Below are 57671 nucleotides of genomic sequence, written 5' to 3'. Positions count from 1 at the left end.
TGTGCTCGCCATAAAAAGCACCCTTGGCCAGGTTGAGGCTGGTCTGCTGGATGGCCTGGCGCACGTCGGCCAGGGTCAGGCCGATGGCGGCGAGCTTCTCGGGCTGGGCCTGCACGCGGATCGCCGGGCGCAGCTGGCCGGTGATGTTGACCAGGCCGACCCCGTCGATCTGGCTGAGCTGGCGGGCCAGCAGGGTCTCGGCATAGTCGCTGAGCTCGTTGCCGGGCATCTGCGCGGAGCTGACGGTGAGGATCAGCACCGGGCTGTCGGCCGGGTTCACCTTGCGCCAGGTGGGGGGGCTGGGCAGGTCCTGGGGCAGGCGCGCGGTGGCGGTGTTGATCGCGGCCTGGACCTCCTGGGCGGCGGTGTCGATGTTCTTGTCGAGGGTGAACTGCAGGATCAGCGTGGTCGAGCCCAGGGCGCTGCTGCTGGTCATCTGGGTCATGCCGGGGATGGCGCTGAACTGCACCTCCAGCGGCGTGGCCACCGACGAGGCCATGGTCTCGGGGCTGGCGCCGGGCAGCGCGGCGGTGACCTGGATGGTCGGGAAGTCGGCTTCGGGCAGCGGCGCCACCGGCAGGCGCGGGAAGGCGATGGCGCCCAGCAGCACCAGGGCGAAGGTCAGCAGCAGGGTGGCGATGGGGTGGTCGATGCACCAGGCCGAGATGCCGTTGCGGGTGTTCATGGCTGGCTCCTGCGGTCGGCCATCTCGGCCGGCGCCGGGGCATCCGGCGTGACCTCGACCTTCGACCCCGGCTTGAGGCGCGACTGGCCATCGAGCACCAGCTGGTCGCCAGCCTTGACCCCGGCGACGATGTTCAGCGTGCTGTCCTGGTACAGCACCTTGACCGGCACGCTGGTGACCTTGTCGCCGTCCACGCGGTAGACGAAGTGGCCGTCGATGCTGCGCTGCACCACCGGCGGTGGTACCACCAGGGCGTTTTCATCCACCGCCGTGCGCAGGCGCACGGTGACCAGCTGGCCGGGCCACAGGCGGCCGTCCTGGTTGTCGAACTCGGCCTTGACCCGCACGGTGCCGGTGGTGGCCGATACCTGGTTGTCGATCAGGCTGAGGTGGCCCTTGGCGAGCAGGCTGCGTTCGCCGTCGGCGTCCATGTAGGCCTCGACCTCAGCCGGCGTGGCTGTTTTCAGCAGGCTTTGCAGGGTTGGCAGCTGTTGCTGGGGCAACGAGAACTCCACGGCGATCGGGTCGATCTGGGTGACGCTGAACAGGCCCTGAGTGTCGGTGGTGCGCACCAGGTTGCCGGGGTCGACGTTGCGGATACCGACGCGGCCGGTCACCGGCGAGGCGATGCGGGTGTAGGAGAGCTGCACCGTGGCGTTGTCGATGGCGGCCTGGTCGCCGGTAATCGTGGCCTGAAGTTGGTTGACCAGCGCTTGTTGCTGGTCGAGGGTCTGCTTCGACACACCGTCGTCGGTGCTGAGCAACTGGTAGCGCTTGAGGTTGACCCTGGCCACCTGCAACTGCGCCTGGGTCTGGCCGAGCTGGGCGCGGGCCTGGTCGAGGCTGGCGCGGATCGCCCGGTCGTCGAGGGTGGCCAGCAGGTCGCCCTGCTTCACCCATTGCCCTTCCTTGACCAGCACCTGAGTGAGCACACCCTCGACCTGGGGGCGCACCTCGACGCTGTGCAGCGACAGCACCGAGCCGATGGCACCGATGTAGCGCGGCACGTCCTGCTGGGCGACGGCGACCACCCGCACCGGCACGGCGCTCGCGCCACGGCTGGCGGGGGCCGACGGCCGTTGGGCCAGCCAGAGGCCGGCAGTGGTCAGGGTGACCAGGGCCAGGGCGGCGAGAACGAGGGGGCGGGACGGACGTCGCATCGGGCGGGCACCTTGGCCAGGGGGCGGAAACAATTTTCGGTTATCCAGGGTTATAGCGCGCCGACCGGGTCGCCAGCGTGACGCCTGGCTGTCACGGCTGTCAGTTTCGAGGCTTGATGGCCAAATGCCAATATCCTGCCGTGGATCAATATTGCCCTGCCATTTGCCCCTAGAGTCGAACGCCCTGCCGATTTCCCGAACAACAACGAGAGCCTCCGATGAAGTGCAATATGCCCGTTACCGGTCGCGAAGTGGATTACCCCGGCGACGCCAATATCCTTTCCACCACCGACCTGGACAGCCGCATCACCTACGCCAATGACGACTTCCTGCGGGTGAGTGGTTTCACCCGTGACGAGCTGTTGGGCCATGCCCACCATGTGGTGCGCCACCCGGACATGCCGCCCCAGGCCTTTGCCCAGATGTGGCAGGCGCCCAAGGCCGGGCGTTCGTGGATGGGGCTGGTGAAGAACCGTTGCAAGAACGGCGATCACTACTGGGTCAGTGCGTTCGTCTCGCCGATCAGCAGCGGCGGGCAGGCATTGGAGTACCAGTCGGTGCGGACCAAGCCCAGTGTCGAGCAGGTCGAGGCGGCCGAGCGCTGTTATGCGCGGTTGCGCGAGGGGCGGCGTGGTTGGCGCGAGCGGCGGCTACCGGTGCCGGGGCTGGCGACGCGGTTGTCGCTGGGCATCGCGGGGTTGTTGGCAGTGGTGCTGGGGGCCGGGCACTGGTGGCTTGAGCGCCCGCTGTTGGCGTCACTGGTGGAGATCGGTGTCGCGGCGGGCCTCAGCGCCGGGGTGATCCTGCTGTTGCTGCGCCCGCTCGAGCGCCTGCGCCGTCAGGCGCTGGCGATCGCCGACAATCCGTTGAGCCAGCAGCTGTACACCGGTCGCCGTGACGGCCTGGGCCAGATCGAGTTCGCCATGCGCATGCTCAAGGCGCAGCTGGGGGCGGTGGTGGGGCGTATCGGTGACACCTCTTCACGCCTGGCCGGGCACTCCGGGTCGCTGGTCGATGCGCTGCACAGCAGTCATGCCAACAGCCTGGAGCAGCAGAGCGAGGCCGACCAGGTGGCCACGGCGATCCACCAGATGAGCGCCAGTGTTGCCCAGGTCGCCAGCAGTGCGCAGATGGCGGCGATGGCCGCCGACCAGGCCGAGGATGAGACGCAGTCCGGCCATCAGTTGGTTGACCGTAACCGCTGCGCGATCCAGGATCTGGCCGGGTCGTTGGTGGAAGCCAGCGAAGTGATCCAGCAGTTGGAGAACCACAGCAGCGAGATCTCCGGGGTGCTCGATGTGATCCGCGGCATTGCCGAGCAGACCAACCTGCTGGCGCTCAATGCCGCCATCGAGGCGGCACGGGCCGGCGATCAGGGGCGCGGTTTCGCGGTGGTCGCCGACGAAGTGCGCGGCCTGGCCCAGCGCACCGCGCAGTCCACCCACGATATCCAGCGCATGATCGGCGCCCTGCAGGACGGCGCCCGCGCGGCGGTGCAGGTGATGCAGCAGAGCAGCGCCCATGCCGGGCACAGTGTCGAGCAGGCGCAACTGGCCAGCGACGCGCTGGACAGCATCAGCGTGCGGGTGAACCAGATCAACGAGATGAGCCTGCAGATCGCCGCGGCGGTGGAGCAGCAGAGCCAGGTGAGCGAGAACATCAACCGCAACATCATCAGCATCCGCCAGGCCAGCGAGGCGACGGTCAGTGTCGGGCAGCGCAGTCATAGCAGTGCCAGCGATGTGGCGGACCTGGCCAAGGACTTGCGGCGGCTGGCGGATGAGTTCTGGCGGCGGTGTCAGTAGGTAGGAACGGCTTTAGCCGCGATGCGGGTGGTGCCGTTTTGGCACCCGCTTCGCGGGTGATCGCGGCTGAAGCCGCTCCTACAGAGATCGCCTAGAAACCGATGAATGCGTAGTAGACCGGCGCTTCGCCGGTCACCTGCAAATGGTGATCCGTTAGCTCGGCGGCAATGACCTCGTCCTGGACATGTACCGCCCAGGGGGCATCGAGCGTCCGTGGCGCCTGTTCCAGCACCGCGGCAAACGCCGCCATATCCGGCAACCATGCGGTAAACCCATTGCCCTTCAACGCGCTGGTGGTCATCCCCAGCGCTTGGCAGATCGCCACTTTGGCGGCGATATCGTCCCGGTCCGCCTGGCGCGACGCATCGATCAGCGCCCGGAGCCCGGCATCCACCGGCAGGCTGCCATGGATCAGCGCCGGCCCTTGCTCCCAGGCCTCGGGCGGGCAGTCCTTGCTTTCCGGGCGTAGCGGCAGGTGCGGGTTGATCTCGGCGGGGTAGATCCGGCACACCAGCGGACGGGTGTCGTAGATGGTGCACAGGTCGTTGGCGTCGAGGTTGCGGCAGCGCCCTGGGTTGAAGGCGGCGAAGGTCACCGAAACACGCAGCTCGCTTGTGCCGCAACGCACAGGGTGGGACCGGCGCAACACATGTTCGCGTTGATCGGCCGGCATGCCGGGCCCATCGACGATGAAACCCTCGATCAACACGACCACCTGGCCACCTGAGGCGGCCCACTGATGTGATTCGGCAAGTGTCAGGGGAACATGGTGGCCGGTGCAGCATTTGCCGCAGCCGGTACAGGCGAAACGAATGCTGTCGCTCACGGCTTGCCGGCTTCCCACTCGGTCACGAACGCTTGCTGGCGCTGGCGATCGTACAGGCACAGCTCTGTGCCGGTGCGTTGTTGCATGTGCTTCTGTGGATAGGTGCCTTCGACCAGCAGCGCGCTGTAGCCGACCTGGTCGTCGAACTCGGCGGGCTTGCCCAGCACGTGGGCATCCTTGAACTGGCTGGCGGCCAGGCAGGCCTTGAGCATGTGCTGGCGCTGGTCGCTCCAGGCCTGGCTGCTCGAAGCATGGGCTACGCCGTTGAACAGGGCGTAAGCGAGCAGGAGAGAGCTGAGATATTTCATATGCGTACTGGCCATGAACATCTGAAGGGCGCGAATTATGCCCGAACATTCTCCTGCATCAAGTCAGGAAAGTCCTGACTTGATTTATCAGCGCTCCTCGAACACCACCGCCCGCGCCGCCGTCACCAGGCAATTGGTCAGCTCCGGCGAGGAGAACTTGGTGAGGATGGCGTTGGCTCCCGCCAGCTTGGCCTTGTCGCCGCTCATCGCGCTGTCCAGCGAGGTGTGCAGCAGGATGTACAGGTGCTGGAAGTCCGGCGTCTCGCGCAAGGTGCGGGTGAAGGCGAAGCCGTCCATCTCCGACATCTCGATGTCGGAGACGATGATGTTGATTTCCTTGTCGGTACCTTGCAGCTCCAGCAGCACGTTGATCGCATCCTTGGCGCTGCGCGCGGTGTGGCACTCGATACCCAGGTTGCGCAGGGTATGCACCGACTGTTGCAGCGCCACCTGGCTGTCGTCCACCACCAGGATGTTGGCGGCGGCCAGCAGGCTGGCGTCTTCTTCGCTGACTTCGCCCGGGTGCGGCTCGTGCGGCGGCGGGGCGATGCCGTGGATGACCTTTTCGATGTCCAGCACCTGCACCAGGGTGTTGTCGACCCGGGTCACGCCGGTGATGAACGAGCGGTTGCCGGAACCGAACGGCGGCGGCTTGATGTCGGTGCTCAGGCAATGGACGATGCGGCTCACCGCCTGCACGTGCAGGCCCTGGCGCGAACGGCTGATCTCGGTGACGATCAGGCAGCCGCCGTCCGGGTCGGCCAGGGGCATTTCGCCGATGGCGCGGGACAGGTCGATCACCGACAGCGAGTTGCCGCGCAGGGTGGCCACGCCTTTCACATGCGGGTGGGCCTCCGGCAGCTTGGTCAGCGGCGGGCAGGGGATGATCTCGCTGACCTTGAGCAGGTTGATTGCCATCAGCTTGCCGCTGCGCAGGGTGAACAGCAGCAGGGACAACGAGTCCGCGCGGGCTTTTTGCGTGGCCATGGGCAACCTTTGGTTCGAAATGGGGAGGATGCCGGGTTATCGGCTTTTTGGCGTCGGGCTTTAGCTTAGTTTGCGATTATGGAGTGCGCTTTGCGGCGGGTTCGCCGGCAAGCCGGCTCCTACCTGACCTGTAGGAACCGGCTTGCCGGCGAACAGATCCAATCAACGCAGCCCCAGACGCTTGGCCAACCGGCTCAGGTTAGCCCGGTCCAGCCCCAGCTCCCGTGCCGCCGCCGCCCAATTGTCCTGGTGGCGATGCAGGCACGCCTCGACGATCTGCCGTTGATAATCATCCACCGCCTCGCGCAGTCCGCCCTCGGGCAGGGGCGCGTCGATGGATGGCATCTCGGTATCGACAGCTACTGCGGGCACGACATTGCGCAGATCCAGGTCCGCCACCTCCAGCGTCAGTATCTTCGGCCGATGCCCGTGTTGCCCCAGCGCCTTCAGCGCCGAACGGCCGATCAGGTGCTCCAGCTCACGCACATTGCCCGGCCAGTCGTAAGCCAGCAGCGCGGCCTGGGCCTCGGTGGAAAGCCTCAGGCTTCCCAGCCCCAGGCGCGAACGGTTCTGCTCCAGGAAGTACCCGGCCAGCAACAGCACATCGCGGCCCCGCTCTCGCAGGGGCGGTACCTGCAGGGGATAGACGCTCAGTCGGTGATAGAAGTCGGCCCGGTAGTTGCCGTTGCGCACTTCTTCCGCCAGGTCGCGGTTGGTCGCGGCGATCAGGCGCACATCCACCTGATGCTCGCGGTCAGAGCCCAGCCGTTGCAACTGGCCGCTCTGCAGCACGCGCAACAGCTTGGCCTGTACGGCCAACGGCAATTCGCCGACTTCATCGAGGAACAGTGTGCCGCCGTTGGCCAGCTCGAACTTGCCGCGCCGTTCACCATGGGCCCCGGTGAAGGCACCACGCACATGGCCGAACAGCTCGCTTTCCACGAGGGTGTCGGGCAGCGCGGCGCAGTTCAGGCTGATCATCGGCTTGTCGGCGCGGTTGCTGGCGCTATGCAGTGCCTGGGCCACCAGCTCCTTGCCGACGCCGGTCTCGCCGGTGATCAGCACCGTCAGGTCGCTGCCGCCAACCAGGCGGATTTCCTCGACCAGGTGCTTGTGTGCCTTGCTCTGGCCGATCAGTTCCCTGCCCTGGCCGCTGGCCTGGCGGTACACCTCGGCGCGTTGGTGCTCGTCCTCGGCGCGTAGGGCCAGGTGCTCGATGCGCTCGGCCACGGTGACGGTGGCGGCGGCCAGGCTGGCGAAGGCTTGCAGGGCATCGAGTTCCAGGCTCTGGAACTGGCCGGGGGTAAGGGCGTCGAGGGTCAGCAGCCCCCAGGGGCGCTCGTCGACCATCAAAGGGCAACCCATGCAGTCGTGTACTTCGAGGTCGGCGTGGGGGGCGTTGACCAAGCCGTCGTAGGGGTCGGGCAACGGGCTGTCGCTGGCGAAGCGGGTCGGCTCCGGGCGGCTGAGCAGCGCCTGAAAGCGTGGGTGCTCGCTGACCCGGAAGCGCCGACCGAGGGTGTCCGCTGACAGCCCGTCGACCGCCAGCGGCACCAGCCACTCGCCATCCAGGCGCAGCAACGCCGCAGCGTCGCATGGCAGCAGGCCGCGCATGGCCTGGAGCAGACGGCGGTAGCGCTCCTGGTCGGGCAGGTCGCAGGACAGGTCGCTGACCAGGGGGAGGAGGGCGGTGAGCAGGGGTTTTGCAGTCATATGGACTCCTTTTGGTCGGAATGACTATACGCTTGGGTGTGTCTTTATGACACCCGTAATGCTCAAGGCCCTGAATTCATTGGCTTTTAAAGTTGGCACGATTGCTGAAACGATGAAAGCAACTATTCGAAGCCACAGGCTCAGGAGTCGCTGCAATGCTCAATGCCGAACAACGTGCAATCATCAAGGCCACTGTTCCCCTGCTGGAAAGCGGTGGCGAGGCGCTGACCACCCACTTCTACAAGCTGATGCTCAGCGAATACCCCGAAGTGCGCCCCCTGTTCAACCAGGCCCACCAGGCCAGTGGCGACCAGCCGCGTGCCCTGGCCAACGGCGTGCTGATGTACGCCAAGCACATCGACCAGCTTGAGCAGCTCGGTGGCCTGGTCGGGCAGATCATCAACAAACATGTGGCCTTGCAGATCCTGCCTGAGCACTACCCAATTGTTGGTGGCTGCCTGCTGCGCGCCATCGAGGAGGTGCTGGGCAAGGACATCGCAACCCCCGAAGTGATCGCCGCTTGGGCCGCCGCTTACGGGCAGTTGGCGGACATCCTCATCGGCGCTGAAGAGAGCCTGTACAAGCAGAAGGAAGAAGCCGCTGGCGGCTGGCGTGGTGCCCGCGCATTCCGTCTGGTGCGCCGCGAGCAGGAAAGCAGCGAGGTGGTCTCGTTCTACTTCGCCCCAGTGGACGGCAAGCCGGTCATCAAGGCCGAGCCCGGCCAGTACATCGGTCTGCAACTGTTCATCGGCGGTGCCGAGCAGCGTCGCAACTATTCCCTGTCGGCCCTGTGCGACGGGGAGCAGTACCGCATCAGCGTCAAGCGCGAGGCTGAAGGCAAGGTTTCCAACTACCTCCACGACGAACTGGTGCTGGGGGCGATGGTGCAGCTGTTCCCGCCTTCCGGTGACTTCACCCTGGCCGCCAGTGACAAGCCGCTGGTGCTGATCAGTGGTGGCGTGGGCATCACCCCGACCCTGGCCATGCTCGAAGCGGCGCTGAAGACCGAGCGGCCGGTGCACTTCATTCATTGCGCGCGCAATGGCGCGGTGCATGCGTTCCGTGACTGGGTCGACGGGCTGGCCGCGAAGCATCCGCAGCTCAAGCGCTTCTATTGCTACGCCGAGGACGACGGCAGCCGTGCTGCTGATGCGGTGGGCCTGCTGGACCAGGAGCTGCTGGCGCAGTGGATGCCGCGCGAGCGTGATGTCGATGCCTATTTCCTCGGGCCCAAGGGCTTCATGGCGGCGATCAAGCGCCAGCTCAAGGGGTTGGGGGTGCCGGAAGGGCAGAGCCGTTATGAGTTCTTCGGGCCGGCGGCGGCATTGGAGTAATTGGTAGCGCTTACTGACGGTTCGCCGGCAAGCCGGCTCCTACAGGTTGCGTAGGAGCCGGCTTGCCGGCGAACGGCACTTGATCCCAATCGCTGCGGTTCGGCGTTCTGTCGTAGCGCTTCCTGCCAGGCTCCCGACCGTGGGTAATCGAGAACGAAGCGGACGATAGCATTCGCATGGGGCGCTGCGGCCGAGCGCCGAACCGCAGCGATTGGGCCCAGCCTCCCTCTCTATATAAGGAAAGATGAAAGCCGCTACACCGGCCTTCATCTTTAATCCTCCTTTAATCACTGTATCCTTCACTCCCGAGTGTCGAGGGGCCTTGCCCTGTCCGGCGCTCGGGCCGCCGTGTTTTTCACGCTTGGCGGTTGAACCGAAACCGACCCGCTCGGTCCTAGGTCAACAGTGGATAGCCGCACGCCCCGCCTCGACACATTCAAAGGTCATCTCCAGCGTGTAGACTTGGCGCCCCCGGGCAGCCAACGCTGCCACTCTCCATCGAAGGAATCGGCAATGAACGAACTCACATCGCGCCTGAATCGGGAACGGCGCTTTCTGGTGCTCCTCGGCGTGATCTGCCTGGCGCTGATCGGCGGTGCCCTGTACATGCAGGTGGTGCTGGGCGAGGCCCCTTGCCCGCTGTGCATCCTGCAACGCTATGCGCTGCTGTTCATCGCGATCTTCGCCTTCATCGCCGCCGCCATGCCGGGGCGCAAAAGCCTGACCTTCTTCGAGGTATTGGTGGTGCTCAGCGCCATCGGTGGCATCGTTGCAGCCGGCAACCATGTGTATATACTCGCCAACCCGATGGTCAGCTGTGGCATAGACACGCTGCAACCGATCGTCGATGACCTGCCGCTGGCCAAGCTGTGGCCGCTGGCATTCCAGGTCGATGGCTTCTGCTCCACGCCGTACCCGCCGATCCTCGGGCTGTCGCTCGCCCAGTGGGCCCTGGTCGCCTTCGTGCTGACCACCGTGCTGGTGCCCCTGGGGATCTACCGCAACCGCCGTCGCGGTTAGACCAAAGTCCCTATTTGACCCAGGTCTATTGCAGGGCGCGAGAAGGCACAAACCCTGCCGAATGATTGACCAGGATCAAGCTCGGGACCTTGCGCAATGCGGGTTTCAGGGCTATTCGGCGGGGTGCGACAAACTGTCGCGAAGTTGATTTTTCGAGCGCTATTGTTGCAGATTCTGTAAAGGACTGTTGCTCAATAAGTCATAGTCAATGGGGGGCGACCTCACTACAATCGCCCCCAATTTCCGTTCGGCACTGCTTGCAAGTCGCAGGATTGAAGGAAGCCGCAGCGCTCCCTTTTGCTGACTTCGTCAAGTTTCGCCCAACGGCGATACCGGGCGGACCCCCCTCCGCGTTTTCCCGCACCAAATGGACTTGGTCTGAAGTACAGGCCTGTTGCCTACGAAACCATAAGCACCGTTGACACGCTTGGCGCCAAGATCCTGCAGTCGGATCCCGGGCAGGCGCGAGTACGGGCGCGAATTGCCGCACTTGGCAGGACGAAGTGTTGGCTACCAAAACACAAATTGCATTGAAGCAAGCTGATCTAGAGGTCGTGAGATGAGTAAAAAGCGTTACCCCAGACTGTTTGGCATATTGCCCTTTTTAGGCATGCTTTTACTCAGTGGGTGCAACTGGACCCTGCTCGACCCGAAGGGCCAGGTCGGCATTGAGCAGAAGAACCTGATCCTGATCGCCACCGGCCTGATGCTGCTGGTGGTCGTGCCCGTGATCATCATGACCCTGGCGTTCGCCTGGAAGTACCGTGCTTCCAACAAGGCCGCCACCTACACCCCCGACTGGTCGCACTCGACCAAGATCGAAGCCGCGGTGTGGATCATCCCGATCCTGATCATCATCGCCCTGGGTTACTTCACCTACCACTCCACCCACAAGCTGGACCCGTACCGTCCACTGGATTCCGACGTGAAGCCGGTGCAGATCGACGTGGTCGCGCTGGACTGGAAGTGGCTGTTCATCTACCCGGAGCAGGGTATCGCCACGGTCAACAAGATCGTCTTCCCGGCTAACACCCCGGTCAACTTCCGTGTCACTTCCGACGCCGTGATGAACTCGTTCTTCATCCCGGGCCTGGGTGGCCAGATCTACGCCATGGCTGGCATGACCACCAAACTGCACCTGATCGCCAACGAGAACGGTGAGTTCGACGGTATCTCCGCCAACTACAGCGGCGCCGGCTTCACCGGTATGAAATTCAAGGCTGTTGCCACCTCGCAAGCTGACTTCGATGCATGGGTCGCTGAAGTGAAGGCATCGCCGAAGAAACTGGACCAGGCCGAATATGACGCCTTGGCCAAAGCAAGCGAAAACAACCCAGTCGCGCTGTACAGCGAGGCCCAGGCTGACCAGTTCCAGCGCATCGTCGACAAGTACGAAGGCATGAACCGCGGTCGTCCGAGCCACGAAGAAGCAGGCAGCAAAGACCTGGCCACTACCAAGGGTGTGGAATCGAGTATGCAACCAGCTGCCGGTGCAGAGGAGTAAGAGATGTTCGGTAAATTAACTCTGGAGGCGATACCGTATCACGAGCCGATAGTCATGGTGACGCTTGCCATGATCGCGCTCGGTGGTATTGCCGTCGTTGGTGCCATCACCTATTTCCGCAAGTGGACCTACTTGTGGACCGAGTGGCTGACCACGGTCGACCACAAGAAAATCGGCGTGATGTACATCATCGTCGCTATGGTCATGCTGCTGCGCGGCTTCGCCGACGCCATCATGATGCGTACCCAGCTGGCCGCCGCCACCGGTGGCTCCGAAGGCTACCTGCCGCCTGAACACTATGACCAGATCTTCACCGCCCACGGTGTGATCATGATCATCTTCATGGCGATGCCGTTCTTCACCGGCCTGATGAACCTCGCGGTTCCGCTGCAGATCGGTGCACGTGACGTTGCCTTCCCGTTCCTGAACTCCCTGAGCTTCTACCTGCTGCTGGCAGGCGTGCTGCTGGTCAACATCTCGCTGGGCGTTGGTGAATTCGCCAAGACCGGCTGGGTTGCCTATCCGCCGCTCGCGGGTATCCAGTACAGCCCTGGGGTGGGTGTCGACTACTACATCTGGGCGCTACAGCTCTCAGGCTTGGGTACGACACTGACCGGCGTGAACTTCCTCGTCACCGTGATGAAGATGCGCGCCCCTGGCATGAAGCTGATGGACATGCCGATCTTCACCTGGACCTGCACCTGGGCCAACGTGCTGATCGTCGCTTCGTTCCCGATCCTGACCGCCGCACTCGCCCTGCTGACCGTTGACCGTTATCTGGACTTCCACATCTTCACCAACGAGCTTGGTGGGAACCCGATGATGTACGTCAACCTGTTCTGGGCATGGGGTCACCCTGAGGTCTACATCCTGATCCTGCCGGCCTTCGGCGTGTTCTCGGAAGTCACCTCGACCTTCGCAGGCAAGCGCCTGTTCGGTCACCACTCGATGATCTACGCATCGGGCGCGATCGCCATCCTCGGCTTCGCGGTCTGGCTGCACCACTTCTTCACCATGGGTGCCGGCGCCAGCGTCAACACCTTCTTCGGCCTGGCGACGATGCTGATCTCCATTCCGACCGGTGTGAAGCTGTTCAACTGGCTGTTCACCATCTACCAGGGCCGTCTGCGCTTCACCGCGCCGATCATGTGGACCCTGGGCTTCATGGTCACCTTCTCCATCGGTGGCATGACCGGCGTTCTGCTGGCTGTTCCAGGTGCCGACTTCGTTCTGCACAACAGCCTGTTCGTGATCGCCCACTTCCACAACGTGATCATCGGTGGCGCGGTATTCGGCTACATCGCCGGCTTCGCCTTCTGGTTCCCGAAAGCCTTCGGTTTCACCCTGAACGAGAAGTGGGGCAAGGCTGCCTTCTGGTTCTGGATCTCCGGCTTCTACGTTGCGTTCATGCCGCTGTACGCCCTGGGCTTCATGGGCATGACCCGTCGTCTGAACCACTCCGACAACCCACTGTGGGAACCCTACCTGTACGTGGCCGTCGTCGGCGCCGTGCTGATCCTGTTCGGTATCGCCTGCCAGCTGATCCAGATCTACGTCTCGGTTCGCGATCGCAAGGACAACATGGACGTCACTGGCGACCCATGGGGCGGCCGTACCCTGGAATGGTCGACTTCGTCGCCACCTCCGTTCTACAACTTCGCTCACATGCCTGAGCATGTAGGCCTGGACGCCTGGCACGAAGCCAAGCAAGCCGGTGCCGCGTACAAAGCTCCGGCCAAGTACGAAGCGATCCACATGCCAAGCAACACCTCGACCGGTCTGTTCATGGGCCTGCTGTTGACCGTGTTCGGCTTCGCCTTCATCTGGCACATCTGGTGGCTGGTGGGTGCGAGCCTGGTTGCGACCATCGCTGTCTTCGTTCGCCACGCCGCGCGTGACGACCAGGGCTACATGGTCCCGGCCGAAGAAGTAGCGCGCATCGAAGGCGAGCGCATGAAGGCGCTGGCCCAGGCTGGTGCACTGCCTGCCGGCGGCGCACGTGTCGAATCGTTTGAACGGGTGTAATCAATGTCCAGTCAAGTAATGCACGGTGCTGCTCATGGTCACGACCATGGGCATGATGACCACCACCACGACTCGGGCCAGATGACCGTCCTCGGTTTCTGGCTGTACCTGATGACCGACTGCATCCTGTTTGCGTCGCTCTTCGCCACCTACGCGGTGCTGTCCGGCGGTTTCGCCGGCGGCCCGTCGGGTCATGACATCTTCCAGCTCGACTTCGTGCTGGTAGAAACCGCGTTCCTGCTGCTGTCCTCGATCACCTTCGGCTTCGCCATGCTGAAGATGTTCGACGGCAAGAAGGCAGGCGTACTGGGCTGGTTGGCTGTGACCTTCCTGTTCGGTGCCGGCTTCATCGCGATGGAAATCTATGAGTTCCATCACCTGATCGCCGAAGGCTTCGGCCCGCAGCGCAGTGGCTTCCTGTCGGCGTTCTTCGCCCTGGTAGGTACCCACGGTCTGCACGTGACCGCCGGCCTGATCTGGATGGCGATCATGATGTATCAGATCAACAAGCACGGCATCACGCCGACCGCCAAGACCCGCATGAGCTGCCTGAGCCTGTTCTGGCACTTCCTGGACGTGGTCTGGATCTGCGTGTTCACCGTCGTCTACCTGCTGGGAGTTCTGTAATGGCTAGCGCACACGACACTCATCACGAGGGTAACCACGGTAGCGTGAAGTCGTACATGATCGGCTTCGTGCTCTCGATCATCCTGACCGCGATCCCGTTCGGCCTGGTGATGTTCCCGAGCCTGCCGAAGAACCTGACCGTCCTGATCGTGGTGGCCATGGCCGTCATCCAGGTGGTGGTGCACCTCGTGTACTTCCTGCACATGGACCGCTCGAAAGAGCAACGCTCCAACGTGTCGACGTTCCTGTTCACTGTTCTGGTAATCGCGCTGCTGGTCGGCCTGTCGCTGTGGATCATGTTCAGCATCCACTTCGAAATGCTGGCCAAGTGAGGTAAGACTGCATGTCCGTTAAGCACTTTATCCAAATCACCAAACCGGGGATCATTTTCGGTAACGTGCTTTCCGTGGCAGGCGGTTTCTTCCTTGCCTCGAAGGGCCATGTGGACTTCGCCCTGTTCCTGGCGGTGGTGATCGGTACTTCCCTGGTGGTCGCGTCCGGATGCGTGTTCAACAACTGCATCGACCGTGACATCGACCACAAGATGGAGCGCACCAAGAACCGCGTCATGGTGCAGGGCGGCATGTCGCTGCCCCTCGCGCTGGCCTACGCCACCCTGCTCGGGGTGGCCGGCTTCAGCTTGCTGTATGTCCAGGCCAACCCGCTGGCGGCGTTCTGCGCGCTGGTCGGCTTCGTCGTCTACGTCGGCTTCTACAGCCTCTGGCTGAAGCGCAAATCGGTGCACGGCACCTTGGTTGGCAGCCTGTCCGGTGCCATGCCTCCGGTGATCGGCTACTGCGCCGTGAGCAACAGCTTCGACCTGGCGGCGGTGACGCTGCTGGTGATGTTCAGCCTGTGGCAGATGCCGCACAGCTTCGCGATCGCGATCTTCCGCTTCAAGGATTACAGCGCCGCCAACATTCCGGTCCTGCCGGTGGCGCGCGGTATCCTGGCGGCGAAGAAGCAGATCGTGCTGTACGTGCTGGCCTTCGTCCTCGCCACCCTCATGCTGACCCTGGGCGGCTACGCTGGCCTGGGTTACCTCGCCGTGGCGGCTGCCATGGGCCTGTACTGGTTGTACATGGCCTGGGGTGGCTACAAGGCCGAGGACGACAGCAAGTGGGCGCGCAAGGTGTTCGGCTTCTCCATCCTCACCGTCACCGCCCTGAGCGTGATGATGTCGGTGGACAGCCAGACCGCGGCCGATGTGCTGATGACCTACGCTCGCTGACAGCTGCCTGAACCGTAAAAACGCCCCTGCTTGCAGGGGCGTTTTTTTTTGTGCTGGAAAATACATAACTATCCAGTTGACAGGGTCACGCACTTTGCAGGATTTTATCCGCCGCAGGTCAGGACGACCTGGCGGCCGTGGTTTGGCCGTATCCCCTTCCGACAAAGGACTGTACCGTGACCGAATCGAGCCTCGCTCTCTCGGCGGGTGGCGTGTTGCCGCGCCAACGCCTTCTCGCTGCGCCCACCGACACCGCACTCGCTATTCTTGAATGCCTGTTCCGCCGCCGCAGCCTGGCCCCCGGGCAGGACCCTGCGCTGGATGAGGCCGCCCTGGCACCGCACCTGCCCAAGGTGTTGGCCGCGCTCGAACAGGGCCTGCCGATCGAAATGGTGCTGCCGGCGTTCCCCGGCAAGTCGCCGAACCGCCAGAAGACCCTCGGCCCATTGCCCGACCTTGCCGAGCACCACGCCATCGACGAGCTGCACAGGTTGTGCGAAGAGATCCGCGCGCTGCACGCACCGGGCGCGGTAATTCATATCTGTTCGGACGGCTATGTGTTCTCCGACCTGGTGCGCGTGCCCGATGCCCATGTCCAGGCCTACACCGATGACATCCAGCGTTATGCCCACCAGCACTACCCCGGCAGCTTCACCCTGTTCGACCTGAAGGACGCGTACCCGCATCTGGGTTGCCTGGATTCGATGCGCGAAGAGCTGATGATCGAGCACGGCCAGTCGCTGCGGGTGTTGCAGCAGCGCTTCGAAGCCGAAGACCACATGATGTTGATGTACTGCGGTATCCACCGTTTCCTGTCGGAGGACTATGCCGGCCTGGCGGATTTCGCCGGCATGAGCATGAACGCGGTAAAGAAGGTGGCCAAGCCCGCGTCGCAGCGGGTGATCCAGCGCAGCGAAGCGTGGAGCGCCTTGCTGGAGGCTCGCTACCCCCAGTGCCTGCGTCTGTCGATCCACCCGCAACTGGCGGTGTCCGCCAAGATTGGCATCCGCCTGGTGCCGACCAGCGACCTGTGGCGCACCCCTTGGCATTCGGTGGCGATCAAGCGTCGTGGCGTTGTGACGCTGGAGCGCCGCAGCAATGTCGACGAGCGCTACAGCCGTCTTGTATTCAGCCGCGGCCGGCCGTGCCACTACGCCAGTGTGCAGTGATGGAACGACTGGCTGATGTGCGTGCGGTGCTGTTCGACCTGGACGGTACCCTGGTAGACACCTTGCCCGATATCGCCTGGTGCCTGAACCATGTTCTGGGCCAGCACCGGCTGCCCCAGCTGGCGGTCGAGTCCGTGCGTACCCTGGTGGGTGGCGGCGTGGCCGCAATGATCGAGCGGGTCGCGCAGGCGCACGGCGTAGCTGACGCCCGGCACCTGCAAGCAGCCTACAGCGCCTGCTATCGCCAGCACCTGGTCAGGTTGTCGCGGCCTTACGCGGGTGTCGAGCAACTGCTCGACGCCCTTGGCGCGCGCGGCCTGCCCATGGCGGTGGTGACCAACAAGGCCCATGCGCTGGCATTGGACGTGGTTGAGCACCTGTTGCCGGCGAATGCCTTCGCCGTGGTCCTTGGCCATAAAGCGGGGCAGCGGCTCAAGCCCGCGCCGGATGCCGCCCTGCAAGCTGCTGAGCGGCTTGGCGTGGCGCCTGAGCATTGCCTGTTCGTCGGTGACACGGCGTTCGACCTGCTCACCGCGCAGGCTGCCGGTATGCCCGTGGCGGCGGCAGGCTGGGGCTATGGCGAGCCTGGCGTGCTGCGCGATCACAATCCGCAGCTGTACTGCGAACACCCCCATCAGTTGCTCGCGGCCTTGTGCCCGGCAGCTGTGCAACCCCCGCGAGCCGAATTGACAGGTTCGCTGTAGCTTCCACTCAAGGACGACAAGAAGATGCAAGACAAAGACAGCTGGGTCTCGGCCGTCAGCCAGGTGCTGGACGGTTATCTGCTCAAGGCCGAGGGTGATCGCTTCGCCGACACCGGCAAGGCGCACCTGGCCAGGGACCTGGTACGTTGCTTCGAGCGCGGTGAACCTGTGCGCCTGGTGCTGCCGGGCTTCCCTTGCAAGTCGCCGAACGACCGCGACAAGACCTTTGGCGTGTTGCCGGACTTCGGCGAGGTGATGGCCATCGAACGCCTCGACCGTCTTGGTCAGGAGATCGCGGCCCTGCACATGCCGGGCTGCGAGATCGTCATCCTCAGCGATGGCACCACCTTCAACGACATCGTCGGTGTGCCTGACGACGTGCGCCGGCAGTATAACCAGGCGTTGCGCACCCTGTGCGTCACTCACTGCATTCGCTGGGTGAGCATGGAAGACCTGTTCCCCCAGGCCAGCAGCCCGGAAGCGTTGCGTGCGACCCTGGTCAAGCAGGCCCGCCTGCCCTGGAAGCACGTCGAGGCGTTGATCGAACAGTGCCAGCAGGATGAAAACCTGGCCCGCAGCCACGACAAACTGTGCAGCCACCTCTACAACGACCTGCGCCTGTGCCGCCAGCCGGGGCAGGACGAGGACGAGCACCTGCGCCAGATCAGCCACAAGGCCTACCAGATGATGCTGCGTGGGCAGGCCCTCAATGCCGCAGTCGATCGTTTCTTCCCCGAACACATTCGCTTGTCCGTACACCAGTACGACAACGCCGGGCCCAAGTTCACCCTGGCCTTGGCCGACGGCCTGAGCCACGTGGCCAGCCCCTGGCATGCGGTACCGGTGCGCCAGCTCGATGGCGGCCAGTCCTTGCGCGGCCGCGCCGAGATCGACGGCAGCCGGCATGTGCAGGTGACCTGGCAGGGGCGGCCATGGCTGCTTCACGAAACCCAGGGCGAAGCGCTGCAAGGCTATCGCTTCGAATTGCAGAAGCTGCCGCTGTTCGGCCTGGTGGTCAGCGACCCCATGGGGCTGGGCTTCGAGCGGCTGTCCACCGAGACCTTGCAAGCGCTGGTGCGCAGTTTCGGCTTCGTCTGCCTGAGGGGCTGCGAGTACGCCGACCAGGCCAGCTTCGCCGCCGACTGCGCGCGCTTCGGCACCATCTACCGTTGGGCCTTCGGCGAAGTGCACGTGGTCAAGCCGGCCGACCAGCCGCAGGGAGTGGTGCACTCACTGGAGAAGACGCCGTTGCACTGGGACCTCAACCTGCTGCCCGACAGCGACCCGTTGGTGCAGCGCGACCCCAAGTTCTGCGCCCACACCTTCATGCTCTACTGCAAGACGCCGCCGCAGCCCGGGGAAGGGCAGACCACCATCGTCGACAGCCGCAACGCCCTGGCCAAGGTCGGCCTGCGGACCGCCCGGCAGTGGCAGGGCATCGACATCACCTACTACACGCGCATGACCTATTTCGGCGGCTCACCGCGTTCTTATCCGCTGGTGGACCGCGATCCTCGCAGTGGCGAGCCGGTGTTGCGTTACCAGGAAGGGTGCGAGTCGTCGCTGCAGACCCTGGAGCAGCGCGTGGAGGGGGGTGACGAGGTCTTCCAGCGCGAGCTGATCGAGCAACTGGACGGGCTGGTCTACGACCCGCATTGCCTGATCGCCCATGAATGGGCGGCGGGTGACCTGGTGCTGATCGACAACTACCAGACCTTGCACGGGCGCCTGCCCATGAGCCCGGCCTCGGCGTCGCGTGAGCTGTGGCGGGTGCAGGTGTATTGAGCACTGGTCGTTGTAGGAGCGGCCTTGCGCCGCGAAAGGGCCGCAAAGCGGCCCCACGGTGTATGCAACACCCCAGAATGTTGGGGCTGCTGCGCAGCCCTTTCGCGGCGCAAGGCCGCTCCTACAGGGATAATTGTGGTTCTGAATTTGTGTATTTTTCAAATGATGCGCCTGAAAAATTCTAATAAAACAGAAAATTATCCTTTGCGAAATTATCTCTGCGGGATTATCTTCTGATTCGGCCGCCGCAGCGGCCAACGTCGCTCGGACGGTTCCGGGCGCTTACGTCTGCAGAGGAACACATGGCCAATCCCGGTTCGCCGCGCCGCTTCGCGCGCATCGATCGTCTCCCCCCGTACGTCTTCAACATCACCGCCGAGCTCAAGATGGCCGCCCGCCGCCGTGGCGAGGACATCATCGACCTGAGCATGGGCAACCCCGATGGCGCCACCCCGCCGCATATCGTCGAGAAGCTGGTGCAGGTCGCCCAGCGCGAAGACACCCACGGCTACTCCACCTCCCGCGGCATCCCGCGCCTGCGCCGCGCCATCTCGAACTGGTACAAGGAACGCTACGACGTCGCCATCGACCCGGAGAGCGAGGCCATCGTCACCATCGGCTCGAAAGAGGGCCTGGCGCACCTGATGCTCGGCACCCTCGACCATGGCGACACCGTGCTGGTGCCCAACCCCAGCTACCCGATCCACATCTACGGCGCGGTGATCGCTGGCGCCCAGGTGCGGTCCGTGCCACTGGTGCCAGGTGTGGACTTCTTCAACGAGCTGGAGCGGGCGATCCGCGAATCGATCCCCAAGCCGAAGATGATGATCCTCGGTTTCCCATCCAACCCCACCGCCCAGTGCGTCGAGCTGGACTTCTTCGAGCGCGTGGTGGCCCTGGCGAAACAGTACGACGTGCTGGTGGTGCACGACCTGGCCTACGCCGACATCGTCTACGACGGCTGGAAGGCGCCGTCGATCATGCAGGTGCCGGGGGCCAAGGACATCGCGGTGGAGTTCTTCACCCTGTCCAAGAGCTACAACATGGCCGGCTGGCGGATCGGCTTCATGGTCGGCAACCCGGAACTGGTCAGCGCCCTGGCGCGGATCAAGAGCTACCACGACTACGGCACCTTCACCCCGTTGCAGGTGGCGGCCATCGCCGCCCTGGAAGGCGACCAGCAATGCGTGCGCGACATCGCCGAGCAGTACCGCCAGCGCCGCAACCTGCTGGTCAAGGGCCTGCACGAGCTGGGCTGGATGGTCGAGAACCCCAAGGCCTCGATGTATGTCTGGGCCAAGATTCCCGAGGCTTATGCGCACCTGGGGTCGCTGGAGTTCGCCAAGAAACTGCTGGCCGAGGCCAAGGTCTGCGTGTCGCCGGGCATCGGCTTCGGTGACTACGGTGACGACCATGTACGTTTCGCCCTGATCGAGAACCAGGACCGGATTCGCCAGGCCATCCGCGGCATTCGCCAGATGTTCCGGGCCGACGGCCTGATCAGCAAGTAACCCCCCGATCCTGTAGGAGCCAGCTTGCTGGCGAACCGATGCCAGCGCGTTCGCCAGCAAGCTGGCTCCTACAGTTAAAGCGCCGCCGATGGGCGGCGATGTTTTTTTGCATGCCCCCTCTTCTCAGCCGTTCGCGCTTGGATTACAAATGGCGCCGCGGGCGCTCGCCCTCATAACAACAACCTCCCTCCCTGGCCATCATGTCCGAACAGAACCCTTGCCTGACCTGCGGCGCCTGCTGCGGCTACTTTCGTGTGTCTTTCTTCTGGGGTGAATGCCAGTCCGCCGGCGGCGTGGTACCCGACGATCTGGTGGTGCAGATCAACCCGACCCGCGTCGCCATGATCGGCACCGACGCCAAGCCTTGCCGCTGCGTCAGCCTGGGTGGCGAGATCGGCACGCAGGTGGCGTGCAGCATCTATGAGAACCGTTCCAGCCCGTGCCGCGAGTTCGAGGCTTCCTGGGAGAACGGGGTGCACAACCCCAGCTGCGACGATGCCCGGGCGGCCTATGGCCTGCCACCGCTGACACCGCCAGGGGCCAACGAGCCGCACTGGCCGGATGACGGCGCCGAGGTGGCCTGACCCAGCGTATGAAACCTCTGTAGGAGCGGCTTCAGCCGCGATCACCCGCAACGCGGGTGCCGCATATCGCGATGCCCGCATCGCGGCTGAAGCCGCTCCCACAAACGTCTAACCTGTTCACGCTTTGGCAAAGTGACATGACCGTTCGTCGGATGGATCCAATCAGGATCCCCTTGAAACCCACGAAACACGTGTTGCCTTGAGAAAGTATTAACACCATTTGATCTCCTCCAACGCCGTACTGCCTGCCCTACAGCGGCTACACATTCCCTCAAAGGAAATTCGTAGCCATTGATCAGGCGTTTCGGCCGTCGCGTGTTTCGCTGCTCTTTCTCGCCCCGTTGCACACGCATTCAAGGACTGAATTGCCTGATCCACGAAGGAGCTCTCCGTGGACAGACGTGCCGCCTCCCGTTTCCCCTCCCGTTTCTCGCATCTGTCCCTGGCTATCAGCCTGGGCGTCGGCGCCCTGGCCTTCGGCCTGACGAGCGAGCAGGCGCTGGCCGCCTGCAGCGCAGCCGGGTCCATCATTACCTGTAACGGCGCGGCCAACCCCCTGGCACCCAGTTACACCAACGGCGGCAGTAGCCTCACGGTCAACGTCAACCCCGGTGCCACCCTGGGCACGCTGCTGGGCGTGGGCGGCACGTCCCTGTCGCTGGCTGGCAACAACAACACGCTGAACAACTCCGGGACCATCGACCCGACGCTGCTGGGGCTGTTGAGCATCCAGTCCTCCGCCGTGCTGATCGGCAACACCGGGACCTCCGGCACCCTCACCATCAACAACAACGCCTCGGGCGTGATCAAGGGCACCGGCGCCTTGCTGGGCGCCAACCTGCTGAACCTCACGGGCATGGCCCTGGACGCGCGCAACGGGGCCGCTGGCACCACCACCATCAGCAACGCCGGCAGCATCGGCTCCTCGGCGCTGGCCAGCCTCACCCTGGTGAGCGAGGACACCCCGGTCATCGCCGTGACCGGCGGCAGCACGGTGAACTTCACCAACACCGGGACCATTCTCGGCCGGGCAGCGTTCGAGGCTTCCGCAGCGGGCAACACCTTCACCAACGCCGGGACCCTGACCGGCAGCCTGTCGATGGGCGCCAACAGCACCAACCGCTTCAATGCCATCACCGGCTCCAGTGTCGGTGCCGGGCTCGGGGTCGGCGTGGCCTTGCTGGTCACCAGCAACCCCAACCTCGCCTACGCGGCGGCGGGCAAGATCGATGGCGGCGCCGGTGGCACCAACACCCTGGCGTTGCAGAACGCCATCGGTGGCGGTAGCGGGACCAGCGGCAGCGGCACCATCAACGCCACCAACTACATCAACTTCAACCGGTTGATCGTCGACAGCGGCACCTGGAGCCTGATCGGCCAGGTGCTCAACGGCACCACCCAGACCACCCTCAACGGTGGTGCACTCAGTTTCGATAACTCCAGCGCCTTCGGCAGCGGCGGCATCACGGTCAACGGCGGCAGCCTGCAGGGCAGTGTCGGCGGATTGAGCCTGGCCAATGCCCTGACCCTCAACGCCGGCCTGGGTGTTGGCGGCGCCAACGACCTGGCCCTCAATGGCGTGGTATCGGGCGTTGGCGGGCTGACCAAGACCGGCACCGGTCTGCTCACCCTTGGCGCCACCAACACCTACAGTGGCGGCACCACCCTGGCCGCCGGTGGCCTCAACCTGACCAGCGCCGCCGCGCTCGGCAGCGGCGCGCTCACCGTCAGCGGTGCCGGCAGCCTGCAAGGCAGCGTGCCACTGGTGCTGAACAATAACGTGACGTTGAACGCGGCGCTGACCTTGCCAGGCAGCAACGCCCTGACCCTGGGCGGCGTGCTCAGCGGCACCGGCTCGCTGGTCAAGAGCGGCAGCGGTGGCCTGACCTTGAACGGCGTCAACACCTACAGTGGCGGCACCACCCTGGCCAGCGGTACCCTCACGCTGGGCAATGCCAGCGCCCTGGGCAGTAATGCATTGGGCCTGACTGGCAACGGTACCCTCGACACCACGGCGACCATGACCCTGGCCAACGCCATCAACCTGGGCAGCAGCACCCTGACCTTGCCGGGCAACAACGCCCTGACGCTCAACGGCCTGATCGGTGGCACCGGCAGCCTGGTCAAGAACGGTGCCGCCGACCTCACCCTCAACGGCGTGAACACCTTCAGTGGCGGCACCAGCCTGGGCGCGGGCAAGCTCACCGTCGGCGACAGCGCCGCGCTGGGCACCGGCGCCCTGGCGCTGACCGGCAACGCCAGCCTCGATGCCAGCACCGGCGTCAGCCTGGCCAACGCGATCAACCTGGGGGCCAACACCCTCAACCTGCTGGGCACCAGCGCCACCACCCTGGGCGGCGTGATCAGCGGCACCGGCGCGCTGGTCAAGAACGGCGCCGGCGACCTGACCCTGAACGGCAACAGCACCTTCAGCGGCGGCCTGACGCTCAATACTGGCAAGCTCACCGTCGGCCACAACAACGCCCTGGGCGGCGGCGCGCTGACCCTGGGCGGCAACGCCAGCCTCGATGCCAGCACCACGGTCAACCTCGGCAACGCGGTCAACCTCGGCGCCAACACCCTGAGCCTGCTGGGCACCAGCGCCACCACCCTGGGTGGCGTGATCAGCGGTACCGGCGCGCTGGTGAAAAATGGCAGTGCCGGCCTGACCCTCAATGGCAGCAACACCTTCAGCGGCGGTACCACGCTCAATGCGGGCGTGCTGACCGTGGGCAACAACAATGCCCTGGGCACCGGCGCGCTCAGCCTGGGCGGCAACGCCAGCCTCGATGCGGGTGCGACAGTCAGCCTGGGCAACGCCATCAACCTCGGCGCCAACACCCTGACCCTGCCCGGCACCAGCGCCGCCACCCTGGGCGGCGTAATCAGCGGCACCGGGGCATTGGTCAAGAATGGCGGCACCAACCTGACCCTGACGGGCGCCAACACGTTCAGCGGTGGGCTCAATCTCAATGCCGGCACCCTGACCCTGGCCAGCGCGGCGGCCCTGGGGACCGGCGCGTTGTCCGTCGGCGGCGCGTCGACCCTGGCCAACACCACGGCTTTCAGCCTGAACAATGGCATCAACCTCGGCGCCAACCTGACCCTGGCCGGCGCCAACAACCTGGTCCTGGGCGGCAACCTCAGCGGCACCGGGGGGCTGATCAAGAACGGCAGCGCCAGCCTGACCCTGGCCGGCAACAACACCCAGAGCGGCACCACCGCGCTCAACGCCGGTACCCTGGTGCTGGGCAGCGCCACCGCGCTGGGTACCGGTGCGCTCAACACCGCGGCCGGCACCACCCTCGACACCAGCGTCGCCGGGCTGAACATCGGCAACGCCCTGAACCTGGCCGGCAACCTCACCCTTGCCGGCAGCAACGACCTCACCCTGGGCGGCGTGATCGCGGGTGTCGGTGGCCTGACCAAGAACGGCAGCACCACGCTGACCCTCACCGGCGCCAACACCCAGGTCGGCGCCACCAACCTCAACGCCGGCACCATCGTGGTCGGCAGCAACACCGCGCTGGGCACTGGCGCGCTCAATGCCGCCGCGGGCACCAGCCTGGACGCCAGCAGTGCGGTCAATCTAGGCAACGCCGTCAACCTGGCGGGCGCGCTGGGCATCGGCGGCAGCGCCAACCTTGGGCTCGGCGGCTTGATCAGCGGCGCGGGCAGCCTGGTCAAGAATGGCAGCGCGACCTTGACCCTGTCCGGCCCCAACGCCTACCTGGGCGGCACCACCCTCAACGCCGGTGGCCTGGTGCTGGGCAACGGTGCCGCGCTGGGCGTGGGCAAGCTCACCGTGGCCGGCGCGGGGAGCCTGGACAGCACGGCGGCGCTCAGCGTCGGCAACGCTATCACCCTCGATGCCGACCTCACCCTGGCCGGCAGCAACAACCTGAGCCTCAACGGCGTGATCGACAGCACCGGCCGGTTGATCAAGAACGGCACCACCACGCTCACCCTCGGTGGCCTCAACAGCTATGCCGGCGGCACCTTGCTCAACGCCGGCGGCCTGGTGCTCGGCAACGGCAGTGCGCTCGGCACGGGTACCCTGACCGTCGGTGGCGCCGCGAGCCTGGACAACAGCAGTGCCATCAGCCTGGGCAACAACGTCGCGCTCAACGCCAACCTCACCCTTGGCGGCAGCAACGCGTTGACCCTCGGCGGCGTGCTCAGCGGGGCAGGGCAACTGGTCAAGAACGGTGCGGCTACCCTGACCCTCAACGGCGTCAACACCTACGCCGGTGGCACCAGCCTGAATGCCGGTGGCGTGGTCGTCGGCAATGGCGGCGCCCTGGGCAGCGGCGCCCTCAACGTGACCGGTGCCGCCAGCCTGGACAACAGCGCCGTGCTGACCCTGGCCAACGACATCGGCCTGGGCGCCAACCTCACCCTGGGTGGCAGCAACGACCTCACCTTGAGCGGCGCCCTCAGCGGCACGGGCGGCTTGATCAAGAACGGCTTGGCCGACCTGACCCTCACCGGCAACAACACCTTCAGCGGCGCCATCGACCTGGTCGGTGGCAGCCTCACCACCGTGGGCGCTGGCGCGTTGGGCAGTGCCTCGTCGCTCAATGTCGGTGCCGGCGCCAGCCTCAACCTGGGCGCCAGCGCCGGGGTCGGCAGCTTGAGCGGTGCAGGCACGGTGAACGTGGCCGGTGGCGGTAACCTGAGCGTGGGTGGCAACAACGCGAACAACGTCTTCAGCGGCGTGCTGGCGGGCGCTGGCGGGCTGGTGAAGAACGGCACCGGCAGCCTGGAGCTGTCGGGCGTGAACGTGCTGGCGGGCGACACCTCGGTCAACGCCGGCCTGCTCAACATCACCGGCGCCCTGGCCAGCGCCAACGTGCAGGTCAACAGCGGCGCCAGCCTGGGCGGCACCGGCAGCCTGGTCGGTGCCCTGGATATCGCCAACGGCGCGCACCTGCTGGCCAACAGCGGCGCGACCCTGGCCACCGGCGCGCTGACCCTGCACAGCGGCTCGATCCTCGATTTCGGCCTGGGCTCGCCGTCCACCGGCGGCACCGCGCTGGTCAACGTCAACGGCAACCTGACCCTCGACGGCACCCTCAATGTCACCGATATCGGCGGCTTCGGCACCGGTATCTACCGCCTGTTCGACTACACCGGCGCCCTGGTGGACAACGGCGTGGTGATCGGCAGCGTGCCAGGCAGCGTGCTGCCGGGCGACCTGCAGGTGCAGACCTCCATTGGCAGCCAGATCAACCTGCTGGTCGGTGGCGCCACCGGCACCGTACAGTTCTGGGACGGCGGCCAGAGCGTGCCCAACGGCGTGATCGACGGCGGCACGGGGACCTGGAACGGCGTCAACACCAACTGGACCGACGTCAACGGCGTGCTCAACACCACCTGGACCAGCGACTTCGCGGTGTTCCAGGGTACCGCGGGCGATGTCACCGTGGTCGGCACCCAGGCCGCCACCGGCCTGCAGTTCGTCACCAACGGCTATCGCCTGATCGGCGCCGGTGGCCTGGACCTGGTCAACGGCAGCAACGGCGCCTTCACCGTGCGGGTTGATCCGGGTGTCACCGCCACGCTGAACGTCGGCCTCTCGGGCAGCGGCCAACTGGCCAAGCTCGACAGCGGCACCCTGGTGCTCAACGCTGCCAACAGCTACAGCGGTGGCACCCTGTTCAATGGTGGCAGCATCGTTGTGGGCAACAACACGGCCTTCGGCACCGGGGCGGTCAGCGCCGCCGCTGGTACCAACCTGGACAGCAACACCGCTGTCACCCTGGGCAATGCCTTTGCCCTGGGTGGCGCCTTGACCGTCGGCGGCAGCGCCGACCTGGGCCTGGCTGGCGTCGTTTCGGGCGCCGGCAGCGTGATCAAGGCCGGTGGCGCCAACCTCACGCTCGGCAACGCCAACACCTACAGCGGCGGCACCAGCCTCGGTGCCGGCACCCTGACCCTGGGCAACGCCCAGGCCCTGGGCACAGGCGGCCTTACCGTCACAGGCGCCGCCAGCCTGGACACCACCGGCAACCTGGCTTTGGCCAATACCGTCGCCCTGAACGCCAACCTCACCCTGCCCGGCACCAGCGACCTCACCCTCAACGGGGCGCTCAGTGGCAACGCAGGCCTGGTCAAGACAGGTTCCGGCACGCTGACCCTCAACGGCAGCAACAGCCAGCAGGGCAGCACCGGCCTCAACGGCGGCACCTTGGTGGTGGGCAGCAACACGGCGTTGGGCACAGGGGCTCTGAATGCGGTGGGCGGCACCACCCTGAGCAGCAATGCCAACGTCACCCTGGCCAACCAGCTCAACCTGGCCGGCAACCTGACCATCGCCGGGGCGCAGAACCTGACCCTGGGCGGCAACGTCAACGGTGTCGGCGGCCTGACCAAGACCGGCAGCGGCACCCTGACCCTGAACGGCACCAACGGCAACCTGGGCAACACCAACCTCAATGCCGGCACCCTGGTGCTCGGCAGCGCCAGCGCCCTCGGCCTTGGCCAGCTCAACGCGGCGGCCGGTACCACGCTGGACAGCAATACCGCGTTGAACATCGGCAACACCGTCAACCTGGGGGGCAACCTCACGATCGCCGGCAGCAACGACCTGGGCCTGGGCGGCCTGGTCACCGGCGCCGGCAGCCTGACCAAGAACGGCGCCAGCAACCTCACCCTCAGCGGCGCCAACACCCTGACCGGTGGCGTGACCCTCAATGCCGGCACCCTCACCCTGGGCAACAACCAGGCCCTGGGCACCGGTACCCTGACCGTCGGCGGCGCCAGCAGCCTGGCCAACAGCGGCCCCCTGACCCTGGGCAACCAGGTGGCGCTGAACGGCACTTTGAGCCTGCCGAGCAACAACAACCTGACGCTGAACGGCGTGATCAGCGGAACGGGGGGCTTGACCAAGACCGGTTCCGGCAGCCTGACGCTCGGTGCCGCCAACACTTACCAAGGCATCACCACCCTCGGCGCCGGCAACCTGACCTTGGGCAACAACGCCGCCCTGGGCTCAGGCAACCTGGCCGTGACCGGCAACAGCACCCTGGCCAGCATCGGTGTGTTGCAGGTGGCCAACGCCATCGGCCTTGGCACCGGGACCACCCTTGGGGTCAGCAACACCCAGACGCTGACCCTCGATGGCGTCATCAGCGGTGACGGTGGCCTGAGCAAGCTGGGCAGCGGCCAGTTGATCCTCAACGGCAGCAACACCTACACCGGTGGCACCGCGTTGCAAGCGGGCAGTCTGCTGCTGGGTAATGCCAGCGCCTTGGGCAGCGGCGCGCTGAACGTGAACGGCGCCGCCAGCCTCGACGCCAGCCAGGCGCTGGCGCTGGCCAACGCCGTCAACCTGAGCGGTGGCAACCTCACCCTCGGCGGCAGCCAGGCGCTTACCCTCAACGGCGTGGTCGCGGGCAACAACAGCCTGATCAAGAACGGCACCGCCAGCCTGACCCTCAATGGCAGCAACACCTACAGCGGCGGCACTACGCTCAACGGCGGCACCCTGGTGGTCGGCAGCAACACCGCCCTGGGCACCGGCGCCCTCAGCACCGGCGCCAACACCAGCCTCGATGCCAGCGGCGCGGGGGTCACCCTGGCCAATGCCGTGCACCTGGGCGGCACGCTCAACGTGCCGGGCAGCGCCAATCTCACCCTCAATGGCGTGCTGGATGGCGTCGGCGGCCTGAACAAATCGGGTGCCGCCACCCTGACCCTCAACGGTGCCAACAACTACCTCGGCGGCACCACCCTCGGCGCCGGCCAGCTCGTGGTCGGCAATGACAACGCGCTGGGGCAGGGCGCCCTGACCGTCGCCGGGGCCTCGACCCTGAGCGCCGGCAGCAACGTCACCCTGGCCAACAACGTCACCCTCAATGCCGGCCTTACCGTCGCCGGCAGCAACGACCTGACCCTTAACGGCGTGCTCAACGGCACTGCCGGGCTGGTCAAGAACGGCAGCGGCAACCTCACCCTCAACGGCAACAACGGCTTCCAGGGCGGCACCCAGCTCAACGCCGGGCGCATCACACTAGGCAGCAGCGGCGCCCTGGGCACCGGTACCCTGGCGGTCACCGCGGACGCCACCCTGGCCAACAGCGCGCCGATGGCCCTGGGCAACACCATCGCCCTGAGCAATGGCGCCAACCTGACCGTCGAAGCCGCCAACGCGTTGATCCTCAGCGGCGACCTCGGCGGCAGCGGCAACCTGGTCAAGACCGGCGTCGACGACCTCACCCTGGTCGGCGTCAAGACCTTTGCCGGCAACGTCGATATCCAGGCCGGCTCCCTTACCGCCCTGGGTAGCGGCGTGCTGGCCAGTGTCGACACCCTGAACGTCGGCGCCAGCGGCCTGCTCAACCTCAATGGCGACGCCAGCCTCGGCAGCCTGACCGGCAGTGGCCAGGTCGATGTCGGCATCGGCAGTACCCTGAGCCTGGGCAGCAACAACCTCAGCAGCACCTTCGCCGGCGGCCTCAACGGCCTTGGTGGCCTGAACAAGGTCGGTACCGGCACCCTGACCCTGTCGGGCACCGGCAACCTGGCCGACAACACCCAGGTCAACGGCGGCACCCTGACAATCGACGGCAGCCTGGGCAGCAACCTGCTGACCGTCGCCAGCGGCGCCACCCTGACCGGTAGCGGCACCGCCAATGCCAACGTGGTCATCAACAACGGCGGCCACCTGGCCGGGCAGAGCGGCAGCACCCTGGGGCTCGGCAGCCTGGTGCTCAACAGTGGCTCGATCGTCGATGTCGGCCTGGGCGCGCCGTCCACTGGTGGCACCGCGCTGTTCAACGTCGGCGGCAACCTGACCCTCGACGGCACGCTCAATGTCGGCAGCATCGGCGGCTTTGGCAACGGTGTGTACCGAATCTTCGACTACACCGGCGCGCTCACCGACAATGGCCTGGACTTCGGCAGCCTGCCGGGGGGTGTCGGGCTCGGTGATGTGACCCTGCAGACCGCCCTGGCCAACCAGGTCAACCTGCTGGTCAGCGCAGCCGGCTTGAACATCCAGTTCTGGGACGGCAGCCAGAGCGTGGCCAACGGCCAGGTCGACGGCGGCACGGGTGTGTGGAACGCCGCCAACACCAACTGGACCGACCTCAACGGCGTAACCAACAGCACCTGGGGCAGCACCTTCGCGGTGTTCCAGGGCACGGCGGGCGACGTCACCGTCGACGGCAGCCAGACCGTCAACGGCATGCAGTTCGTCACCAATGGTTATCGCCTGCTGGCCGGCACTGCTGGGGCGCTCGACCTGATCAACGGCTCCAGTGGCGACACCAGCGTGCGCGTCGACCCGGGCGTGACGGCCACCCTCGATGTCGGCCTGACCGGCGTCGGCAAGTTGAACAAGCTCGACAGCGGCACCTTGGTGCTCAATGGCAGCAACAGCTACAGCGGCGGTACCACCCTCAGTGGCGGCACCCTGATACTGGGCAACAACAGCGCCCTGGGCAGCGGCGCGCTCGACACCGCCGCAGGCACCACCCTCGACAGCAACGCGGCGGTGGCCCTTGGCAACGCCATCGTCCTGGGCGGCCCGCTGAACATCGCCGGCAGCAACAACCTGGCGCTCAACGGCAACATCAGCGGCGCCGGTGGCCTGCTCAAGGCGGGCAGTGCGCGCCTGGCGCTGGGAGGCAACAACACCTTCGCCGGCAACACCGCGCTCAACGGCGGCACCCTGGTGCTGGGCTCCAACACCGCGCTGGGCACCGGCAGCCTGAACGCCGCCAGCGGTACCAGCCTGGACAGCAGCCAGGCCGTCACCCTGGCCAACAACGTCAACCTGGCCGGCCCGCTCACGGTGCTGGGCAGCAACGACCTGACCCTCGGCGGCACCGTCGCGGGTACAGGGCGCCTGCTCAAGGCCGGCGCCGCGCGCTTCGCGCTGATGGGCGCCAACACCTACAGCGGCGGCACCGACCTGCAATCCGGCACCCTGGTGGTCGGCAACAACGCCGCCCTCGGTACGGGCGGCCTGGACGTCACCGGCAACGCCAACCTTGACAGTGCCAGCGCCGTCAGCCTGACCAACCCGGTGAATGTCAGCGGTATCCTCAACGTGCTGGGCAGCAACGACCTGCAACTGGATGGCGTGCTCAGCGGTGGCGGCACGCTCAACAAAAGCGGGCTGGCCGACCTGACGCTGTCGGGCAACAACACCTTCAGCGGCGTGCTCAACATCCTCTCCGGTAGCCTTAGCACCATCGGCACCACCGCCCTGGGCACCCAGAGCGCGCTGAACGTCAGCACGGGCGCCAATCTCAACCTCGACGGCAACACCTCCCTCGGCGACATCGGCGGCACCGGCGCGATCCAGATCGCCACCGGCAACAGCCTGAACGTCGAAGGCGGGGTGTTCGATGGCAATATCGGCGGCACCGGCACCCTCAACAAACTGGGCGCCGGCACGCTTTCGCTGAGCGGCAGCAACAGCCACACCGGCAACACCAACGTGCAGGCTGGCCGGCTGCGGGTGAACGGCTCGCTGGCCAGCAGCGCGGTCAACGTCGCCAGCGGCGCCACCCTGTCCGGCGCCGGCAGCCTCGGCGGCGCGGTGACCGTGGCCAGCGGCGGTGCCCTCGCGGCCACCAGCGGTGCCACCCTGAGCGCGGGTGACCTGACCCTGGACAACGGCTCGAGCTTCAACGCGGCCCTCGGCGCACCGGTCGGTGGTGCCGCCGCACTGGTCGACGTGGCGAACAACCTGACCCTGGGTGGCACCCTCAATGTCACCGACATCGGCGGCTTCGGTGCCGGGGTGTACCGCCTGTTCGCCTATGGCGGGAGCCTGGTCAACAACGGCCTGGCCATTGGCAGCGCGCCGGTGCCGGTCACCGACCTGACCGTGCAAACCGCCGTCGCCAACCAGGTCAACCTGGTGGTCGGCGGGGCCAGCAACGTACTGTTCTGGGACGGCAGCCAGAGCGTCGCCAACGGCCTGATCGACGGCGGCAGCGGCACCTGGAACGCCGTCAACAGCAACTGGACCGACGCCAACGGCGTGCTCAACCAGACCTGGAACGACACCTTCGCCGTGTTCCAGGGCGCCCCGGGCACCGTCACCGTCGACGGCAGCCACACCATCACCGGCCTGCAGTTCAGCACCGATGGCTACGTGCTCAACGCCGGCACCGCCGGTGAACTGCTGGGGAACGGCGCCACCAACCTGCGGGTCGACACGGGCGTAACCGCCACCCTCAACGTCGCCCTCAACGGCACCGGCAGCCTCGCCAAGCAGGACGCCGGCACCCTGGTGCTCAACGTTGCCAACGGCTATAGCGGCGGCACCGCGCTCAACGGCGGCACCCTGGTGGTGGGCAACGACAGCGCGCTGGGCAGCGGTACCTTGACCGCCGCAGCCGGCACCACATTGGACAGCAACAAGGCGGTCACCCTGGCCAACACCGCTGTGCTCAATGGCGCCCTGGCCATTGGTGGCAGCAACGCCCTGACCCTCAACGGTGCCATCAGTGGCACGGGCGGCCTGGTCAAGAACGGCACCAGCCAGCTGACCCTGGGCGGCGCCAACAGCTACACCGGCGGCACCCAGATCAACGCCGGCAGCGTGGTGGGCAATACCACCAGCCTGCAGGGCGCCATCCTCAACAACGCCGCGCTGACCTTCGAACAGAACGCCAACGGCAGCTATACCGGCAACCTCACCGGCAACGGCACCTTGACCAAGAATGGCAGCGGCGAACTGCTGCTGACCGGCGTCAACGGCCTGACCGGCGCCACCACCGTCAATGCCGGCAGCCTGCTGGTCAATGGCCGCCTCGACAGCGCCACCGTGCAAGTTGCCACCGGCGCCCGCCTGGGCGGCAGCGGCACCTACGGCGGCACCGTGCAGATCGCCGACGGCGCCACCCTGGCTGCTGGCCAGAGCGCAACACCGCTGACCGTGGGCAACCTCAACCTGAGTGCGGGCAGCGCGCTGGACTTCAACCTTGGCGCCCCGGCCGCGTCCACCACGGTGGTCAAGGTCAACGGCAACCTGGTGCTCGACGGCACGCTGAACATCACCGATCTCGGTGGCTTCGGCACCGGCGTCTACCAGTTGTTCAGCTACAGCGGCAGCCTTACCGACAACGGCCTGGTGTTCGGCGCCATCCCCGGCGGCGTGGCCCTGGCCGACCTCGGCCTGCAAACCGCCATCGCCAACCAGCTCAACCTGGTGGTGCAGAACTACGGTGAAGAGCTGCAGTTCTGGAACGGTGGCAAGACCAACCCCGATGGCAGCATCGGTGGCGGCAGTGGCACCTGGGGCCCGAACACCAACTGGACCAACGCGTCCGGCACCACCTCCACCGGCTGGAGCGGCCAGTACGCCGTGTTCGGCGGTGCGCCAGGCACCGTCACCGTGGTCGGCAACCAGTCGTTCTCCGGCATGCAGTTCCTCAGCGACGGCTACCAGGTGGTGCCGGGCGCGGGCGGCAGCCTGACACCGGTCAACGAGGCCGATGGTGGCCTGGCGCCGGTGCGGGTCAATGCCGGCGCCACCGCCGTGGTCAGCGCACCGCTGGTGGGCACAGGCGGCATCGAGAAACTCGACGCCGGCACCCTGGTGCTCAGTGGCGCCAACACCTACAGCGGCGGTACCACCGTCAGCGGCGGCACCCTGGTGGGCAACACCACCAGCCTGCAGGGCAACATCCTCAACAACGCCAGCCTGGTGTTCCAGCAGTCGGCCAACGGCACCTTCAATGGCACCCTGAGCGGCACCGGTACCACCACCAAGCAAGGGGCTGGCACCTTGCTGCTGACCGGCAACCAGCCCACCACTGGCGCGTTCAACGTCAACCAGGGCGTGCTGCAGGTCGGCGACGCGGCCCACCCAGGCACCACCCTCGGGGCCCAGGTGACCGTGGCCAACGGCGCCGCGCTGAGCGGCAACGGCACCGTCGGCGGGCTGGTCAACAACGGCACGGTGATGCCTGGGCCAGGCGGCAACCTCAACGTGACCGGCAACTTCACCAACGGCCCCAGCGGCACCCTGGTGATCGACCTTGGCGTGGAACCGGTGAACTACCTGAACGTGGGGGGCACCGCCAATCTCGGCGGCAGCCTGCAGGTGCTCAACCTCGACGATGACAATGGCCAGTACACCGTGGTCAATGCGGCGGGTGGCATCAACGGCACCTTCGCTGGTACCAACCTGAGCAACTCGGCGTTCCTCAACAGCGTGCTGGCCTACGGCACCAACCAGGTCACCCTGACGGTCAGCCGCAACGGCACCTCGTTCGCTGACGTCGCCGCTTCCAGCAACCAGCGCGGTGTCGCCACCGCCCTGGAAAGCGCTGGCGCCCCGGCGGCGTTGCGCAACACCATCGTGACCATGGATCGCGACTCGGCCCGCAGCGCCTTCGACAGCCTGTCCGGCGAGATCCACGCCAGCACCGCGACCGTGCTGATCGAGGACTCGCGCTACATCCGCGACGCGGTCAACGACCGCCTGCGCCAGGCCGACTGCACCCGCGAGAACGACCCACGGCGCACCCTGGCGCCGACCGCCAACCAGCAGCTCACCAGCGAAGGTTGCCAGGGCCAAGCGGTGGGCTGGATCCGCGCCATCGGCGGTTGGGGTGACTACGACGGCAACAGCAACCACGCCAGCGTCGACCGCGACTTGTCGGGCTTCATGCTGGGTGTGGACCGTGCGCTGGATGACGAGTGGAAGGTCGGTGTCGCCGCGGGCTACACCCGCTCCAGCATCGACGCCCACCGCCGTCGTTCGGACGCTACCGTCGACAGCTACCACCTGACCACCTACCTGGGTTACCAGCTGGACGCCTTCGCCGCCCGCCTGGGTGTGGCCTATGCCTGGCATGACATCGACACCAAGCGCGATGTCGCGGTGGGCAGCTACGACGACCGGCTCAAGGCTAAGTACAAGGCGCGCAGCGCCCAGGTGTTCGGCGAGGTGGGGTATGCCATCGATGCCGGTGGTATCGCCCTGGAGCCGTTCGCCGGGTTGGCCTACGTCAACTACGACAGCGACACTGCCCATGAGAAGGGCGGGGCAGGGCGGTTGGAGGGCAAGGTCGATCAGGATGTGACCTATTCCACCCTCGGTGTGCGGGCTGGCAAGCACATCAAGCTCGACAGTGGCGGCACGATCACGCCACGGGTGTCGGTGGGCTGGCGCCATGCCTTTGGGGATGACAAGCCGGATGCGGATCTGCGCTTTATCGATGGGGGTTCCGGGTTCAGCACCGAGGGTGTGCCGATTGCCAAGGATGCGGCGGTGGTCGAGGCCGGGCTGGACTTGAGCGTCGGGGCCAGTGGCAAGCTGGGGGTTGGGTATTCCGGGCAGTTGTCCAACGAGAACCGTGACCATGGGGTGGTGGTGAGCTTCAGCATGGGGTTCTGAAGTAGAGCGCCGGGGCCGCTGCGCGGCCCTTTCGCGGCACAAGGCCGCTCCTACAGGGAGATCGCATTCCCTCTGTAGGAGCGGCCTTGTGCCGCGAAAGGGGCGCAAAGCGCCCCCGGCTTCCTGACGCCGTCAGACATTTCCGAATCTGAAACAAAATCCTTCAGCCGGTCAGCGCTTGGGACCTATCCTACGCGCCTGCCGGAAGGCTCCGAATTGGCTGGAAATTACTCCGAGGGTAACGTCGCTGGGTCGTCAAATTTGGCGACCGGGTGTGAGAAGCCCGCAACGTGGTACACAGTCATGGCTTTGCTTTCATGGCAGCCGTGCGTGGGCGGACTTTGGTCCGACCGCGTTTCTGTGTCCGCGGACTTCTCACCTCGCGCACGGCTGCCACCCACATCTGTGAGAAGGATTCGGGCGGTGTTTTCTTGGTTTTGACACAGAGAACACAGATGAAAAAACATGTACCTGACCCACCTTACCCAATCCCCTTTGTCACCATCATCAGCGACCTCGCCCCCGAGGAAGCCATGGCCCACGCCAACAAGCTGATGCACACCCTCAGCGACACCATCCACGCCTACACCCACTGCCCACGCGACGAGCGCCTGGACGTGATGATGGACAGCGCCGAAATCCTCGCTCAACTGGTCATCGCATTGGTCCGCCACGCCCGGGCCAAGGGGGCGCCGGTATGAGCGACGACTTCAAGCCCGGCCCGACCCAGGGCACGACCACCTGTCTTGAGATCTTCCGTATCCAGCCCGGCATCCCTTTTGACCACGCCTTCAGCGACCTGTCGATGCTGCTCGGCTGCGTGGCGCATTTCACCACGGAGGCCGAGATGGAAGGTGACCTCATGGCCAGCAGCGCCGCGCGGATTCTCAGCGGGCTGGCCAAGGGGCTGATCGATGATATGGAGTTGGGGCTGAGTAAGGGTAAATAAGCGCATCCCTTATCGAGATTGCCGGGCAGTCTCGATAAGGCAAGGTCAAACATTTCCAGGTACTGCGGTGTCTGATTCGCGGGTAAACCCGCTCCTACAGGTACCGCGCGCAACCGTAGGAGCCAGCTTTGCTGGCGAACACCGGCAAGGCCGGTGCCAGGCACCGCGGGTAATCCCATCCCCACAGGTACCGCGCGCAACCGTAGGAGCCAGCTTTGCTGGCGAACACCGGCAAGGCCGGTGCCAGACACTGTGGTGCCTGCATCGCGGATGAATCCGCTCCTACAGGTACCGCGTGCAACCGCAGATGCCAGCCGGCATGAGAGTGGACCAGCCGCCCAACTTCAAGCAAGTCAAGCCCCTACTAACGGCGAACTTTTCTTCACATAGCCAAATGGATGAAGTGCAAGGGCGAATTTCAGACTCTTTGGATTCATTCAATCAGCAGAACTGTCATTGCCCGTTGGCTTCAAATGCATACCTTGTGCGAGGCCTTTCTTGGCAAGCGCTCTAACACGGCGCTTTCACGGGTATCAAAATTTTTAAATCCAGTTACATATCTGAAACAAACTGAAATATAGAAAACAGTTTTAACGTGTGTGTCTTTGTAAATTCATATTTGTATTATTTTGATACAAATGCTGGATCGACAAAAACCCCCCCCGGCCATTTACTTGCCCCCGACTTCGGTGTGCACCAAGTGACTAGTGAGAAAGTTGCACGGATATACCGCACTCCCGAATAAGTCCGTAGTTGAACACCCGACTTTGATGAATAAAGTCGACGCCTTGCGCTTAACACTTTCAGACGCGTCCGCCTTGTTGCGGGTCGCCAGGCATGCTGGCCAAAAACAGAGGGCGTACGCGCCGTCTTGGTCGCCGCATGTTGTGTAAGTTGCGAGTCTGCTAGTTGTTAACGTCAAACTTTGATAAGGAATATCAGGCATGACGCAACTCCCCATCCAAGGTGTCCTTCCGGTCGCCATCCTGCCTTACAACAACGACCTCTCCCTGGATACCTCGGCCCTGCGCCTGCAGGTCGAACACATCCTGCACACCGGCTGCGACGGCGTGGTCATCGGGCAGATTTCCGAGGTTTCACGGCTGACCACCAGCGAACGCTTCCGCGTGGCCGAGCTGATCGCCGAACAGACCGGCGACAAAGGCCTGGCCATCATGAGCACCGGTGGCGAGAGCATCGCCCAGGCCATCGAATATTCGCGCCAGGCCGAGCAAGCCGGCTGTGACGCGCTGCTGGTGATGCACCCGTCGATGTGGGCGCTCGATGATGAGCAGATGTACACCTACTTCGCCAATGTCGTCGAAAGCGTGCAGATCCCGGTGCTGGTGCACCACGCCAAGTCGCTGGCCAAGCGGCCGCTGTCGATCGACGTGCAGGCCCGCCTGCTCAAGGCCTTCGGCCCGCAGAAGGTGCAGTTCAAGCCCGAATCCGCCCCCACCGCGCCCAAGGTTTCGCTGCTGCGCGACGCCACCGGCGGCCAGGCGCGGATCTTCGAGGGCGACGGCGGCATGATGCTGGTCGATACCTACCAGCGCGGCCTGGCGGGGGTGATCCCGGCCACCGAGATCGCCGAGATCACCGTGGCTCTGTGGCGCGCCTTGCAGGCCGGCGACGAGCGCACCGCCCGAGCCATCGCCTACCCGCTGTCCTACCTGATGTGCCACATGATGGCGAGCATCGACTGTTACTTGCAGTTGTCGAAACACCTGCTCAAACGCCGCCGGTTGATGAGCAATACCTTGATCCGCCCACCCGTGGATTTCACCATGGATGTGGAAACCCTCAAAGAAGTTGAAAAAGTCTACGACCAACTTTTCGAATTCGTGACCCAGTAATAAGGAAGTTACTCATGAAACGTATTGGTTTCTCCATTGAATTGACCAGCCTCGAAGCCGCCGAACTGTATAAAGCCATGCACCGTGATGTCCCTGTGCAAATTGCCGGTGAACACGGCGTACTGCGTGAAATCGGTTTGCAGCGTATGTCGATCTACTTGTTGCCGCCGCGCACGTTGTTCATGCAAGTCGAAGCCCACGATCAGTTCGACCCGCTGCGCGACTTTACCCACGCCCTGTCGGTGCACCCGGTGATCCAGGCCTGGGACGACCGCATGCACGGTGACGACAACCCGCTGCTCAAGCGCATCGAAGGCAACCGCACCGACCTCAACTGGTGGCGCCTGGAGCAGGTGTACGACTGGACCCTCGAAACGGCGGGCCAGCAAAAATGACCGGGCAAAAACAGTCATTCGTGTTGATGGATTGCACCTTCCGTGATGGCGGGTTCCAGACCGACTGGCGGTTTTCCGATGCCATGGTCGGGCACTACTTCGGTATGTGCCAGGCCGCTGGCGTGGACATTGTCGAGATGGGCTACCTGAACCTGGACCCCGCTGCTGGGGTCAGCCACCTCGGTTCATTCAAGGCATTGCCCGAGTCGCTGAGCGACGTGCAGCGCCAGCAGGTCGACCTGGGGCCGATGCGCGCGGCGGTGATGATCGATGCCTGGCGCATCCTCGATCAGCCGGTGCAGGCTGTCGCCGAGGTGATCCTGGCGGCGATCCGGCGTTCGCCGTTCCCCATCGCCATCCTGCGCATCGCGGCCATGAGCAGCCAGCTCGAGGGCAGCCTGGCGCTGGCCAAGGCGCTGGCGGGGCAGGAGCTGGCGGTGATGATCAACCTGATGCAGGCCGCCGAGCTGACGCCGGAGCAACTGGCCCATGACCTGCCGGCCCTGGCCGTCGAGCCGGTCACGGCGCTGTATTTCGCCGACAGTTTCGGGCGCATGTTGCCGGAGCAGGTTCATCGCCTGTTCAGCCAGGCGCGTGAACTGACCTCGTTGCCGTTGGGCTTCCACGCCCACGACAACTATGGCCTGGCGGTCGCCAACACCCAGGCGGCGTTGGACGCAGGCGCCCGTCATGCCGACGGCACGTTCGCCGGGATCGGGCGGGGGGCCGGCAACGCACCGACCGAAACCCTCGCCCTGCTCAAGTCGGGAACGCTGGAAATGGCGGAGTGCGAGGCGTTCCTGGCGGAACACATCGAGCCCCTCAGGCACACGGCGAACTGGGGCTACTCGCCCACCTACCGTTGCCAGGCCAAGCACAACGTGCACCCGACCTATGCCCAGCGCTTGTTCGAAGGCACGCCGCTGACGGGCCTGGAGCGTATCGACATCCTCGGCAAGATCGCCGGGCATGCCGGGGCGCACAAGTTCGACGCGGGCATTCTCAGCCACTACCGGTGAACGAACATGGTCAAACTCGGTGAACTGCTGGCGGACTGCAAGTTGGTGTTCTTCGACTGCGACGGTGTGCTGCTCGACTCCAACGGGGTGAAGCTGGCCGCGGTCGATCACGCCCTGGCCGCCTACCCGGCGGTGCTGCGCGAGCGCTGCAAGGACAGCTTCCGGCTCAACTTCGGTCGCCCGCGGCGCTGGCACTTCGAGGCCTTCCAGCGCGTGATCGGGGTGGCCCAGGAGGAGGACTTCGTGGCGGCGAGCATCGACCGCTACGAGCAGTACCTGCAAGCGCACTATCGGTTTTCGCCGGCAGTGGCGGGTGCGCCGCACTTGCTGGCCCGGTTGGCGGCCCGTGGGGTCATCTGCACGGTGGTGAGTGGCGGGGTGGAAGCGGAGATCAATGCCGCGCTGGGCGAATGCGGGATGGATCGGCTGCTGGCACGGGTGGTGGGTTCGCCGGTGACCAAGATCGCGGCGATCAACGCGCTGCTCGAGCAGTACGACTGCAGCGCCGCGCAAGCCGTGTTCCTCGGTGATGCCAGCGCCGACGCCGAGGCCGCCATCGCCTGCAAGGTGCCGTTCATCTTCGTCAGCGGGCATGCGCTGATCGCCCGCTCCGCCCTCAGCGCGAGCTGGCCGGAGGGCCATTGGGGCGGCGAGGTGCCCAACCTGCTGGCGGACAACGCTGTATCGCGCTTTTGCGTGAGCAACCAGACGATCAAGGAGGAATCATGAACACAACCACGCAGCGGCCGCTGCGCATCGCCATCACCGGTGTGAGCCGTGGCCTGGGGCTGGCCTTGAGCCAGGCGCTGGCCGCCCGCGGCCACCAGGTGTTCGGCTGCCAACTGTCGGCCGACGCCGCGCCGGCGGCCCAGGCCAACCCGGCACTGTTCAGTGCCTCGGTGGCGGTGCCCGAGGACATGCGGCGCTTCGCCGAGGCGGCGTGCCGCGAGGGGGCGATGGATATCGTGGTGTGCAATGCCGGGGTGATCAATGCGCGCAAGCCGGCCTGGGAAATCAGCCAGGAGGAGTGGGCGCAGGTGATGGAGGTCAATGTGCTGGGCGTGGTCAACACGCTGCACGCCTTCCTGCCGTCGATGCTCGACCGCGGCCAGGGCCTGTTCGTTGCCATCAGTTCCGGCTGGGGGCGTTCGGCATCCTGGGGGCTCGGCCCGTACTGCGCGAGCAAATTCGCGGTGGAGGGGCTGATCGGTTCGCTCAGCGCCGACCTGCCGGAGGGCTTGCACGCGGTGGCGCTGGATCCGGGCAACGGGGTGAACACCAAGATGCTCGCCCAGTGCCTGCCGGATGACCATACGCAGTACATCGCCCCAGGGCTGTGGGCCGAGCATGCCGCGGACTACATCGTCGACCAGCTCCATGGGCAAAAGCTTTCGGGCAGCCGCACGGTGCCGCACCCCGGCTGTTGACGGATTTCATGACAGGGAAGCAGACAATGCTGAAGAACAAACGTGTGGTGGTCACCGGTGGTGGCCGTGATTTCGGCCAGGCGGTTTCGGTCTGGCTGGCCCGCGAGGGCGCCCATGTGGACCTGTGCGCGCGCCAGCTGGACAGCGCCCGGGCCACTTGCGAGATCATCCAGGGCGAAGGTGGCTCGGCCCGTGCCTATGCCTGCGACATCGCCGACGCCCGCTCGGTGCGTGCGTTCGCCGAGCAGTTGCAGGCCGACGAGCGCCCGGTGGATATCCTGATGCTCAGTGCCGCGCAATGGCTCGAAGGGCCGCTGGGCGAGGGTGACAGCGATGAAGAGATCGTCAGCACCATCAACTCCGGGCTGACCGGTTCGATCACCTTGACCCGGGCCCTGCTGCCCAGCCTGCGCCGCTCTGGCGCGGCGGACATCATGGCGATGGTCTCGGTGTGCGGCGTGCCGCAGTTCACCAACTCCATCGCCCACCCGGCGTTCTTCGCGGCCAAGCATGGCATGAGCGGCTTCTGCCAGAACATGACCCATCACCTGGCGGCGGAAGGTATCCGAGTCACCGGTTTCTACCCGCCTGACTTCGAGGTGACCAGCCTCGATGAAACCGTCGACCCGGCAGGCCGCCTGCTCAACGGGCGCTCCATCTGGGAAACCATGCGCTTCGTGCTGGCCCAGCCACGCAGCTGCCATATCGACGCGGTGCATTTCCGCGGCCCGACCCGGCAGGACTTGACGTGATGCGCGCGGCCAACGCCCAGGCGCCGGCGGCGTATCAGTTGGCGGCCGATGATCAGCAATTGCGCCAGGTCATGGCCGCCAACATCGCCGCAGGCTACTTCAGTGCTGATTGCGATCCGGCAGTGTTCTACGACAAATGCGCGCAGCATCGTGCTGCCAGCCGGATCGACCCAGGCCTGGCGTTCAGCGGTCAGTCACTGGCGTCGTTGGACGCATTGCCGGGCAATGCCGGGCGGACCTGGGTAGTGCGCCCGTCGATCTCGCCGGCATCGCGAGGCTCGGCGTTGCTGCTCGGGCTCGGTGGCCTCGATGCGCCGGCGCTGGCGGTGGCGATGCAGGGCGTACCGGGGCCGTTCCTGCTGCATGAGCACGAGCCGGGCGAGCCGCTGTTCATCAATGGCGTGTTCGCCCAGGGGCAGTTCATCGTCAGCGATGCCTGGCACTGCTACACCCTGGACCTGGAGGGCCGCAGGATTCTCACTGCCGTCACCAGCCTGCCCACGTCCCGGTTGCCCGAAGGGCTGGTGCCACGGCTGGCGGCCGTGGCCAGCGGCCTGGGCATGGTGCACGGCCCGCTGCATGCCGAAGTGGTGGTCACCCAGCACGGGCCACGCCTGGTCAAGCTGTCGCCGCGCCTGGCCAGCACGCCGTTGCCCGAACTGTGCCGCCTGGGGGGCTGGCCTTCCCAGGAAGACAGCTGGCGCCAGTTGCCGCGCATGGGGGCCGGCGCGGAACAGCCCGTGGCGGACTACTCCTTCGTGGTGACCCGCCCGGGGCGCGTCAAAGCGTTTCGCTTCGACCGGGAGGTACGTGGCCTGGCCAGTTTCAGCCACTACTTCGTCGCGCCGCCGCTGGGCGAGTACATGGCGATGACCACCGATGGCACCACCTACGGGTGCACCGTGTTCCTGCGTCATCGCAGCCTGGCGGTGCTGGAGGAGGACATCGCCCGGTTGCAGGCGCTCAACCTGGCCGACGCGTTCGAGTTCGACTAGCCCGCAGGCACTTTGCAACACCCTAACCGGACCGCCCGGGGCCGTCATCGAGGATGACGACCCCGTGGCCCCGCTCAGCCTGAAATTCAGTAGAAAGGGAGTTCACATGAGTTTTGCAACAGATGTGGCCAGAAGCCCTTGCGAGCGCAAGGTACATGACGTGGTGGGCATTGGGTTCGGCCCGTCGAACATCTCGCTGGCCATCGCCCTGCAGGAGTTGGCCCCGGAACTGTCGGTGGCGTTCGTCGACAGCGCCCCAGGTTTTGCCTGGCACAAAGGCATGTTGTTCAAGAACGCCACCATGCAGGTGTCGTTCCTCAAGGACCTGGTGAGTTTCCGCAACCCGCGCAGCCACTTCACCTTCGTCAACTACCTGCACAGCAAGGGCCGTATCGCGGCGTTCTGCAACAAGAAGGATTTCTTTCCCGGGCGCGTGGAGTTCCATGACTACCTGAGCTGGTGCGCGGCCGAGTTCAGCGAGCAGGTGTTCTACGGCCACCGGGTGCTGCGCATTGCGGACGGCGGTGTGGCGGACGACGGCGCGCCGCTGTTCCGGGTCGAGATGCAGGTCGGCGATACCACCACCTCAATGCTGACGCGTTCCGTGGTGCACTCGCTGGGCCTTGAGCCGCAGATGCCGGACGATGTCCAGCCCGGTGAGCGCGTCACCCATGTGCATCACTTGTTGGCGCGGCTGCAGGAAGCCGACTTGCCGGCCGACGGCCATTGCGTGGTGGTCGGCGGCGGGCAAAGCGCCGCCGAGGCGGTGGAGTACCTGCTCGAGACCTATCCGGCGTTGAAGGTGACGGCGATCCACGCCCGCTACGGCTACACCCCCGCCGACGACAGCCCGTTCGTCAACGAGATCTTCGATGCCGAGGCCGTGGATGGCTTCCATGCGGCGCCGGCCCATGTGCGCAAGCACGTGCTGCGCACCCATGCCTCCACCAACTACGCCGCGGTCGACCTGGCGCTGATCGAGAAGCTCTACCGCCAATGGTACGACGACGAGGTCAGCGGCCAGCAGCGTCTGACCCTGGAGCGCCTGAGCCGGTTCCAGAAGGTGCAGGTGCAGGGCAATGGGCTGCAGGTGACGTTCGATCGGCAGCTGAGCGGCGAGGCACGCCAGGTCCACTGTGACTACCTGGTGTGCGCCACGGGTTTCCGCCCGCGCAACATCGCCGACCTGCTGTGCGCGCCGCTGGCGTCGCGGCTGGTCAAGGAGGAGGGCGGTGCGCAGTTGTCGCGCCATTACCGCCTGGCCTTCAAGGGCGAGGCCGCACCGTTGCTGTATTCCACCGGTGTCGCCGAGGGCTCCCACGGGCTGAGCGCGACGCTGATCTCCAACATGGCCATCCGTGCCGGCGAAATCGTCGGTGACCTGAAGACCACCTTGAGGCACAGGCAGTATGAAAAAGCCGTTTGATGTGATCATCGTGGGCGCAGGCATCGTCGGTGCGACCTGCTTCCATGTACTGAGCCAGGCGGGCAAGCGCTGCCTGCTGCTCGACGAGAAGCAACTGGCCTGCGGCATCACCGGTGCGTCGGGGTGCATCGTGCGGGTCACCCACGCCTCGCGCGAAGCCACGGCGGCGGCGGCCGAGGGTTACCGCTTCTACCAGCGACTGAGCGCAGGCTCGCAGGGGCGGGTGCCGTTCGCTCGTACGGGTTACCTGCACTTTGCCGAAGTGCCCGACCTGGACCGTATGCACGGTTGGCTGGCGGAGGAGGGCATCGGCGCCGAACTGCTCGATGCCCAGGCGCTGGCCGCGCGTTTCCCGGCGTTGCCGATCAGCGCCGAGTTGGCGCTGCTTGAACCTGGCTCGGGCTACATGGACGCCAGGCCGACCCTGGAATACCTGGTCAGGGCCGGTATCACGCTGGGCAGTGTCTACCAGGACGCGGTCACCCTGCACGGCATTCGAGTCGATGGCAGCGGTAGTCGAGTAGCCGGTGTGGAGACTTCCAGTGGTGCCTTCGAGGCCGAACATGTGGTGCTGGCCATGGGCAATGGCACCCCTGACTTCCTCGCGCGCCACTTCGGCGATGCCTTCGGCCTGTGGAACCAGCACATCCAGGTCACCCGCTTCAAAGGGCCCACCGCGTTGGCCACGGCGCCGTGCTTCATCGATGACGTCAACGACCTCAACGGGCGCTGGTGCCCGCTGACCGGCGGCTTCTACGTGGGCACCCCCACCGGCTTGCGAGTGCCGGCCAGCCAGGCCTATGCCGCGGCCAGCCCGGCCCATGCGCAACTGACCCGTGAACGTGGCGAGCGGCGCTTCCCCTGGCTGAGCACGGCCAGTGCCGAAGGCGCGCTGTGCCACAGCGACTGCTACAGCGCTCAACCCATCGCCCTGCTCGGCGAGCAGCCCAGGTTGCCCGGCGGTGTGCAGGTGGCGTCGGGCTTCAGTGGCGGTGGCTTCAAGATGGCGCCTTACGCCGCCATGCGTGTTGCCCGTGTGATCACTCAAGGATAGAGACCAGAACAATGAAAAAAATCAGCATGTTCGAGCCAAGCAAACGCTTCTACAACGTCGACTCGCGTGCCGTTGATCTTGAAGGCACCAATATCAACCTGATGGGTTGCACGCTGGCACCGGGGCAGGAGAGCCAGCCGCACAACCACTTCGAGGATGAACTGTTCGTCTTCACTGCTGGCCACGGCCTGGTGCGCACCGCCCAGGAGGTGCTCGAAGTGCATGCCGGCGATGCCGTTCACTGCCAGCGTTTCGAGCCCCATACCATTCGCAACCTGAGCGCCAGCGAGCCGTTGCAGTTCCACTCGCTGTACTGGGATGCCGGGCAGATGAACCCGGTCGAGGCGCAGCCGGTGCTCGACACGCTGATCTTCGCCACCCCGCCCACCCCCAATGGCGACCTGCACCTGGGGCATCTGTCGGGCCCCTACATTGCCGGCGACGTGCTCAAGCGCGTGCTGGCCGGCGCGGGCGCGCAGGTGTTCTATGGCAGCGGCCGCGACGACAACCAGACCTACGTGGTGACCTGCGCGGCCCGGGAAGGCTTCAGCCCCAGCGAGTGCGCCGACCACTACGCCGAGGCGATCCGCGAGACCTGGCAGGGCTACGGCATCGACATGGACTTTTTCATCACCCCGGACAACCAGGGTGAATATGCCGACTTTGTCCATCACTACCTGCAGCGCCTGTACGACCAGGGGCTTATCTACGCCAAGGACACCCCGGTGTTCGTCGACAACCAGGGCAACGCGCTGCATGAAGCGTTCATCCACGGCGGTTGCCCGCATTGTGGCGAGAGCAGCGATGGCAATGCCTGCGAGGCCTGCGGCCAGCCGAACCAGTGCGTCGACCTGACCCAGCCGCGGGTCAAGCAGGATGGCCGGCAGCCGCAGCTGAAGATCGAGACGCGCTTGTTCTTCCGCCTGAGCGCGTTGGCCGATGAGTTGGCCAGCTATGTGCAGACGGCGAACATGCCGGCGCACGTCTACCAGCTGTGCCACACCATGTTGAGCCAAGGGCTGCCGGATATCTGCATCAGCCACCGCAGCGACTGGGGCATTCGCCATCGCCTGCCGGGGATGCAGGACCAGGTGGTGTACGTGTGGTTCGAAATGGCCTTCGGCTACCTGTGGGCCGCCAGCGAATTGCCAGGCGCGGAAGGCGATCGTGTCGCCAGGGCTGCGCAGCGTTACGCGGGGGCCATGGACATCGTCCATTGCTACGGTTTCGACAATGCCTACTACCACACCCTGCTGTTCCCGGCGGTGTACCTGGCGTTGGGGTTGACGCCGCCGCAGCACCATGTGGTCAATGAACTGCTCGACCTCAATGGCAGCAAGTTCTCCACCAGCCGCCGCCATCTGATCTGGGGCAAGGACTTCCTCACCGAGGCCGGGGCCGACTATGCCCGCATGGCGTTGATGCTGACCCGGCCCGAGGGGGTGAGGACCAACTTCACCGTGGACCAGGTCTGCGAGCGGATCAACGACCTGTTCGCCGACAAGCTGACCCACTGGGTGCAGCGGCTGCAGCAGCATGTCGCCCGGCAGGGGGGCCAGGTGCCTGAGTCCGGTGCCTGGCTGAGCGACCAGAAGATCTATCACGGCGAGCTGATGCAATGGATGGCGGGCTACCGGCAGGCGGCCGCGACCCAGACCTTCTCGCCACGGCGCATGGCCGAGCAGGTTGCCCAGGTGATCGACCGGGCGTGGCGCTTCGGCCTGGCGCAGGAGCACCTGCTGGCGCCTGGGCAGCCCTTGTCCAACCATGCGCGCACCGCCGTGGCGCTGCTGGCGCTCACTGCACGCTGGCTGGCCCATGCCACCGCGCCGTTGATGCCGGGGGTGAGCCGCCAACTGCACGAGGTGCTGAACATCGAGGCGCAGGCCAACGATGCGGCCCAGGCCTGCACGTTCTTTGCCGGTAATCACCTGTTGGCACAGGGCGCCACCCTGGAGCTGCCCAAGCTGTCGCCAGAGGCGCTGGCGCAACTGATGCCAGGTCGGGCGGGATGAGCCAGGTCTCGTCATTGCGCCCGGTCGGTATCGTCGGGCCGCTGAGCGGTGCGCGCGCGGCCTATGGGCAGTGGCTGCGTCGAGCCGCCGAAGGCACGACCTTGCCACTGCTGTGGGCGGACGACGGTGCCGACCCGGCCATGGCGCAGGTGGCCGCGCGCTACCTGCTCGATGCCGGCGTGGAGGGGGTGATCGGCCACTTCAACAGTGAATGTGCCCGGGTGGCCGGGCGCCTCTACCAGGAGGCCGGTGTGCCGCTGCTGTTGCCCGCCGCCACGGCGCCCGACCTGTGTCGTGCCGTGGGTGCCTGGCGCCTCTGTGCCAGCGAAGAGCGGCAGGTGGTGGTGATGCTCGAGTACCTCGCCCGGCATGCCGGGCGGGTCGAGCCACCCTGGGCGCAGCCGGGGGCCTACGGCGAGCGGCTGGCCGGGGCGCTTGTTGAAGGTTTCGGCGAGAGGGCCGCGTCGAGTGCCGGGCCGGTTGTCCACGCCTTGATGGGCTCGCACGTGGCCGTGGCGCGGGAGATCCATCGCCGCGCCCAGCCCGGTGCGGTCTACCTGGTACCTGACGATTGCCTGATCGACGAGTTCGACAACCTGCTGGCGGGCACCGGCGTGGTGACGCTGTGCCCGCACGCCACGCCGGACTTCGGTGAGTGCGTGGGCCTGGCGCTGCGCCTGGTCGAGGCGGCGCGGGCTGGCGGGCACGACCTGGCCGGTTACCTGGAGGCTCACCCCGACTTCGACCAGCGCCAGTACCGCCATGCCGACTACCGCATGGTGCGGCGTGAACACCCATTGATCTGACCCAGCCTCTGTAGGAGCGGCTTCAGCCGCGATCACCCGCAAGGCGGGTGCCACGCACCGCGGTGCCTGCATCGTGGCTAAAGCCGCTCCTACAGAGCCCAAGCAGGACACTTTGAACATGCATATGCGCAAACCGATCGCCATGGACCCGCCACGGCTACTGCCCGCCATCGGCGAGGGCAACCTTGCCGCCGGCGATATCGACCTAATGCTGGAGGCGTTGCGCCAGGCGCTGAGCCGCCCCCGTGGCACGCTGTCGGCTCCAGACGAAGCGTCGGCCATCAGCCGCGCCGTCGAGCAGCGCGTCGGCCACCCCATCAGCGAGGCCGGGCTCGGGCTGCCGGCCGCGCTCGATGTGTTCGGCAGCCTGCTGGCACAGCAGGGCGTGCCCACCGACCATCCCGGCTATCTCGCCTACATCGGTTCCGCGCCGACCCCGGCCGCCGCGCTGATGGATGGGCTGCTGTCGACCACGGGCATGATTGGCTCGGGCTGGCTGGGGGGCGCCGGGCTGATCTGGGCCGAGAACCAGGCCTTGCGCTGGCTGGCCGACCTGGCGCAACTGCCGGGCGAGGCGGGCGGCTGTTTCGTCAGTGGCGGAACAGCCGGCAACTTCTCAGCGCTGGCGGCCGCCCGGCAGCGTTACCGCGAGCGCACGGGGCGGCGCGGCGGGCTGGTGCTGGCGGGCCTGGCAGCCCACGCCTCGATCGACGTCAGTGCCGGTTTGCTGGACCTTGACAGGATCGGGGTGGCTTGTGACGAACAGGGGCGGATGACGGCGGCCGGCCTGGAACAGGCCTTGGGCGAACTGGCCGCCGATGGCCGGCTGGAGCAGGTCGTGGCGATCGTCGCGGTGGCCGGGTCGACCAACGCCGGCCAGATCGACGACCTGCCCGGCGTCGGTGCCATCGCCCGTCGGCAGGGCATCTGGCTCCACGTCGATGCCGCCTACGGCGGCGCGTTTCTCTGCGTCCCGCAGGTGCGCCCACAGTTCCAGGGCATCGAACTGGCCGACTCGCTGATCATCGACCCGCACAAAGGCCTGTTCGTGCCCTATGACTGCTGTGCGCTGCTGTATGCGCAGCCGCAACAGGCGATGTCGGCCTTCACCCAGGAGGCGTCCTACCTGGACCAGATCAACGCGTCGCAGCAGTTCAACCCCATGCATTATGCGTTTCACCTTTCCCGTCGCGCCCGGGGCGTGCCGCTGTGGTTCTCGCTGGTGGTGCATGGCAGCGACGCCTACCGGCATACACTGGAGCGCATCCTGGCGCTGACCGATAACCTGCGCCAGCGTATCGCCCGGCACCCGCGGCTGGAACTGATCGAGGCATCGGGGTTGAGCGTGATCCTGTTCAAGCGCCGCGGCTGGCAGGCCGCCGAGTACGACACTTGGGCGCAGGACTGCTTGCGTCAAGGTATTGCCTTGGTGGTGTCGACGTGTTGGCAGGGGGAAGCGGTGATGCGGCTGTGCATCATGAACACCGGCCTCGACGAGGCGCGCTGCGATCGCCTGCTGGCGGGGTTGTAAGGAGAGGGCGTCTTCGTCATCGGCTATGCCCGCCTCGGCACTGACGTTAGACTGTCATCTTCTTCGCAATCGGACAGGAGTCCCGGCGTGTCTCACCTTCGCAGTTTCCCCAGCGACCTGTGCCTCGACAGCCCACGCCTGCAGCTGCGCCCCATGCGCCATGGCGATGCGCAGCAGTGGCTGACCATCATGGCCGACCCGGAAGTGATGCGTTACTGGTACCACGCCCCCTGGCAGACCCTGGCCGAGGCCGAAAGCGCCCTGGCCGCCGACCGTGAAGCCTATGCCACCGGCCAGATGCTCAAGCTGGGCATGTACCGCCGCGACAGCGGCGAGCTGATCGGCATGGTCCAGCTGTTCAATCTCGAAGAGGGTTCGCGCCGTGGCGAGATCGGCTACTGCCTGGCCAAGTCCGCCCAGGGCCGCGGTTATATGGACGAGGCCCTGACCTGTTTCATCGACTACCTCGCCCACACCCTGCACCTGCGTCGCCTGGAGGCGGAGATTGACCCGCGCAACCTGGGCTCGGCGCGCACCCTCGAACGCCAGGGCTTCGTCCTCGAAGGCACCTTGCGCGCGCGCTGGTGCGTGGCGGGGGAGTTGTCCGATTCTGGGCTCTACGGGTTGCTGCTCGAACCGCCTGTGGCCTGATGCCCGATTGCGTCATGGACGCACTTTTTGCTGTTGGATGGAGCCTTCGCTTTGCCTGTTTTCCATGTCACGTTCACGCTGTTGCTGTTCCTGCTGTGTTTGTGTTTCGACGGAATCCTGATGGGGACCGACGGGCATATGCCGGCGCTGCAAATTCTCCTCATGGGCCCTTGGGGGATTGCCTTCGGGCAATACCAGTGGTTCGCCAACCCGCTGTTGGGGCTGGCAGTACTCGCCCATCGGCGTTTTCGCCGGCTGGCGCTCGGCGCCGGGGTGATCGCGCTGGGCCTGGCGCTCAGTTGCCTTGGCATCGAGCGGGTGCCGGACAACCGCAGCTATGACTTCCTGCCCCTGACCGGCTTTGGCGCCGGGTACTATCTGTGGACGCTGGCGATCCTGGTGTTCTGCCTGGGGCAGGCCTGGTGGTGCCGGAAGGTCCATTCGGCAATGGAGGTACCACGCTGGCGCTGGTTCGATGGGGCGCTGATCTTGGTTCTGGCGGGGACGATCTATGCGGGGACGCAGATGCCGAGCTTGCGCGTCCAGCCCTCCAGCCATGAAGCGGTGATCGAGCAGGCCGAGGCGCATTGATCGTGAGGGCCGTGGCACCTGCCGCAAGGCTTTCTTCGGGTTTGGAATGCCAGGGGGGCTGGGTTAAGGTCGCACCTTGTCCCGCTTCCACCAGGTGCCTCACTTGCCCGCTTTCTACCTGACCACCAGCCTGGCCCTGTACCTGCTGAGCCTGGCCTTCGACGGTGCCCTGATGGGCGCCGGGCGGCACATGCCGGCGCTGCAGATGTTGCTGTACGGCCCCTGGGGCATCGCCTTCGGGCTGCACCAGTGGTTCGCCAACCCGCTGCTGGCGCTGGCGGTCCTTGCCCATCGGCGCTTCCGTCGGCTGGCGCTCGCCATCGGTTTGCTGGCGCTGTACCTGGCGGCCAGCAGCTTCGGCATCACCCGCTTGCCGGACAACCAGAGCTACGCGTTCCAGGATGTGACCGGGTTCGGTGCTGGGTTCTACCTGTGGTTGTCGGCGTTCGTGGTGTTCTGCGCGGGGCAGGCCTGGTGGTGCTGGAAGGCGCGCTCGGCCGCCGACGTGCCGGGTTGGCGCTGGCTGGATGTGGTGTTGATCGCGGCCCTGGGCACGGCGCTGTATGCCGGCACCCAGATGCCTTCGTTGCGTTTCGAACCGCACAAGGTGATTGCGCCGCCGGAGCAGCCGCAGGCGTTGTGACCGTGGTCAGGCGTGGCAAATTCCTTGACGGCACCGGCCCCTTCGCCGGCCAAGCCGGCTCCTACAGGTGCGGTGCCGTTCTTGGGGTTGTCGCGGTCCTTGTAGGAGCGGGTTTACCCGCGAACACCGGCAAAGCCGGTGCCATGCACTGTGTCGCAGCAAAATGCTTGCGGCGCAACCAGCTCAGCGCGCCGTTCCCCACTGCACCACCAGCATCCCCACCACGATCAGCCCCACCCCCGCCAGGCGCGCCAGGTTCACTGGCCGCTCCGGCAACCCCATCAGCCCGAACTGGTCGATCAACAGCGACGACAGCACCTGCCCGGCAATCACGCAGACAATGAACCCCGCCGCCCCCAGGCGCGGCGTGAGCACCAGCGCGGCGGTGATGTAGAGCACCCCGGCGACGCCACCGAACCACGCCCACCAGGGCGCGCTCGCCAGCTGCTGTACCTGCGGCATCGGTGCGCGCATCAGCAACAAGGCCGGCACCAGCATCAACAGACTGACCAGCAGCGACACGCCTGCGGCCCATAGCGGATGCCCCAACAGGCGCCCAAGCGCGGCATTGCTGCCCGCCTGGAACGGCACGGCGGCACCGGCCAGCAGGGCCACGAGCAAGGGCAGGGCGGCAAGCAGGGTAGCGGGCATGGGATGACTCCTGTTCAGTACCTGGCCCGAGTCTCGGTCATCCACGTGGATGATGGAAATTCAAATACCGCACAGGCTGTATTCGTGCCATGGATAGATACGGCTGAACAGCGTTGCAGTGCTAGGCTGTGCGGCGTTCCCCGCGATAAGGAAGAGCCATGTTAAAGCATCACCTGATCGGCGCCGCTGCCCTGCTGGCCATGGCCGGTGCCCAGGCCGAGGACTATTCGTCTGCTTATACCCAATGCATGGACAAGGCCTCCAGCACCCTGGCCATGGGCGCCTGCATCCAGGCCGAAACCAAGCTGCAGGACGACCGGCTCAACCGGGTGTACAAGCAATTGATGACCAAACTTGAACCTCAGCAACAGAAGGACCTGCGCGAGGTGCAGCGCACCTGGGTGAAGTACCGCGACGGCAATTGCGCGTTCCACGGCACGCTGAGCAACGGCAGCCTCTACCGCATCGAGGCCGCGATGTGCCTGATGGACATGAGCAAGGACCGGGCCGCGGAGCTGGAGCGGGTGCTCAGCCCCGGGCAATGATCAGGGGCGGTCCACTTCTGTAGGAGCCGAGGTGGTGTTGGCGTTGTGCCCGGGCCTTGAGGTACTCCCGCACCTCCACTCCATCCCCGGCAAACTCGATCCGCCCCGCCTTGGCCTCGCGCTGGTAGGCATACATCGGGTCGTAGTATTCCTTGAGCAACCCCTCGATCCAGCCACGGTGCAGGCTCACATCGCCGCTGCGCAGCTGCTCGTCCAGCGCCTGCCCCAGCAGCTCCGACAAGCGCTGGAAGCGTTCGCCACCCAGGCGCTTGTAGATATTGGCCATGCTCTGGCGCATACGCTCGGCGAACAGCCGACGCCCATCTTCTTCGCCATGCACCGCAACGAACTCGGCGCACAGGTTGGTCACGTAGTCGCGCAGGATGCGCTCGACGCGGTTGTCGAAAGCATCTTCCAACCACACCAGCGGATAGCGTTGCATCCCCTGGTACAGCCCCAGCGGCACTGTGCAGCTACCGACGATTCGCCCTTCGTCTTCCAGCACGAACTGCCCGATCCCCCGTGCACGCTTTTTCAGCATGTCGATGGCCAAGCCGTTCTCGAAATCGATTTGCGCCGGTTGCGCGGTGGCGCGCTTGCCGAAGCTCGAGCCCCGGTGGTTGGCGTGGCCCTCGAGGTCCAGGACATTGTCCAACTGTTGCAGCACGTCGGTCTTGCCAGTACCGGTCAGGCCCCCCAGCAGCACGAAGTCGCACTGCTCGACTGCCTGCTGCGTGGTGTCCAGCAGGAAGGTACGCATGGCCTTGTAGCCACCGACCACCTTCGGGTACTGGATGCCGGCCTCCTTGAGCCAACCCTGGACGATCTGCGAACGCAGCCCGCCCCGGAAGCAGTAGAGGTAACCGTCGGGATGGGCCTGGGCGAAGGCCGCCCAGGCTTCCAGGCGTTGCTGCTTGAGCGCGCCGTTGACCAGCTGGTGGCCGAGGGCGATGGCGGCGGCCTGGCCCTGCTGCTTGAAGCAGGTGCCGACCTTCTGCCGCTCCTGGTCGTTCATCAGCGGCAGGTTGACGGCGCCGGGGAAGGCGCCCTTGGAGAATTCGATCGGCGCGCGCATGTCCATCATGGGCACGTCGTCGAGGAACAGCGTGTTGAAGTCGGTGCAGTCGGGGCGCATCAGATCACCTCGACCGCGTGGCTCTGTCGCTCGACCAGCGCGCCTATCGGCGCAAGGGCCAGGCCCAGCTCTTTTGCCACCGCGAGGAACTCGGCCTCGCCTTCCGGGGTAACCGCCACCAACAGCCCGCCGCTGGTCTGCGGGTCGCACAGCAGGTGCTTCTGGTCGTCGGTCAACGTGCCGATCTTGTGGCCGTAGCTGTCGAAGTTGCGCAGGGTGCCGCCGGGGATGCAGCCCTCGGCCAGGTAGTAGTCGACGCTGGGCAGGCGCGGTACGGCGCTGAACTCGAGGCGCGCGGTCAGGCCGCTGCCTTCGGCGACTTCGACCAGGTGGCCGAGCAGGCCGAAACCGGTGACGTCGGTCATCGCGGTCACGCCATCGAGCTTGCCGAAGCGGCTGCCGGGGGTGTTGAGGGTGCACATCCAGTCGCGGGCCAGGCCCTGGTCCTGCTCGCGCAGCTTGGCCTTCTTCTCGGCGGTGGTGAGGATGCCGATGCCCAGCGGCTTGGTCAGGTAGAGCTTGCAGCCAACGCTGGCGGTGTCGTTGCGCTTGAGGTGGCGCTTGCTCACCACACCGGTCACGGCCAGGCCGAAGATCGGCTCGGGGGCGTCGATGGAGTGGCCGCCCGCCAGCGGGATACCAGCTTCGGCGCATACGGCGCGGCCGCCACGGATCACTTCGCGGGCCACTTCGGGCGGCAGCACATTGACCGGCCAGCCAAGGATGGCAATGGCCATGAGTGGGTCGCCGCCCATGGCATAGATGTCGCTGATGGCGTTGGTGGCGGCGATGCGGCCGAAGTCGTACGGGTCGTCGACGATGGGCATGAAGAAGTCGGTGGTCGAGACCACGCCGCGCTCGTCGTCCAAGGCGTAGACCGCGGCGTCGTCGCGCGAGGCGTTGCCCACCCACAGCTTGGGGTCGAGTGCCTGGGTGCCGCTTTCGGCGAGGATCACATCCAGCACTTTCGGGGAGATCTTACAGCCGCAGCCAGCGCCATGGCTGTACTGTGTCAGACGAATCGGCTCGCTCATACGCACCTCGGATTTTCGTGATGGGCGATTGTAGCAAAGCTGGCCTTTGCGCCTGTGCCTCTTATACTTGCCCCGATCAGCGCATGGAGCGCGCTGCAATGCGCTATCGACTTCTTTCCCCGCCCTTGAATCGGAGAACCCCCATGTTCAAACGCCCACTGGCACTGGCTGCCGGCCTCGTGCTGTCGTGCTGCGCCGTTGTCGCCCAGGCCGCCGACGTACTGCGTGTCAGCGCCATTCCCGATGAAGCGCCGACCGAGCTGCTGCGCAAGTTCAAACCGTTGGGCGAGTACCTGTCCAAGCAACTGGGCATGGAAGTAAAGTTCGTACCGGTGGCGGATTACCCGGCCGTGGTCGAGTCACTGGCCAGCGACCGTCTGGACCTGGCCTGGCTGGGCGGCTTCACCTTCGTCCAGGTGCACCTGAAGGATCCCAAGGCCACGCCGCTGGTGCAGCGTGAGCAGGACGCCAAGTTCACTTCCAAGTTCATCACCGCCAACCCGGACGTGAAGAGCCTGGCCGACCTCAAGGGCAAGACCTTCGCCTTCGGCTCGATCTCGTCCACCTCAGGCAGCTTGATGCCACGCTACTTCATGCTCAAGAACGACAACATCAAGCCCGAGGAATACTTCAGCCGTGTCGCCTATTCCGGCGCCCACGACGCCACCGCCGCCTGGGTCCAGGCCGGCAAGGCCGATGCCGGCGTGCTCAATGCCAGCGTCTGGGACAAGCTGGTCGCCGCCGGCAAGGTCGACACCAGCAAGGTGAAAGTCTTCGCCACCACGCCGGAGTACTTCGACTACAACTGGACCGTGCGCGGCAACATGGACCCGGCGCTCAAGGAGAAGATCAAGCAGGCGTTCCTGCAGCTTGACCCGGCCAACCCCGAGCACAAGGCGATCCTCGACCTGCAGGCCGCCAGCCGGTTCATCGAAACCAAGCCGGAAAACTACGCAGGCACCGAACAAGCCGCGCGCGAGGCCGGCCTGCTCAAGTGAGTATTCGTCTCCAGGGGGCCGGCCTGCGCCATGGCCAGGTCCAGGCCCTGAACAACGTGGACCTGCAGATCGGCAAAGGCGAGCGCGTCGCGATCATCGGCCCGTCGGGGGCCGGCAAGTCGAGCCTGCTGCACCTGATGGCCACCGCCGTGCCGCCCAGCGCTGGGCAACTGGATCTGCTGGGCGAGCGTCCCTGGTCGCTCTCCTCTGGTGCTCGCCAGCGCTTGCGGGCGCGTATTGGCCTGGTGCACCAGGCGCCGCCGCTGCCGCCTCGTCAGCGTGTGGTCACCGCGGTGCTGGCCGGACGCCTGGGGCAGTGGGGCACGTTGCGCGGCTTGCTCAACCTGGTCCATCCCAGCGATGTGCCCGGCGCCCGCGAGGTGCTGGCCGAGCTGGGCATGGTCGACAAGCTGTTCGTGCAGTGCGGGCAGTTGTCCGGTGGCCAGTTGCAGCGGGTCGGCATCGCCCGCGCGTTGTACCAGCGGCCTGAAGTGCTGCTGACCGACGAGCCGGTCTCGGCCATGGACCCGGTGCTCGCTGACCACAGCCTGGCCTTGCTCAACCGTCATGCCCAGGCCCATGGGGTGACGCTGGTGGCCAGCTTGCATGCGGTGGAGCTGGCCTTGGCACACTTCCCGCGGATCGTCGGCATCCGTGCCGGGCAGGTTGCCTTCGATTGCCCCGCCGAGCATGTCACCCCAACCATGCTCGATGCGCTCTACGCCAATGAGCAACTGGGCTCTCCGGTAACGCCGACAGCGACCGTGCTGGTGCAGATCCCAAGATGCTGAGTGCCGACCGCCGCGACCCTGCCGCACTCCCGAGATTGTTGTTGACGCTGGCTTGCCTGGCTCTGCTGTGGCCGGGGCTGCACCTGAGCGAACTTGACCCCGGCGTGCTGTTCCAGGTCGAGAGCCGCAAGCAGATGGCCAGTTTCGTCGGTGCCTTCTGGCCACCGGCGCATGACGCCGACTTTCTCACGTTGCTGTTCGAAGCCACGCTACAGACCTTGGCGGTGGCAACGGCGGGCATGACCCTGGCGTTGTTGCTGGCGGTGCCGGCCAGTCTGCTGGCCAGCCGCGCGCTGTCACTGCGTGCAGCTTCGACCGCTGGCCGGCTAGGCCTGTGGTCGCGCACCGTGCGCCTGCCGGTGCGTGGCCTGCTGATCTTCCTGCGCAGCGTGCCCGAGATCGTCTGGGCGCTGCTGTTCGTCCGCGCCGTGGGCCTGGGGCCGACCGCCGGGGTGCTGGCCATCGCCATCACCTACAGCGGCATGCTAGGCAAGGTGTATGCGGAAATCTTCGAATCGGTGGACCAGCGCCCGGCTCACGCGCTGATGCAGGCGGGCAGCGGTCGCTTTTCGGCGTTCTGCTACGGGATCCTGCCTCAGGCTTCGACCGAGTTGGTGTCCTACACCGTTTACCGCTGGGAATGCGCAGTGCGCGCCTCGGTGGTGATGGGCTTCGTCGGCGCCGGTGGCCTGGGCCAGCAGATCGACCTGTCGATGCGCATGTTCGCCGGTGCCGAGGTGGCGAGCATGTTGCTGACGTTCCTGCTGCTGGTGGTGCTGGCCGACCTGCTCAGCCGTTTCCTGCGTGGGAGGCTGGCATGAACCGGGTGATCAACGGGTTGGTGATCGTCGCGATCCTGGCGGCGGTGCTGGCGTCGTTCGCCTACCTTGAGCTCGACCTGGCCTCGGTCGTCGGCAATGGCGGGTTGGCGCAGATGGGCGAGTATGCCGCGCGCTTCCTGCATCCGGACCTGTCCGTGGAGCACTTGCGTGCGGTCGGGCGCGGGGCGTTGGAAACGCTGGCGATGTCCGGGCTGGGCACGTTGCTGGCGATGGTATTGG

45 protein-coding genes and 1 pseudogene (2 of these 46 running past the window's edge) are annotated in these 57671 nt (G+C 65.7%); 37 read left to right on the top strand and 9 right to left on the bottom strand.

Translation table 11 applies throughout. The annotated features are described in order from the left end of the window. A protein-coding gene (locus NGM28_RS11620; RefSeq protein WP_252090219.1) for a multidrug efflux RND transporter permease subunit crosses the window boundary here: on the bottom strand, nt 1–685 show its start. 2408 nt of this gene lie to the left of the window's left edge; 685 of the gene's 3093 nt are visible here — the first part of the coding sequence; its start codon is at nt 683–685; the stop codon falls past the left edge of the window. Next, nucleotides 682–1845 (bottom strand): efflux RND transporter periplasmic adaptor subunit, encoded by a 1164-nt coding sequence (locus NGM28_RS11615; RefSeq protein ID WP_240066780.1) that lies wholly within the window; start codon nt 1843–1845, stop codon nt 682–684. The genes NGM28_RS11620 and NGM28_RS11615 overlap by 4 nt, the downstream gene beginning before the upstream one ends. 218 nt (nt 1846–2063) lie before the next feature. Here NGM28_RS11615 and NGM28_RS28950 point away from each other — a divergent pair. Both NGM28_RS28950 and NGM28_RS11610 read left to right on the top strand, forming a co-directional pair. Beyond that, nucleotides 2064–2345: pseudogene (locus NGM28_RS28950) on the top strand (PAS domain-containing protein); the annotation flags it as partial. Nucleotides 2346–2591: 246 nt separating this feature from the next. After that, nucleotides 2592–3650, top strand: coding sequence for a methyl-accepting chemotaxis protein (locus tag NGM28_RS11610; RefSeq protein ID WP_502943847.1), 1059 nt, complete (start codon nt 2592–2594; stop codon nt 3648–3650). A gap of 91 nt (nt 3651–3741) precedes the next feature. Here the strand turns inward: NGM28_RS11610 and NGM28_RS11605 are convergent, their stop codons facing one another. The 4 genes from NGM28_RS11605 to norR form a co-directional block, all read right to left on the bottom strand. After that, on the bottom strand, nt 3742–4476 hold the full coding sequence (locus tag NGM28_RS11605; protein ID WP_252090215.1) for a YkgJ family cysteine cluster protein: 735 nt from the start codon (nt 4474–4476) through the stop codon (nt 3742–3744). Next, nucleotides 4473–4784, bottom strand: a complete 312-nt coding sequence (locus tag NGM28_RS11600) for a hypothetical protein (protein ID WP_240066777.1) — start codon at nt 4782–4784, stop codon at nt 4473–4475. Before NGM28_RS11600 ends, NGM28_RS11605 begins: the two co-directional genes overlap by 4 nt. An 87-nt stretch (nt 4785–4871) precedes the next feature. Then, nucleotides 4872–5771, bottom strand: a complete 900-nt coding sequence (locus NGM28_RS11595; protein ID WP_213659641.1) for a chemotaxis protein — start codon at nt 5769–5771, stop codon at nt 4872–4874. A 162-nt stretch (nt 5772–5933) separates the two neighbouring features. Further along, nucleotides 5934–7484, bottom strand: coding sequence for a nitric oxide reductase transcriptional regulator NorR (norR, locus tag NGM28_RS11590; RefSeq protein WP_252090213.1), 1551 nt, complete (start codon nt 7482–7484; stop codon nt 5934–5936). Between the two features lie 155 nt (nt 7485–7639). On the opposite strand from norR, the gene hmpA reads away from it, so the two are divergent. The 30 genes from hmpA (at nt 7640) to NGM28_RS11440 (ending at nt 51456) form a co-directional block, all read left to right on the top strand. Beyond that, entirely contained in the window at nt 7640–8818 is a 1179-nt protein-coding gene (gene hmpA / locus NGM28_RS11585) for an NO-inducible flavohemoprotein (RefSeq protein ID WP_252090211.1), read from the top strand. A gap of 513 nt (nt 8819–9331) precedes the next feature. Further along, nucleotides 9332–9838, top strand: coding sequence for a disulfide bond formation protein B (locus NGM28_RS11580; RefSeq protein WP_011532285.1), 507 nt, complete (start codon nt 9332–9334; stop codon nt 9836–9838). Between the two features lie 559 nt (nt 9839–10397). After that, nucleotides 10398–11342, top strand: a complete 945-nt coding sequence (gene cyoA, locus NGM28_RS11575; protein WP_213659645.1) for a ubiquinol oxidase subunit II — start codon at nt 10398–10400, stop codon at nt 11340–11342. Between the two features lie 3 nt (nt 11343–11345). After that, nucleotides 11346–13367 (top strand): cytochrome o ubiquinol oxidase subunit I, encoded by a 2022-nt coding sequence (gene cyoB / locus NGM28_RS11570; RefSeq protein WP_213659646.1) that lies wholly within the window; start codon nt 11346–11348, stop codon nt 13365–13367. A gap of 3 nt (nt 13368–13370) precedes the next feature. Beyond that, a complete protein-coding gene (cyoC, locus tag NGM28_RS11565) occupies nt 13371–13994 on the top strand; it encodes a cytochrome o ubiquinol oxidase subunit III (protein ID WP_240066774.1) in 624 nt (207 codons plus the stop codon). Next, on the top strand, nt 13994–14326 hold the full coding sequence (gene cyoD, locus NGM28_RS11560; RefSeq protein ID WP_186658833.1) for a cytochrome o ubiquinol oxidase subunit IV: 333 nt from the start codon (nt 13994–13996) through the stop codon (nt 14324–14326). The genes cyoC and cyoD overlap by 1 nt, the downstream gene beginning before the upstream one ends. Nucleotides 14327–14337: 11 nt before the next feature. After that, entirely contained in the window at nt 14338–15225 is an 888-nt protein-coding gene (cyoE, locus tag NGM28_RS11555; RefSeq protein ID WP_240066773.1) for a heme o synthase, read from the top strand. 176 nt (nt 15226–15401) lie between these two features. Then, nucleotides 15402–16394 carry an L-tyrosine/L-tryptophan isonitrile synthase family protein gene (locus NGM28_RS11550; RefSeq protein ID WP_240066772.1) on the top strand — a complete coding sequence of 331 codons (993 nt, stop codon included), beginning with the start codon at nt 15402–15404 and terminating at the stop codon, nt 16392–16394. Continuing rightward, entirely contained in the window at nt 16394–17098 is a 705-nt protein-coding gene (locus NGM28_RS11545) for an HAD family hydrolase (RefSeq protein WP_240066771.1), read from the top strand. The genes NGM28_RS11550 and NGM28_RS11545 overlap by 1 nt, the downstream gene beginning before the upstream one ends. 24 nt (nt 17099–17122) lie before the next feature. Beyond that, a complete protein-coding gene (locus tag NGM28_RS11540) occupies nt 17123–18883 on the top strand; it encodes an isocyanide synthase family protein (protein ID WP_252090209.1) in 1761 nt (586 codons plus the stop codon). 302 nt (nt 18884–19185) lie between these two features. Further along, complete coding sequence (gene alaC, locus NGM28_RS11535; RefSeq protein WP_213659651.1) at nt 19186–20394, top strand: alanine transaminase; 1209 nt, start codon at nt 19186–19188, stop codon at nt 20392–20394. A gap of 200 nt (nt 20395–20594) precedes the next feature. After that, complete coding sequence (locus tag NGM28_RS11530; RefSeq protein ID WP_046857051.1) at nt 20595–20978, top strand: YkgJ family cysteine cluster protein; 384 nt, start codon at nt 20595–20597, stop codon at nt 20976–20978. A 391-nt stretch (nt 20979–21369) separates the two neighbouring features. After that, nucleotides 21370–35346, top strand: coding sequence for an autotransporter-associated beta strand repeat-containing protein (locus tag NGM28_RS11525; RefSeq protein ID WP_252090208.1), 13977 nt, complete (start codon nt 21370–21372; stop codon nt 35344–35346). Between the two features lie 455 nt (nt 35347–35801). Continuing rightward, nucleotides 35802–36047, top strand: a complete 246-nt coding sequence (locus tag NGM28_RS11520) for a hypothetical protein (RefSeq protein WP_240066768.1) — start codon at nt 35802–35804, stop codon at nt 36045–36047. Further along, nucleotides 36044–36295 carry a DUF3077 domain-containing protein gene (locus NGM28_RS11515; protein WP_252090206.1) on the top strand — a complete coding sequence of 84 codons (252 nt, stop codon included), beginning with the start codon at nt 36044–36046 and terminating at the stop codon, nt 36293–36295. The genes NGM28_RS11520 and NGM28_RS11515 overlap by 4 nt, the downstream gene beginning before the upstream one ends. 944 nt (nt 36296–37239) lie before the next feature. After that, the gene (locus NGM28_RS11510) at nt 37240–38151 is read left to right on the top strand and encodes a dihydrodipicolinate synthase family protein (RefSeq protein WP_240066766.1); all 912 of its coding nucleotides are present in this window, start codon (nt 37240–37242) and stop codon (nt 38149–38151) included. Nucleotides 38152–38165: 14 nt separating this feature from the next. Then, nucleotides 38166–38546, top strand: a complete 381-nt coding sequence (locus NGM28_RS11505; protein WP_240066765.1) for an L-rhamnose mutarotase — start codon at nt 38166–38168, stop codon at nt 38544–38546. Further along, the gene (locus tag NGM28_RS11500; protein ID WP_252090203.1) at nt 38543–39565 is read left to right on the top strand and encodes a hydroxymethylglutaryl-CoA lyase-like TIM-barrel protein; all 1023 of its coding nucleotides are present in this window, start codon (nt 38543–38545) and stop codon (nt 39563–39565) included. The genes NGM28_RS11505 and NGM28_RS11500 overlap by 4 nt, the downstream gene beginning before the upstream one ends. A 6-nt stretch (nt 39566–39571) precedes the next feature. Next, nucleotides 39572–40294, top strand: coding sequence for an HAD family hydrolase (locus NGM28_RS11495; protein WP_252090201.1), 723 nt, complete (start codon nt 39572–39574; stop codon nt 40292–40294). Next, a complete protein-coding gene (locus NGM28_RS11490; protein ID WP_252090199.1) occupies nt 40291–40992 on the top strand; it encodes an SDR family oxidoreductase in 702 nt (233 codons plus the stop codon). The genes NGM28_RS11495 and NGM28_RS11490 overlap by 4 nt, the downstream gene beginning before the upstream one ends. 26 nt (nt 40993–41018) lie before the next feature. After that, nucleotides 41019–41744, top strand: coding sequence for an SDR family oxidoreductase (locus NGM28_RS11485; RefSeq protein ID WP_252090197.1), 726 nt, complete (start codon nt 41019–41021; stop codon nt 41742–41744). Further along, entirely contained in the window at nt 41744–42739 is a 996-nt protein-coding gene (locus tag NGM28_RS11480; protein ID WP_252090195.1) for a hypothetical protein, read from the top strand. The genes NGM28_RS11485 and NGM28_RS11480 overlap by 1 nt, the downstream gene beginning before the upstream one ends. A 106-nt stretch (nt 42740–42845) precedes the next feature. Then, the gene (locus NGM28_RS11475; RefSeq protein ID WP_240066759.1) at nt 42846–44165 is read left to right on the top strand and encodes a lysine N(6)-hydroxylase/L-ornithine N(5)-oxygenase family protein; all 1320 of its coding nucleotides are present in this window, start codon (nt 42846–42848) and stop codon (nt 44163–44165) included. Continuing rightward, nucleotides 44149–45219 carry an NAD(P)/FAD-dependent oxidoreductase gene (locus NGM28_RS11470; protein ID WP_252090193.1) on the top strand — a complete coding sequence of 357 codons (1071 nt, stop codon included), beginning with the start codon at nt 44149–44151 and terminating at the stop codon, nt 45217–45219. Before NGM28_RS11475 ends, NGM28_RS11470 begins: the two co-directional genes overlap by 17 nt. Nucleotides 45220–45230: 11 nt before the next feature. Beyond that, nucleotides 45231–47234: a class I tRNA ligase family protein gene (locus NGM28_RS11465; protein WP_252090191.1), complete on the top strand. Its 2004-nt coding sequence runs from the start codon at nt 45231–45233 to the stop codon at nt 47232–47234. Further along, nucleotides 47231–48040: an ABC transporter substrate-binding protein gene (locus NGM28_RS11460; protein WP_252090189.1), complete on the top strand. Its 810-nt coding sequence runs from the start codon at nt 47231–47233 to the stop codon at nt 48038–48040. The genes NGM28_RS11465 and NGM28_RS11460 overlap by 4 nt, the downstream gene beginning before the upstream one ends. A 118-nt stretch (nt 48041–48158) precedes the next feature. Next, entirely contained in the window at nt 48159–49571 is a 1413-nt protein-coding gene (locus NGM28_RS11455; RefSeq protein ID WP_252090187.1) for a pyridoxal phosphate-dependent decarboxylase family protein, read from the top strand. An 87-nt stretch (nt 49572–49658) separates the two neighbouring features. Further along, nucleotides 49659–50222, top strand: coding sequence for a GNAT family N-acetyltransferase (locus NGM28_RS11450; RefSeq protein ID WP_252090186.1), 564 nt, complete (start codon nt 49659–49661; stop codon nt 50220–50222). 51 nt (nt 50223–50273) lie between these two features. Beyond that, entirely contained in the window at nt 50274–50813 is a 540-nt protein-coding gene (locus tag NGM28_RS11445) for a hypothetical protein (RefSeq protein WP_252090291.1), read from the top strand. Between the two features lie 103 nt (nt 50814–50916). Further along, nucleotides 50917–51456: a hypothetical protein gene (locus tag NGM28_RS11440; RefSeq protein WP_252090185.1), complete on the top strand. Its 540-nt coding sequence runs from the start codon at nt 50917–50919 to the stop codon at nt 51454–51456. Between the two features lie 183 nt (nt 51457–51639). Here the strand turns inward: NGM28_RS11440 and NGM28_RS11435 are convergent, their stop codons facing one another. Further along, nucleotides 51640–52107, bottom strand: coding sequence for a DMT family transporter (locus NGM28_RS11435; RefSeq protein WP_252090183.1), 468 nt, complete (start codon nt 52105–52107; stop codon nt 51640–51642). A 158-nt stretch (nt 52108–52265) separates the two neighbouring features. On the opposite strand from NGM28_RS11435, the gene NGM28_RS11430 reads away from it, so the two are divergent. Continuing rightward, a complete protein-coding gene (locus NGM28_RS11430; protein ID WP_252090180.1) occupies nt 52266–52652 on the top strand; it encodes a lysozyme inhibitor LprI family protein in 387 nt (128 codons plus the stop codon). On the opposite strand, the gene mnmH is transcribed toward NGM28_RS11430, so the two are convergent. Both mnmH and selD read right to left on the bottom strand, forming a co-directional pair. Continuing rightward, nucleotides 52636–53787: a tRNA 2-selenouridine(34) synthase MnmH gene (gene mnmH, locus NGM28_RS11425; protein ID WP_252090179.1), complete on the bottom strand. Its 1152-nt coding sequence runs from the start codon at nt 53785–53787 to the stop codon at nt 52636–52638. The genes NGM28_RS11430 and mnmH overlap by 17 nt on opposite strands. Beyond that, nucleotides 53787–54821 (bottom strand): selenide, water dikinase SelD, encoded by a 1035-nt coding sequence (gene selD, locus NGM28_RS11420; RefSeq protein ID WP_240066669.1) that lies wholly within the window; start codon nt 54819–54821, stop codon nt 53787–53789. Before selD ends, mnmH begins: the two co-directional genes overlap by 1 nt. Nucleotides 54822–54964: 143 nt before the next feature. Between selD and NGM28_RS11415 the strand changes: the two genes are divergently transcribed. The 4 genes in view from NGM28_RS11415 to phnE are tightly spaced (each overlapping or abutting the next) and all read left to right on the top strand, a layout consistent with a single transcriptional unit that may run on beyond the window. Next, nucleotides 54965–55819 carry a putative selenate ABC transporter substrate-binding protein gene (locus NGM28_RS11415; protein ID WP_252090177.1) on the top strand — a complete coding sequence of 285 codons (855 nt, stop codon included), beginning with the start codon at nt 54965–54967 and terminating at the stop codon, nt 55817–55819. After that, nucleotides 55816–56610, top strand: a complete 795-nt coding sequence (locus NGM28_RS11410) for a phosphonate ABC transporter ATP-binding protein (protein ID WP_252090176.1) — start codon at nt 55816–55818, stop codon at nt 56608–56610. Before NGM28_RS11415 ends, NGM28_RS11410 begins: the two co-directional genes overlap by 4 nt. Then, a complete protein-coding gene (locus tag NGM28_RS11405; protein ID WP_252090173.1) occupies nt 56604–57431 on the top strand; it encodes a PhnE/PtxC family ABC transporter permease in 828 nt (275 codons plus the stop codon). The genes NGM28_RS11410 and NGM28_RS11405 overlap by 7 nt, the downstream gene beginning before the upstream one ends. Continuing rightward, a protein-coding gene (gene phnE, locus NGM28_RS11400) for a phosphonate ABC transporter, permease protein PhnE (RefSeq protein ID WP_252090171.1) crosses the window boundary here: on the top strand, nt 57428–57671 show its 5' end (the start). 524 nt of this gene lie beyond the right edge of the window; 244 of the gene's 768 nt are visible here — the first part of the coding sequence; its start codon is at nt 57428–57430; its stop codon lies off the right edge, out of view. Before NGM28_RS11405 ends, phnE begins: the two co-directional genes overlap by 4 nt.

This window comes from Pseudomonas sp. MWU13-3659 (assembly GCF_023757525.1).
In the GTDB taxonomy this organism is placed as follows: Bacteria; Pseudomonadota; Gammaproteobacteria; order Pseudomonadales; family Pseudomonadaceae; genus Aquipseudomonas; species Aquipseudomonas entomophila_E.
The sequence above is the reverse complement of the archived record's forward strand: the minus strand, read 5'-3'. Positions and strand labels throughout refer to the sequence as shown.

Coding starts and splice junctions, on each gene's coding strand:
- NGM28_RS11615 (WP_240066780.1), bottom strand. CDS start 1,845: ATGCGACGTCCGTCCCGCCCCCTCGTTCTCGCCGCCCTGGCCCTGGTC.
- NGM28_RS11600 (WP_240066777.1), bottom strand. CDS start 4,784: ATGAAATATCTCAGCTCTCTCCTGCTCGCTTACGCCCTGTTCAACGGC.
- NGM28_RS11595 (WP_213659641.1), bottom strand. CDS start 5,771: ATGGCCACGCAAAAAGCCCGCGCGGACTCGTTGTCCCTGCTGCTGTTC.
- norR (WP_252090213.1), bottom strand. CDS start 7,484: ATGACTGCAAAACCCCTGCTCACCGCCCTCCTCCCCCTGGTCAGCGAC.
- hmpA (WP_252090211.1), top strand. CDS start 7,640: ATGCTCAATGCCGAACAACGTGCAATCATCAAGGCCACTGTTCCCCTG.
- NGM28_RS11580 (WP_011532285.1), top strand. CDS start 9,332: ATGAACGAACTCACATCGCGCCTGAATCGGGAACGGCGCTTTCTGGTG.
- cyoA (WP_213659645.1), top strand. CDS start 10,398: ATGAGTAAAAAGCGTTACCCCAGACTGTTTGGCATATTGCCCTTTTTA.
- cyoB (WP_213659646.1), top strand. CDS start 11,346: ATGTTCGGTAAATTAACTCTGGAGGCGATACCGTATCACGAGCCGATA.
- cyoC (WP_240066774.1), top strand. CDS start 13,371: ATGTCCAGTCAAGTAATGCACGGTGCTGCTCATGGTCACGACCATGGG.
- cyoD (WP_186658833.1), top strand. CDS start 13,994: ATGGCTAGCGCACACGACACTCATCACGAGGGTAACCACGGTAGCGTG.
- cyoE (WP_240066773.1), top strand. CDS start 14,338: ATGTCCGTTAAGCACTTTATCCAAATCACCAAACCGGGGATCATTTTC.
- NGM28_RS11545 (WP_240066771.1), top strand. CDS start 16,394: ATGGAACGACTGGCTGATGTGCGTGCGGTGCTGTTCGACCTGGACGGT.
- NGM28_RS11540 (WP_252090209.1), top strand. CDS start 17,123: ATGCAAGACAAAGACAGCTGGGTCTCGGCCGTCAGCCAGGTGCTGGAC.
- alaC (WP_213659651.1), top strand. CDS start 19,186: ATGGCCAATCCCGGTTCGCCGCGCCGCTTCGCGCGCATCGATCGTCTC.
- NGM28_RS11530 (WP_046857051.1), top strand. CDS start 20,595: ATGTCCGAACAGAACCCTTGCCTGACCTGCGGCGCCTGCTGCGGCTAC.
- NGM28_RS11520 (WP_240066768.1), top strand. CDS start 35,802: ATGAAAAAACATGTACCTGACCCACCTTACCCAATCCCCTTTGTCACC.
- NGM28_RS11515 (WP_252090206.1), top strand. CDS start 36,044: ATGAGCGACGACTTCAAGCCCGGCCCGACCCAGGGCACGACCACCTGT.
- NGM28_RS11510 (WP_240066766.1), top strand. CDS start 37,240: ATGACGCAACTCCCCATCCAAGGTGTCCTTCCGGTCGCCATCCTGCCT.
- NGM28_RS11505 (WP_240066765.1), top strand. CDS start 38,166: ATGAAACGTATTGGTTTCTCCATTGAATTGACCAGCCTCGAAGCCGCC.
- NGM28_RS11500 (WP_252090203.1), top strand. CDS start 38,543: ATGACCGGGCAAAAACAGTCATTCGTGTTGATGGATTGCACCTTCCGT.
- NGM28_RS11495 (WP_252090201.1), top strand. CDS start 39,572: ATGGTCAAACTCGGTGAACTGCTGGCGGACTGCAAGTTGGTGTTCTTC.
- NGM28_RS11490 (WP_252090199.1), top strand. CDS start 40,291: ATGAACACAACCACGCAGCGGCCGCTGCGCATCGCCATCACCGGTGTG.
- NGM28_RS11485 (WP_252090197.1), top strand. CDS start 41,019: ATGCTGAAGAACAAACGTGTGGTGGTCACCGGTGGTGGCCGTGATTTC.
- NGM28_RS11480 (WP_252090195.1), top strand. CDS start 41,744: ATGCGCGCGGCCAACGCCCAGGCGCCGGCGGCGTATCAGTTGGCGGCC.
- NGM28_RS11475 (WP_240066759.1), top strand. CDS start 42,846: ATGAGTTTTGCAACAGATGTGGCCAGAAGCCCTTGCGAGCGCAAGGTA.
- NGM28_RS11470 (WP_252090193.1), top strand. CDS start 44,149: ATGAAAAAGCCGTTTGATGTGATCATCGTGGGCGCAGGCATCGTCGGT.
- NGM28_RS11465 (WP_252090191.1), top strand. CDS start 45,231: ATGAAAAAAATCAGCATGTTCGAGCCAAGCAAACGCTTCTACAACGTC.
- NGM28_RS11460 (WP_252090189.1), top strand. CDS start 47,231: ATGAGCCAGGTCTCGTCATTGCGCCCGGTCGGTATCGTCGGGCCGCTG.
- NGM28_RS11455 (WP_252090187.1), top strand. CDS start 48,159: ATGCATATGCGCAAACCGATCGCCATGGACCCGCCACGGCTACTGCCC.
- NGM28_RS11435 (WP_252090183.1), bottom strand. CDS start 52,107: ATGCCCGCTACCCTGCTTGCCGCCCTGCCCTTGCTCGTGGCCCTGCTG.
- NGM28_RS11430 (WP_252090180.1), top strand. CDS start 52,266: ATGTTAAAGCATCACCTGATCGGCGCCGCTGCCCTGCTGGCCATGGCC.
- mnmH (WP_252090179.1), bottom strand. CDS start 53,787: ATGCGCCCCGACTGCACCGACTTCAACACGCTGTTCCTCGACGACGTG.
- selD (WP_240066669.1), bottom strand. CDS start 54,821: ATGAGCGAGCCGATTCGTCTGACACAGTACAGCCATGGCGCTGGCTGC.
- NGM28_RS11415 (WP_252090177.1), top strand. CDS start 54,965: ATGTTCAAACGCCCACTGGCACTGGCTGCCGGCCTCGTGCTGTCGTGC.
- NGM28_RS11405 (WP_252090173.1), top strand. CDS start 56,604: ATGCTGAGTGCCGACCGCCGCGACCCTGCCGCACTCCCGAGATTGTTG.